The sequence below is a fragment of the Mycolicibacterium hippocampi genome, assembly GCF_010723735.1.
Classification (GTDB): Bacteria; Actinomycetota; Actinomycetes; order Mycobacteriales; family Mycobacteriaceae; genus Mycobacterium; species Mycobacterium hippocampi.
On record NZ_BLLB01000002.1, the window covers coordinates 3,815,625 to 3,871,336 of the forward strand.

The following is a 55,712-nucleotide window of genomic DNA, read 5'->3' on the forward strand; positions in this document are numbered from 1 at the left end:
CCGGGCACCGCCGTACGCTCCTCGGAATCCGGGGTGAACCGCGGACGCCCCAGATAGCCGACAAGATCAGGCTCATCGATGGTCAACGGCGTCGGGTCGGCTGCCAGTTTTGTGGTGGCCTTCCGCAGCGCCTTGGCCAGCAGTCGCTCGAACTGCCGTACACCCGGTTCGCGGGTGTAGTCCGCGGCGATCTTGTGCAGTGCGGCCTCGGTGACCGTCACCTCCTCGGCGGTCAGCGCCGCGCGTTCAGCCTGCCGGGGCAACAGATAGTCACGAGCGATGGCGACCTTGTCGTCTTCGGTGTAGCCGTCGATCTGCACCAGCTCCATCCGGTCCAGAAGCGCCGACGGGATGTTCTCGATGACGTTGGCCGTCGCCAGGAACACCACATCGGACAGGTCCAGGTCGAGATCGAGGTAGTGGTCGCGGAAGGTGTGGTTCTGCGCCGGGTCCAGCACCTCCAGCAGCGCCGCACTCGGATCACCGCGGTAGTCGGAGCCGACCTTGTCGACCTCGTCGAGCAGCACCACCGGATTCATCGACCCCGCTTCGCCGATGGCGCGCACGATCCGGCCCGGGAGGGCACCGACGTAGGTGCGCCGGTGGCCACGGATCTCGGCCTCGTCGCGCACCCCGCCGAGGGCGACGCGGACGAATGTGCGGCCCAGTGCCCGGGCCACGGATTCACCCAGCGAGGTCTTGCCGACACCGGGGGGACCGGCGAGCACCATGACGGCGCCGGAACCACGGCCGCCGACCACGGACATGCCCCGCTGCGCGCGGCGGGCCCGCACGGCGAGGTACTCGACGATGCGGTCCTTGACGTCCTCGAGGCCGTGGTGATCGGCGTCGAGGATCTCCCGGGCCGACTTCAGGTCCGTCGAGTCCTCCGTCGTCGTGTTCCACGGCAGATCCAGGACCGTGTCCAGCCACGTGCGGATCCAACCGCCCTCGGGGCTCTGGTCGCTGGAGCGTTCCAGCTTCCCGACCTCCCGCAACGCGGCCTCGCGCACGTTGTCGGGAAGATCGGCGGATTCGATCCGCGACCGGTAGTCATCAGAGCCGTCGGGCTCGCCTTCACCCAGTTCCTTACGGATCGCCGCGAGCTGTTGACGCAGCAGGAACTCCTTCTGCTGCTTGTCCATGCCGGACCGGACGTCCTCGGCGATCTTGTCGTTGACCTCGACCTCGGCCAGATGCTCGCCGGTCCATTGGATGAGTGAGCTCAAGCGCTCCGCTGCGTCCTCGGTCTCCAGCAGTTGCCGCCGCTGGACGTCGCTGAGGTAGGACGCGTAGCCGGCGGTGTCGGCGAGCGCCGACGGATCGGTGATCTTGTTGACCACGTCGACGATCTGCCATGCCTCGCGGCGCTGCAGCATCGCGAGCAGCAGCTTCTTGTACTCCGCGGCCAACGCTCTTGTCTCGTCGGTGGCCTCCGCGTCGGCCACCTCCTCGACCGACACCCACAGTGCCGCACCGGGTCCGGTCGTCCCGGACCCGATGTGCGCGCGGTTCTCACCGCGCACGACCGCCGCCACCCCGCCGCCGGGTACGCGGCCGACCTGCACGATCGAGGCGATCACGCCGTAGGTGGGGTAGCGGTCGTCCAGGCGTGGCGCGATCAGCAGCTTGCCGCTCTCGCTGGCCTGCGCCGCGTCGACCGCGACGCGGGCGGCCTCGTCCAGCTCTATCGGCACCACCATTCCCGGCAGCACGATCGGCTCACTGATGAACAACACCGGCACTGATGTGGCTTCAGCCATGAATCCTCCAAACTTGAATCTGATGCGCTCAACCCTGGCGGTGGCTGGATTGTTCCCCGCCGGCGCTGACGCGACCACGTATCGCCGACAGCAGAAACGGTGGAATAGCCGGCCCCGTGGATGAGTTCGTCAGGTGATGTCCGAAAACTCAGCGACCGACGACCCGATTTCGCGAACTGTTGTGGCGATCACAGGAGCCAGCAGCGGAATCGGCGAGGCGACTGCTCGGCTGTTGGCGCAGCGGGGCGCACGCGTGGTGTTGGGGGCCCGCCGAACGGAGCGGTTGAACGAACTCGCCAACGAACTGCGAGTCGGAGGAACTCAGGTGTCCTCGGTCACCATCGATGTCACCCGCGCGGAGGATCTGCTGCGGTTGATCGACACCGCCGTGGACGAATACGGGCGGCTCGACGTGCTGGTCGCAAACGCCGGCATCACCGACATCGGCCCGCTCGGCGACGGTGGCATCGGTGCCTGGGACGCGATGATCGACGTCAACCTACGCGGGGTGCTGCACGGAATCGCCGCAGCCGCACCTGTATTTCGCAAGCAGGGGCGCGGCCACTTCGTCACAACCGTGTCGACGGCCGGTCTGAAGATCGTGCCCGATATGGGGGTGTACGCCGCGACAAAGAACGCTGTGCGCACCGTGATGGAGGCGCTGCGCCAGGAATCCACCGACGGTGTCATCCGCACCACGTCCATCTCACCGGGATTCGTTCGCACCGAACTGGACGCGGGGATCAGCGACCCGGCTCTGCGGACCCGGATCCGCTCCGAAATGGATGCTTTCGGGCTCGCGCCGGAGGCCGTCGCGCGTGCGATCGCCTTCGTCATCGAGCAACCGCACGACGTGGAGATCGGCGACCTGACCATCCGCCCGACCGCCCAGGGGTGACTCCACGCTTCCCCCGCGAAACCACCCGTCAGGGCGATGCCGCGAGGCGCAAAGGTCGGTAGATCTGTGCCATGCCCCCATGGCGCTTGCGCGACTTCCACGATGACGACCTCGACCAGGCCATCTCGGTCTGGGATCAGAGCCGGGAGCCTGCGGAGGCGTCCCCGGCCTTTCCGGTCTCGGAGGTGGTCTCCGCCGCGCGCGGCGGTCAACCGGCCGTGGTTGCGGTCGTCGACGACCAACTGGTCGGCATGGCGGTCGCCCAGGTCGGCGGCGAGCGAGCCTGGATCACGATGATCGCGCTGAGCAGTGGGTGGCGCGACCGCGGCATCGGCAGCGCCCTTCTCGCCGAGCTGGAGGTGCGGCTGCGCACTTTGGGCGTGCGGCGCATCAGCGCGATGTTGCCCGAAGACGCCACCGGTACCGCGGCGCTGCGCAACTGTGGATACACCGAGCGCACCGATCTGCGCTACTTCGACAGGGTCGATCACGTCGGGCCCGCCGACACCGGCCTGCTGAGCGCACTCGGCGGCCGGATCATGGGGCAGCGGTTGTGGGACGACATGGCCGGCATGGAGAACGAGAAGCGGATGATCGAGCGTCGCATCGTGCTGCCGCTGGCCCAACCCGATCTGGCCACGCGCTACGGGGTGTCACCGCCGAAGGCGGCCATCCTGTTCGGCCCGCCGGGCACCGGGAAGACCAGTTTCGCCAAAGCCGTTGCCGGAAGGCTCGGTTGGCCGTTCATCGAGATCTTCCCGTCGCGGCTGGCCGCACCCGACGTCACGATGCCCAACGCGCTGCGGGACATGTTCGCCGACCTCACGGAGCTCGAAGCCGCGGTGGTGTTCATCGACGAGGTCGAGGAGATCGCGGGCTCACGCTCCGGCATCCCCTCGGACCCGGCCCACGGCGTCACCAACGAACTCCTCAAACTCATCCCGACGTTCCGCCAGCACGACGAGCGGCTGTTGATCTGCGCGACGAACTCCGTGCGCTCGCTGGACTCGGCGTTCCTGCGGCCGGGACGCTTCGACTACGTCATCCCGGTCGGGCCCCCCGACGACGCCGCGCGCAAAGCGATCTGGAACCGCTACCTGGGTGCAGTCGCCGACGGTGTCGAGGTCGACAAGCTCGTCGAGGCCACCGCGATGTTCACGCCCGCCGACATCGAGTTCGCCGCGCGCAAGGGCGCACAGTGCGCGTTCGAACGCGAGATCGAGTTCCGCCGCGGCGAACCCCCTGGCACCGACGACTTCCTCGGCGCCATCGCCGAAACCAGGCCGACACTCACAGACGCGATGCTCGACGAGTTCAACGAGGACATCGCGATGCGCACCCGGCTCTGACGTCCCCGGAACAGCAGGAAGCCTGCCGCTCGGGGGAAACGGCAGGCTTCCTGGTTCGTGGGTTGCCGCTAGGCCACGTTCTGCGCCCCCAGCACCCGCTGGATATCGGGCTTCATCTGCTGCAGCTGCTGCCCCCAGTAGCCCCAGCTGTGCGTGCCCGCGTCCGGGAAGTTGAACACGCCGTTGGCGCCGCCCGCGGCGATGTAGTTGTCACGGAAGCTGATGTTGGTCCGCAACGTGAATCCCTCGAGGAACTGCGCCGCCATCAGGTTCTGGCCCGGGGTTCCGGAGTCCAGGTCCGACGGGGTGCCGGTTCCGCAGTACACCCAGATCCGGGTGTTGTTGGCCACCAACTGGTTGATGTTGACCATCGGATCGTTGCGCTTCCACGCCGGGTCCGAGGACGGGCCCCACATGCTCTCGGCGTTGTATCCGCCCGCGTCGTTCATCGCCAGCCCGATCAGCATCGGCCACCAGCCCTCGGACGGGTTCAAGAAGCCCGAAAGTGATGCGGCGTAGATGAACTTCTGCGGGTAGTAGATCGCGTAGTTCATCGACGCGCTACCGGCCATCGACAGACCGACAACGGCGTTGCCGTTCTGCGACACCCCGCGGTTGGCCTCCAACCAAGCCGGCAGTTCCTGGGTCAGGAAGGTCTCCCACTTGTAGGTGTAGTCCTGGCCGTTGCCCCGCGACGGCTGGTACCAGTCGGTGTAGAAGCTCGACTGGCCGCCAACCGGCATCACAGTGGACAGTCCGGACTGGTAATACCACTCGAACGCCGGGGTGTTGATGTCCCAGCCGTTGTAGTCGTCCTGGGCACGCAGACCGTCGAGCAGGTACACGGCGTGCGGACCGCCCCCCTGGAACTGAACGCGGATGTCGCGATTCATCGCGGGGGAGAACACATCCAGATACTCGACGGGAAGACCCGGCCGGGAGAACGCCCCCGCGGTCGCCGAACCACCGGCGAAGCCGATCAGCCCGGGCAGTGCTGCCGCCGTCATGGCAGCAGCGGCCACCCGGCGCACCCACTTACCTCGAAACTTCTCTGTCAACCTCATAGCGGCAGCCAACCCACCTTTCGTACAAGTCTTGCTCGCCTGGCAAAAACGCGGTCGCGTTGCAGAGGTAATGCAACACCGTCTTCACGGTCGGCCCGGCGTTCGACACCACAAAACGACGTCGCGGTTGGCTAACGATTACAACTCGGCACGGACTCGTTCCCACAGACGCGTCGTGTGACGAGAGTGAAAGCAGACTGCTGTTACGCTGCACCCGCCGGACAACAGACCGCACACCCGCTGCCTGGTGAGCGGCTTGGACACCAACTCGTGGCAAACAGTTGTTGAAGCGGGTTCGGGGTCCTGCAAGACTCGGGCACACGATGAGTGAGGACCCGTTCGACCTCGGCCGCTTCGTCGAGGCCCAAGACCGCGTGTACCCGACGGTGCTGACCGAACTGCGCGCCGGCGCCAAACGCAGTCACTGGATCTGGTTCGTGTTTCCTCAGATGCGCGGTCTGGGGCACAGCGCAACCGCGCACCGGTTCGGGATCTCGTCGGTGGCCGAGGCGGTGGCGTATCTCGAACACCCGGTTCTGGGGTCCCGGCTACGGGAGTGTGCCGGGCTGCTGCTTGCCGTCGAGGGCCGCACGGCCACCGAGATCCTCGGCCACCCAGACGATCTCAAGGTACGTTCGTCGATGACGTTGTTCGCCCGCGCGGGCCGAGACCCGGTGTTCCGTGCGGTCCTGGACACCTTCTACGACGGGCGTGAGGATCCCGATACCCTCGACTTGCTCGACTGAGAGGTCAGCGCGGCTCCAGGACCAGCCAGCCGTGCGGCGGGACGACGGCGTCGACGACGACCTCCGACGGCGGTGCACCCGACCCCGCGACCATCTCACCGGCGGCGAAGCCGAGGGAGGGCAGTGACAGCGGCATCGCCACGTCGTCGACGTTGAGGGCCACCACCAGCGTGTGGTCACCGTTGCGGGTGGCGTACACGTATCCGTGATTCGTCACGTGCAGCGGCGTGGTCCGCGCAGTGTGCAACCACGGGTGCCGCCGCCGCAGGCCGATGAGGTGCTGATGAGCACGGAACACCTGGATCCCGTGCTCGCCGACTCCTTCATGGGGGGAACCGAATTCAGGCCGCACGGCGTCGTCACCGCCGAACCGCTCCTCCTTGACGCCCCGGTAGGCGGACTCGTCACCGGCGTAGATGCTCGGGGTTCCTCCGGTGGTCAGCAACACCGCCAACGCGTGCTCGACGTGGTCGGGGTTGGTCAGCATGCTGGCGATCCGGGTGACGTCGTGGTTGCCGATGAAGGTCATCGGCACGAAGGTGTCCAGGAACTCGTTGTGGCGGGTCAACGTCCAGTCCAGCTCATGGAAGTTCGCGTCGTTGAGGCTGCTCCAGATCGACTTCCACAGTTCGTACTGCGTCACCGAGTCGAATCCGGCGTTGCGGACGTGGGCGCCGTAGTCACCGTGGATGACCTCCCCGACGAACCACGCCTCGGGGTACATCGCCCGGACCCGGGGCAGTACCTGCGCCCAGAAGCTGTCCGGGACCGCGTACGCGGCGTCGAGACGCCAGCCGTCGGCGCCGCGGCCGAGCCAGTGGCACATCACGTCGACGGTGTAGTCGATCACCTCGGCGTTCCGATGGTTCAGCGAGATCAGCCCGTCGTGACCCTCGAAGGTCTCGAAGCGGCCGTCGCGCAACCGGAACCATGACGTGTCCCCACCGGAGGCCGCATCGCGGTATCGCGCAAAGTCGGTGCCCACGTGGTTGAAGACTCCGTCGAGCAGCACCCGCAGCCCCCGTTGATGGGCTTCGGCGATCAGGTGGTCGAAGTCGGAGTCGTCGCCCAGCCGGGGGTCGATGCGGTAGTGGTCTGTGGTGTCGTAGCCGTGGGTGCGGGAGGCGAACACCGGCCCCAGCGCCAGACCTGATGCCCCGAGTTCGACTGCGTAGTCGAGCCAGTCGACGATCCTGAGGACACGGTGTTCGTCCGGAGTGGGCGCCGGGTCGGCTGGATGGGCGCCTACGAAGCCCAGCGGATACATCTGCCACCAGATGACGTGTTCGACCCACTCCGGTTCGGTCACATGCGCCCCGCTCACTTGGAACCCGGGTCGGCACAGCATCCGCCGCCGTCGGCCGGCTCCAGCCGGCAGGCGCACGAGGCCAGTACCGGCACGTCGGCGCGCGCCCGCGCGAGCTCGAGTTGCCGGCCGATGATCACCGCCTCGGCGTCACGGCCCAGCCGCGTCAGGCACTCGTGATACCCGTGCAGGCTCCACACGTTCCCCGGATGCTGGCACGGCCTGCTCAGCGTCGGGTCCAGCCCCAGGTCGGCGGCGTACACCTGCGCCGCCAGCTCCGCGTGACCTTGCTCGAGCAGCAGCGCACCGTACGCATGCCTGGTGGGCTGCATCCACCCCCACGGTTCGTCGTAGGGCAGCGAGTCGTCAAGTTCGACCGCCCGCCGCAGATGAGCGAACGCGTCATCGAATTGACCTGCCCGGTAGTCGATCTCACCGTCGAGCATCGCGGCAGCGACTGCCAGGATGTCCCGGCTGGTGTTGTTGAACAGATAGCGGCTCTCCGGAATCGTTTCGTACACCGCGGCGAACGACTCCCGCTCAGCGCGCGCCTGCTCGAGCTGCCCAGTCGCGGCGTATGCCACTCCCCGCCCGTAATGGACGGTGGCTGCGGTTGTGCAGTACAGGGCCTGGTCACGGGGAACCGGTGTGTCGATCAGGTCAGCCCACCGGCCGAACCGGACCAGCACGTGGATCCGCAACGGCACGAACGCTTCCAGCCAATCGGCCATCGGGGGCGATTCGATGGTGAGCAGTTCGGGAGTGAGCTGAGCGGCGAGCTGCTCGGCGGCCTGCAGCGCGATCGCCGAGTTGCCTTCGAACATGGCCGAATACACGATGAAGTGCAGATTGTGCGCCCGATACAGCGAGTAGAAATTCAGCGCGCCTTCCCGCTCGACGAAGCGCTGATCCGCCTGTACCGCAGCGAGATTCGCCGCCACCGAGTCCCGGTAATTGCCGCACAGCACGTCGATGTGGCTCGGCATGTGCCGCAGATGTCCGGCGTCGGGCACCAGGTCGCGCAACAGGTCAGCCGCGGGGAGCGCCTCCTGCGGCACCGTCGACATCTCCATCGTGTGCAGGTACAGATGCAAGATCCCGGGGTGTTCGCGGCCGGCCGGGGTCGCCAGCGCGTCATCGAGGATCCGCTTGGCCTCCACGACCCGCGAACCGGGTGCGGGTTCGCCGGTGCGACTGTCCCACAGGGCCCATGCCGTGACGTTGACCAACGCGTCGGCCGCCAGTGCGGCCACGTCGATGTCGTCGGGATACGTCCCCTCCAGTGCCGACATCGCATCGGCGTAGCCGGTGTGACCGGCCTGCAGGGCCTCGGCGTCCAGGGGGTCGTCGGTGAGATAACGCGCGGTCAGCGCCTCGACGAGGCCGTGTTCGACGTCGCCGGCGCGGCCGGTTGCGGCCAGCGCCAGCTCCGTTCGAGCCCGCTGCAGCGATGTGGCCAGATCGACCGGGTCGAACGCCTCCCACGGCTTGTTGTAGTTGGGTCCGACGGCGTAGGCGATACCCCACCGCGCGATCGCCAGGTCGGGGTCGAGTTCCAACGCCCGGTCGAAGCAGCGAATCGCCTCGTCGTGGTTGAAGGCGTAGCACCAGATCATGCCGCGGTCGAACCAGACCTGCGCTGCGGCAGAGGGCGTCTCAATCGGCCGATGGTAAGAGCCGAGATCGTAGTAGTCCTCGAGTTCGCCGAGTGCACTCGGCGCGGCGTCCATAGAGGGCACCATAGTTCACCCTCGTCGCGGTGGCGAGGATCGCGAGCAGGCACCCCGCAGCCGCCCAGATGCCCAGCGTGAGCAGCGGGGTCGCGGCGCCGTGCCCGCCGAAATAGGAGATGCTGCGCAGCAGCGAGACACCCGAGCCCTGGGGCACCACCGCGGTGAACGTCGAGTAGAAGCCCGACAGCAAGGGACGACCGACCGGGCCCGCCGCCGCCGCATTGCCGACCACGACGAGGAACAGTCCCAGCAGCACCGAGGCCAGCACCCCGAACGCGGCCGCCACGCCGGTCACCGCACCGCCGACGGCCATCGCGTACAACCACAGCACTCCGAACACCTGCCATGTGTGGGTGGTGAGCGCACCGAGCACCGGCCCCACATAAACCGTCACCGAACCCGCCAGCACCGCCGAGAACGCGGCGAGCGACAACGTGCGCCGGCCGAGTGTCGCGGGGTTGCGCACCGGCCCCATCAGGCGCCCGAGTAGCGCCGCCCCCAGGGAGGCGCCGATCGAGATGAAGATGACCGCGTAGAACTCGACGGTGCCGGACGGATCACCCGCGGACGTGGGGGCCACGTCCTCGACGACGGCCGCCAGACCGGCGCGCTGGGCCGTCTGCTGTCCGACGGTCTCGGCCGCGAGCGCCACGCTGTGCCCGCCACCGCCTGCCACGTAGATCGTCATGGCGTGCTCGGAAGTGACGGCGAAGGCAGTGTCGGCCCGCCGCTCGTACACCTGCTGGCGCGCCGCGACTGGATCGCCGACGACGTTGAGCGACAGCTCGCTCCGGTGTCTGAGACCGTCGACGATCTGTTCCGGTGCCGACACCGCGACCGTCAGATGGTGCAGCGTGGGCTTGGCGAATGCGCCGGAGTAGCTGGCGACCATCGCGAGCACGAAAACGGTCAACCCGGCCAGCGCGAGTGCCACGGTGCGCACCGCGGAACGGTCGCGGATCGCCTGCGTCTCGGGGGTGTGGTGTCTACCCACGTCGTGGTCCCTTCTGAGTTTCTGAGATGCCGAGCAGCACATCGACGGTGTCCAGCGCCGCGGTCACGCGGGAGGACAGGTCGGTGGCCTCGGGTTCCTCCATCCATGACCGGAGAACCTCCATGAAGCCGCCGACCAGGAACCGGGTCACCGATTCGGGGGGCAGGGGACTGATGGTCGAAAGCACCGCCATGCCGTGCGCCGCGATCTCCTCACATGCCGGGAGCAGTGCGGCGCGGAACGCCGTGACGACCCGCTGGGTAACGGCGCTGGGAACCACGTTGCGGTACATCGCGCGGTGGTCTTCGGCGAAGCCGAACAGCTGCAGGATGCGCCCCCGGGCGTCGCGACCGTCGCATCCGGCCACGGCGGCAGTGAACGCGTGCGAGAACGCCGTCGCCACCGCATCGTCGCGGTCGCGGAAATGCCGATAGAACACCTGGCGGCTGACCTGTGCTCTGGCCACCAGATCGCCGACGGTGATCTCGTCGACGGGACGCTCGTGTGCCATCGCAAACGCCGCAGCCCGCAGGCGGCTACGGACACGTTCGGCGCGGGGATCGACGCTGAGGCCGCGATCCGGCATTCGGGAAGGCACTCACCGAGCGTAGAGCATTTCGTAGACACTTGACTACGAAATATCCGGTCATCTGAGCCACGCTCCGGCGACGTTGTGACCGCCGTCGCGCACCGACGGCCGGGTGTTCGACGGCGCTAGGCTGCTGTGTCGTGCAGCGGACGCGCCTCGACACCGCCCGGATTCGGGCCGCTCACCGGACGATCGACCCGGTTTTTCTGGACACTCCGTTCTACCGCTGCGCGGCACTCGAACCCAGCCTCGGATGCAGCGTCAGCATCAAGCTCGAGACGGCGAACCCGGTGCGCAGCTTCAAGGCTCGGGGCACCGAAGTGGTGGCGAGCCTGCTCGCCGACGGCGGTTCGCGAGCCGCGGTGTGCGCCAGCGCCGGAAACCTCGGCCAAGCCCTGGCGTGGTCCGGTCGCCGCCGGGGACTGGACGTCACCGTGGTGGCGCCGCGGGTGGCGCCGGCAGCCAAGCTCGACCGCATCCGCGCGCTGGGGGCGAGGTTGGAGTTGGTGGACGGTGACATCGAGGTGGCACGCGAGCGAGCGGTGACGCTGGCCCGCAGCGACGATATCCGGCTGGTCGAGGACAGCCTGGACATCGAGACGTGTGAAGGTGCAGCGACAATCGGGCTGGAACTGGTGGGCGCTGCGTCCTCGTTCGATGCCGTGCTGGTGGCACTCGGCGGCGGGGCCCTGGCCACCGGCGTGGGGCACGTGATGAAGTCCCTGGCACCCCACATCGAGGTGATCTGCGTCCAGCCGCTGGGCGCACCGGCGATGACACAGTCGTGGCGCCAACGTCGCGTCGTCACCACCGATTCGACCGACACCATCGCCGACGGAGTCGCCGGTCGGCACCCCATCCCGGCCGTCCTCGACGACCTCCTTCTGGTCGCCGACGACGCCGTGCTGGTCCGGGAAGCCTCGATCACCGCGGGCATGCGGTTACTCTTCGACCACGCCGGCCTCGTCACCGAGCCGTCGGCCGCACTCGGCATCGCGGCGATCCTCGAAGACCGTGAACGTTTCGCCGGCCGACACGTGGCGACCATCGTCTGCGGCAGCAACGTCGACCCGGGTACCTTTCACCGCTGGGTCACCGATGCGCCCTCCCAACGGCTTTGATCGCATTGGCCTGTGCGACTCAGTGGCCCGCCACCACCTCTGGTTCTTCCACGTCGACGGGATCGTCGGCGCCGGGCAGGAACGAGAACACGACACAGACGCTCCCGAAGAGCAGATAGCCGAGCGCGACCTGCGGGCTCGCCGCCCACGCCACCTCGGGGGCGTGGATGAGCCCGATGAAGGACAGCCCCGCACCCACCGCTGCCGCCCCGGCGGCATAACGGAACTTCTTGTCCAGGATGAAGGTGACCATGGTGCCCAGGATCAGGCCGACCAGCACGGCGCCCTCACCCAGCGTCTTCAATCCGTCGTAGACCACGCCAGCCCCGTTGAGCGCCTCGGAGGTCACCTCGGCCGCCGACGTGCCCGCCGCACTGAGCGCATTGTCGATCATCCCGCGACCCCACTCGGCGAGGTTGGGCAGCAGCGCGGCCACCACAGCCACGGCATGCAGTCGCGGCACTGCCTGAAAGGCCTGCGCGCCGATCAACAGACCTATGTAGAGCAGGATCGGCACGATGGCCGGAACCGGGAGCAGTGCGGCGAGTACTCCGAAAAGGCCGACGAAGCAGAGCATTCCGATGGCGGCACCACTGGCCAGTGAGTAGCTCGCGCGACCACCGGCATCTTTCCACCCGGGGTGCCCGATGTACACCGCGGGCGGGAACGGCGAACCGAACGCCGAACCGACCACGGCGCCCGCACCGTCGGCGAGCAGCACGCTGCGCAGGTTGTAGCTGTCGCCCGCCGCAGCGGCACTCTCGACGTTGCTCATCGCCTCGGTGAAGTTGTAGACGCCGAGTGGGATTGCCGTACCCAGCAGCGGTGCGAGGTCGGCAAGTCCGTTGAACAGCAGGTCGAAACGCAGGTCCGGGACACCGATGGCGATGTCGCTGACCGCCTGCCCGACATCGGGGGCCGACATGTAACCGCCTGCCCATCCGATCGCGGTCCCGACCAGCAGCGCCACCAACCCGATCGGAATCCCGCCGGGGATCCTCACGTTCGTGAAGAAACCGATCAGGATGATCGCCAGCACAGGCATGCCGATCCAGGCCACCTCCCACATCTGTGCGGCCGGTCGCATCGAGATGAAGGTGATGGAGATGCCCGCAAGCGTCCCCAGCATGGCCGCGCGGGGGGTCAGCTTGCGGATGTAGGGCCCGACGAACGCGCCGATCATCACGATCACACCGATCAGGAACGCCCACGCCAGGCCCGCCTGCCAGGCCTGGATCGGGTCGTCGGTGGCCAGGTACACCGGCAGCATGACCACGAAGACCACGATGAACATGTGTGGCACGCTCGGGCCGTACGGCAAGGCGGTCACGTCGGACCTGTTCTCTCGCTGCGCAAGTCGGCGCGCGAGGAAGGTGTAGTACAGGTTTCCGAGGATGAGGGCGACCCCGAGCGCGGGCAGTACGGTGCCCAGGACGTCGTCGGCGGGCACAGCGACCACCGCGATCATCAGCCCCGTGAGCGTCAGGACGTTGACCAGGATGTTGAAGCCGAGACCGAAGAACGCGTTGGTGTCGCCGCGGGTCCACCACGGGATGGAGACCGGTTTCGCGGTCGGAGGATCGGCGGGTGGGTTGGTGACTTCGGTGCTCATCTGATCCTCTTTCAGGCGGTCTTGGACGGTCTCAGGCGGGGATGGTGGTGAGATGGCGCAATGCCGCGATGACTTCCGGGGAGGCGGCCACCCAACCGAAGATGCCGCCCTGCGCTTTGATCATTTCCAGGGCTACCCGCTGGAATTCGGGGAAATACGAACCCACGCAGTCGGATACGACCAGACACTCGTAGCCCCGGTCGTTGGCCTCGCGGGTGGTGGTGTGTACACACACCTCGGTGGTGACGCCGGTGACGAGCAGCTGGGTGATTCCCGCCCCGGCGAGGACGTCCGACAACTCGGTGGCGTAGAACGCGCCCTTCCCGGGCTTGTCAATCACGATCTCGCCATCGATCGGGGCCAGCTCGTCGACGATATCGTGGCCGTATTCGCCGCGGATCAGGATGCGGCCGTACTTGCCTACGTCGCCGATGCGTTTCGACGGCGCTCCCCGATCGAGCTTGGCCGGCGGGCAGTCGGACAGGTCGGGCTGATGGCCTTCCCGGGTGTGGATGACCATGACGCCCGCGGCGCGGGCCGCCGCGAGGAGAGCCGCCAACGGCGGGACCACCTCGAGCAACCTGCCCACATCATTGCCGAGGCTTTCGCCGAATCCACCGGGCAACAGGAAGTCTCGCTGCATGTCGATCAGGATCAGCGCGGTCTTGCCGGCGACGATCGGGAACGGGGACGGCTCGGCGGCTACGTCGATCCTCGGTGTCACAGGTGCTCCTCTGCGGCAAGTGGGTTGACGGACAACGGTCGGGGTGCGGCCCGCGGGGCTCGTGGTTCGTCGAGGATCTGCGCGGCCAGCGCGAGCACGGTGTCGTCACTGAGCGCCGCGCCCAGGAGCATGGCGCTGTACGGACGCCCGTCGGCGGTCACGCCGAGAGGCACTGCGGCGCCCAACAGGTCGAGGAGGTTCCCGAAATGCGTGTAGTGCCCGAGCACGGTGTTGCAGTCGATGGGTGCGGCCAGGACCTCGTTTACGGTGAACGTGGTTCCGATCGTCGGCACCACCAGCACGTCGATGTGCTGCCAGAGCCGGCCGACCACCGCCTTGAGTTCCTGCAGCCGCTGCAGTGCGGCGAACGCATCGACCGCCGTGTATTCGTGCCCGCTCCGGAGGATCTCCCGGACCACCGGATGTATCGAATCCGGCTGCGCAGCCAGGAATTCAGCGAACTCGACGAGCCGCTCCGCGACCCAGGGGCCTTGGTACAGCAGGGAGCCGGCAGCCAGGAAGGGTTCCAGTGACACCTCGACGACCGCAGCCGTTCGTGAAAGGTTCCGACGGAACGCCAGGTGCGCGCGGCGCATCTCGTCGTCGCCGAAGAAGTCGAGTTCGGATTCGGGCGGCAGTCCCACTGTGATCGGCCCGCCGGGGAAGCGAGGGCCGCGATCGCGGGACCACGGATCGCGATCGTCGCGGCCGATCATGACGTCGAGCACCCGGTCGACGTCGTCGATCGAACCCGCCATGACACTGAGGCAGTCCAGCGACTTGCAGGCCGGGACCAGGCCGACCGTGCTGATCAAACCGCGTGACGGCTTGAAGCCCACGACTCCGTTGAGCGCGGCGGGCACCCGGCCCGATCCGGCGGTGTCGGTGGCGACCGCAAACGGCACCTGGCCCAGAGCCACTGCCAGCGCCGAGCCCGAACTCGACCCGCCGGAGATCAGCTCGCCGCCGTACACGCTGCGCGGGACGGTGTGGGGTGTGCGGGTTCCGTTCAGGCCCGTCGCGAACTGGTCGAGGCTCGTCTTGCCCACATACAGTGCGCCCGCATCGAGGAGCCTCTGCACCGCAGGGGCGGTGGCCGACGCGACATACGAATAGTCCGGGCACGCCAGCGTGGTGGGCACGCCCTGGACGTCGATGCTGTCCTTGACCCCGAACGGGACCCCGTACAGCGGCAGCGTCCGGGCCCCTGGCCGCTGCTCGATCGCTTCGGCTGTCGCGATCAGCTGATCGCGGGGCACAGTGGACAGCCAGGTGCCGTCATCGCCGCGCGCTGCAATGGCGTCGGCCACCCGAGCCGCCGTCTTCGCGGGCGAACCGGTGCCACCGGCGTGTGAGGCGAGTATCTCCGCGACGGAGGGCCCGATGGATGGTCCATGGACAGTGTCGGCCATAACTGTCGATTGTCGACAGAATGATGGCGATTTCGGGTCGCCCGTGTGTCGTTTGTGTTAGCGCTCCGACTCGAGACCGAGGTAGTGGAGGTGACCGTGGTGCAGAAGCGCCTGCACCACAACGGTGGGGTCGTTCATCTCCAGCGCGGACAGAATGGCCTTGTGCCGCTCGATTCCGTCGCCGGAATCGCGATGACGAGCTTCTTCGCGCAGGTTCTTGGCCATGGGGAGCTGCAGTTTCAGCAGGATCGGTTCCAGGGCGATGTCGAGCTGGCGGTTGGCGGCCAGCGCCACCACCGCTGCATGGAACTCCCGGTGTGCATCGTCGCGGTCCAGCGCGTCCTGCGCAGCATCCATCCGCTCGAGTGCGGCGCGGACCGGCTCGAGGGCGTGCTCGGGATCGGGGAGTGGCAACGCGGTTTCCACCGCGTGCTTCTCCAGCACATGACGAAGCCCGAACAACTGGATGATGTCGGTGGGCGACCATGCCGCGACCCGCGAGCCGCGACGAGGGAGGTGCTCGACCAGGCCCTGCTGCGCGAGCAGTCGCAACGCCTCACGCAGCGGCGCCCTGCTTATCCCGAAGTCGGCGCACAGTTGCTCCTCGACGATCTTGTCGCCGGGTGCGAGCTCGCCACTGAGGATCGCGTTGCGCAGTCGGTGGCCCGTCGCTTCGACAAGTGTGGCAGGCAACGCAACGCGCGACGGGTCATCATTCGGCGCGGCCATCGCTCCTATCGTAGGAACTAAAGCCCGGCGGCGCACCGACAGCGGCGACGGCGCGATACCGGGCAGCTCCGGTGCAAGGCCCGGGGGAGACATGCCGGCTGCAACATGTTCTAGTCGAGGGGTGCTGGACTACACACACGTCGAGAACCTCAGCGCGGCCGACGTCGAGCGGCTTCGGGCCGTCTACGAACCCCTGACCCGATCGGTGCGCGACCTCGTCGACGCCACCATCCGTACCGAGGTCGACGCCGACACGGTGGCAGCTACGGTCGCCGAGATCGACGACGCCACAGCACGATTGCGCGAGAAGCAGCGCGAACTGTCGTTCGGCATCCAGTTCGGCGCAGACGGTGACTCGATGCCGTGGGGCAACGCGGTGATCGGCATACGCAACCCGACCGCTCCGCCGCTGGCCATCCGGCGGATGACGGACGACCGCGGAGAGTGGGTCACCAGTGACTTCCACCTCGGCGCCGCATTCGAGGGGCCACCCGGGCACGTCCACGGTGGCGTCTCGGCGATGATCCTCGACCACGTGCTCGGTGACGCCGCGAGCACACCGGGCAGGCACCGTCTCACTGGCACCATCACGGTCCGCTACCGGCGGCTCACCCCACTGGGACGGATGCACGCCGAGGCCAGGGTGACGCACACCGAGGGCGCCAAGACCTACGTGGTGGGCCACCTCGCCGACGGCGACGGGGTGACGGTCGAAGCCGAAGGCGTTTTCATCGAGCCGAGGTGGGCCCGGGGCTGACCGCGATCATCAAAAGGTGGCGGGTGATGGTGCCGATCTCGGAGACCAGAACCCGCGCCGCGCCGTCCTCGGACCCTCGTCCCGACACGGCGTCACGCAACCGCTGATCGGCGGCCATCAACTCTTCGGTGTCCACGGTCCAGGGTGACGCCGGCGTCGGCGGATCACCGCACAACGACTCGACATACTCGTCGACGGCCCGCACGAACTCGCGACTCCAGGCCGTCGACGGGTTCCCGGGGAAGTTGGCCTCCAGCGTGGTGCATGAAGCCGTGACGACGTTCAGCGCGGTGCGATAGGACCGCAGCCAGTGTCGCAGTTCGCGTGACTCCATCCGGGTGACACCGGAGGCGGCCTCGAATGCCGCGCGTGCCCGAAACGCCCGCTGCCATGCCGAGGACAACGCGTCGTCGGGGTTGTCGAGCTCATGCACATAGGCCTTGATCACCGTTGCGGCATAGTCGATCTCGGTCTTGAGCAGCTCCCCTGCCCGCTGCCCCAGCCTGGCCAGGGCATGGTCGGGCAGCAACACGTGGGCGAGTACGGCGATGGCACCGCCGACCAGCGTGGCGGTCAACAACTCACCGACGGTGGCGGGTTCGGCGGCGCGGTCGATGTTGATCAGGAAGACGACGGCGGCGGCCAGCGCCGCCGAGAGCGCCAGGTACCCGAACGCCGCCGCGGCATAGGACAGCGCGAGGAAAACGACCGCAAGCACCGCCGAGACCACAGCACCCGGGTCGAGCAGGAACAACACCGTCGACGCAACGACAACGCCGGCGGCGGTACCGGCCACCCTGCCGACGCAGCGGGTGTACGTGTGTGCCGTCTCGGGCCGCAGCACCAGCAACACCGTGAGGGGCACCCAGTAGCCGTAGGGGACGTCCGCGTAGCGCTCCAGCCCGCCGCCGACCGCCACGGCCACGCCGAGCCGCACCGAGTGCCGGAACACCGGCGAGTACCGATCGAGGTGCGAGCGTATGTGGACCACGGCTGCGCGCACCGAGGTCCTCAGCTCGGGCCGCCGCAGCCGCACCCCTTCCGAAGACGACGGCACGAAATCACCCAGCCGCATCGCCAGGGCGTCGTGCAGTTGCGTGGACAGTCGCCCCACCTCGGCCGCTTCGGCGCCGGCCAGTTCGTCGGCGGCGCTGTCCAGACGGCGCATGGCATCGTCGGCGGCGGCTCGGGCCGACCGGCCGGTCTCGGCTATCGCATCCAGCGCGTCAGCAGCCGCGGCGAACACCTCAGCTCGGGTTTCCCGGGCGTGCAGTCCGGTCAAGGTGGTGGCGATCCGCTCGGGCAGCCCGTACCAGTCGCGGTGCTCACCCGGGCGTCGTCCCGCCTCACCGTCGGCCTGGGTGAAGGCCGCCCGCAATGTGGTGAGGGGGTCTGTATCCACCCCGGCAATGTCGACGGAGCACCCGTCGGCCAACCTCCTCGCATCCGCGGCCAGGGACCGGTAGGCATCGGTGAGCGCCTCGCGCTGCACCCGCCAGCGGCGCTGCGGCCAGACCGCGAAGAGTGCCGCCTGCAGCAGGCCTGCGGCCGCCACCACAGCCGCGGCACCCACCGTCGACGACAGTGTCGGCGAGACCGGAGGAGCGATGACCATCAGCGCACCCGACACAGCCGCGATCAGGCCGGCGTGGGCGCCCAGTGCCCACAGCATCGCCGCGCCGAAGCACCACAGCGCGATCACGGCCACGAACAGCGCCGAGTACGCCGACGTCAGGCCACCCAACAACACGGCGACGGCCATCAGCAGCGAGACTGCGACGACACGGGCGATTCGTCCCCGTGGACTGTCCTGCAGGGCGGTGACGCCGGCGATCGCCGCCGCACCGGCAGCGGCGGTGCCCGAGCCCACCGGACCCCAGTTCCACGCGACGAGGGCCACCGCCAGGACTCCGACGAGGCTGCGCAACACCGCAGCGAGGTCCGGCACCACAGGCAGCGTCAGGACCTTCAGCATCTGTCCATTCTGACCCGGGCTATGTTCGGCCAGTGGAGAAAGTCATCATCACGTTGCGGGGTACACCTGGGGACGACGCGTGGTGCACCCGCCTGCGCACCGAAGTCGGCCGGGCACTGCTCGACACGGGCGCACCGGGACTGGCGATCAATGTCCGCGACTCGGTCGTCACCGACTCGCTGATGACGCTGACCACCATGGATCCACCGGTGATCGCATTGGTCAGCATCTGGACCCAGCAGTCCTATGGCAGTCAGATCAGCACGGCGACAGCGCTTTTGGCCGATCTCTGCGACGAGGTATCGGCGTATCTGGTGACCGAGTCGGTGCCACTGGCACCTCCGGACACGGTCGCCGGGGAGCGCAGTCCGGGCTTCGCGAACGTGGCGCTGCTGCGCCGGCCCGCCGAGTTGGACGAAGCGACCTGGCTGTCGCGCTGGCAGCAGGACCACACGCAGGTGGCCATCGACACCCAGTCGACGTTCGGCTACACGCAGAACACCGTCGTGCGTACGCTCACCGCCGGCGCCGCGCCGATCTCGGCGATCGTCGAGGAACTGTTCCCGATCGAGGCCACGTCCGATCTGCACGCGTTCTTCGGTGCGGCCGACGACGACGACCTCAGCGACCGGATGTCGCGAATGGTGGCCAGCACGTCGGCATTCGGCGCCAACCGTGACGTGGACACGGTCCCGACGAGCCGCTATGTGCTGCGCAGTCCCTTCTCGACGGCCGATACGCTGTCGCGGTGACTCTGCAGATCAGCGACGACAACCGGGTCCGCACCCTGATCCTGGACCGGCCCGAGGCCCTCAACGCGTTCAACGAGGAGCTCTACCTCGCGACGGCGACCGCGCTGCGTGATGCCGCCGATGACCCGGACGTCGCGGTGGTGCTGCTCACCGGAGCCGGCCGCGCGTTCAGCGCGGGCAACGACCTCAAGGAGATGGCGGCCCGCATCGCGGATTCCTCGCTGAGTTCGCAGGGCAGCCATTTCTCCACGATGATCAGCGCGCTCACTGAACTGCCGAAGCCGCTGATCTGTGCTGTCAACGGGGTGGGGCTCGGCATCGGGACGACGATCCTGGGCTACGCCGATCTGGTGTTCATGTCCTCGACCGCCCGGCTGAAGTGCCCGTTCACCAGCCTCGGGGTGGCGCCGGAGGCGGCCTCGTCCTACCTGCTGCCGCAGCTGATCGGCAGACAGAACGCGGCGTGGTTGCTGCTGTCGTCGGAATGGGTCGACGCGCCGGAGGCCCATCGGATGGGTATCGCGTGGAAGGTGTGCGAGCCGGACGAACTGCTGCCGGAGGCGCGCAGGCACGCCGAGATCCTGGCGTCCCGCTCGATCCCGAGCCTGGTGGCGGTCAAGCAGACCATGGTCGCCCCGTACCGCCCCGGAATAGCCGCGGCAACCGACCTGGAGAACGCGCAGTTCATGGAGCTGCTCGGCGGTGCGGCCAACGCCGCTGCCCTGGCGGAATTCACCGGGCAGGGCAAGACCTGATCCGCTACCGGCTGACGCTCTGCTGAGCCGAGTCGACGGCCGCGAAATGCGCCTCGATCATCGCCCGCAGCGTGCGCCGGCACCGACCGCAGTCGCCACCGGCGCCACACGCCTCGGCGATCTCCCTGGACGTCCGCGCGCCCTTGGCCACGACTTCGCTGACCACGTGGCTCGTGGTTCCGGTGCACAGACATACGAACATCGTGGCGGCCCGCTATCCCTGCTCGCCGACGCTCATCAGATGGGCGAACCTGCCCACGAACCTGGTGGGGTAGGCCCCCAGGCCGGCGTTGGTCATCCACTCGGCGGCGGCGTCGGGATGCTCGATCCACTGCCGCGCGCTGACCTCGTCCTCGATCTCCTGCAGGATCAACACCTCGTGACCGTCGTCGAGCGCCCGGTAGACCCAGATCTTGCGGACACCCCCCGCTGCGAACCGCTCGAGCCCGTCGTGCACCTTGATCATCAGGGTGGGCACGTCTTCGACCGAGGACATCACGCCCACCACGACCCGACCGATGTGGTCCTCAGGTGTGGGAGGTCCCAGGTCGATCTTCTCCACGACCTCGCCACCGAAGATCGGCGGAATGTCATCGGCACCCGAGATGTCGAACCATTCAAAGATCGCCGGCGACCGCAAGACCTCACGAACTGAATGGGAATGCCGAATTCCGATGGTCACCAGAACTCGGCGCGGTTCCCATATCGATTCATACAGAACGACGTGGTGCGCTCCGATCGCGGACAACCCGTCGCGGTGCTTTTTGAGCCAGACCCACATTCGGTCGACATCATCGACGCGGAAATCACACGCGAGAATGAATGAGTGCAGATCGTACTCACCCATTGGTTATCCTTGCCTGACTTCGTCGCCGGTGAACAGTTAGCCGAGTCTAACCTTACTTAGCCTAGGCAGTCTAGACCAGGGGGCTGATCTGGCCACGGACGACACCTCCCAGTCGGCGGACGCCCCGAAAACACGCCGCCCACGGCGATAATGGCGCGCAATCGGTCACCGTTTTGCACTAGATTGGAAGTGCCCGCACACAGCCCGTGCAGATAGCGAACGCGTCAGTAATCAAGGTGTTTAGGAGCAGTCATGCAAGGCGATCCCGATGTTCTCAAGTTACTCAACGAGCAATTGACGAGCGAACTCACGGCGATCAATCAATACTTCCTGCATTCCAAGATGCAGGACAATTGGGGCTTCACCGAATTGGCGGCGTACACGCGCAAAGAATCATTCGAAGAAATGGTGCACGCCGAAGAGATCACCGATCGCATCCTCATTCTCGATGGTCTGCCCAACTACCAACGGCTGTTCTCCCTGAGGGTGGGCCAGACACTGCGCGAACAGTTCGAAGCAGACCTTGCGATCGAGTACGAGGTCGTCGAGCGCCTCAGGCCGGGCATCGTCATGTGCCGGGAGAAGGGCGACGCCACGTCGGCGAACCTCTTCGAGAAGATCCTGGCCGATGAGGAGCTGCACATCGACTACCTCGAGACGCAGCTGGAGCTGATGGGCAAGCTCGGCGAGGAGTTGTACTCGGCCCAGTGCGTGTCCCGACCTCCCAAGTAGGCGGTTCGAGGTAGCCGCCGGCGGGGAAGCCTGCCTGAGTCCGGTAACTTTCCTAGATCATCTAACGATGTATCCGGGAGTCCTCCGGTCGTCAGGAAGGTCAGGTCATGACGCCACCGACGCCCGCCTCCGTCACGGGTAGCGACACCGCCGCGCCGGTCAGTGCCCGCCGTCGCAACATCATCTTCGTCGCGGTCCTGCTGGGCATGCTGCTCGCTGCGCTGGACCAGACGATCGTGGCCACGGCGCTGCCGACCGTCGTCGCCGACCTCGGCGGTGCGGGTCACCAGTCCTGGGTCGTCACCAGCTACCTGCTGGCGTCGACGATCGTCACCGCGATCGTCGGGAAGCTCGGTGACCTGTTCGGCCGCAAAGTGGTGTTCGGCACCGCGATCGTGTTCTTCCTCGCCGGCTCGGTGCTGTGCGGGATCGCCTCGTCGATGACGATGCTCGTCGCGTCCCGTGCGCTGCAGGGGATCGGTGGCGGGGCCATCATGGTCACCGCGATGGCGCTGATCGGTGAGGTCATCCCGCTGCGTGACCGGGGCCGCTACCAGGGTGCTCTCGGTGCGGTGTTCGGTGTCACCACGGTGATCGGGCCGCTGCTCGGCGGCTACTTCACCGACCACCTGAGCTGGCGCTGGGCGTTCTGGATCAACATCCCCATCGCGGTCGTCGTGTTCGTCGTGGCGGTCGTCGCGATTCCGGCGCTGGCTGGTCGCACCCGCCCGGCCATCGACTTCGCCGGCATCGCACTGATCGGGGTGGGCGCCTCGGGACTGACGCTGGCCACCAGCTGGGGCGGCAGCACCTATCCGTGGTCGTCGCCGGTGATCATCGGGCTGTTCGTCAGCTCGGTGATCGCCCTGACGCTCTTCGTGCGGGTGGAGTTGCGCACCGCCGAGCCGATCCTGCCTATCCGGCTGTTCGCCAGCCCGGTGTTCACGGTGTGCTGCGTGCTCTCCTTCATCGTCGGTTTCGCCATGCTGGGGGCGCTGACCTTCCTGCCGACGTTCATGCAGTTCGTCGACGGGGTCTCGGCGACCGAGTCGGGCCTGCGCACGCTGCCCATGGTGGCGGGGCTGCTGATGACATCGATGGGCAGCGGGGTCCTGGTCAGCCGCACCGGCAGGTACAAGGTCTTCCCGGTGGTGGGTACCGCGGTGATGACGCTGGGATTCGTGCTGCTGTCCACCATGGACGCCACCACCCCGATGGTCGTGCAGAGCCTCTACCTGTTCGTGCTCGGTGCCGGGATCGGGCTCTGCATGCAGGTGCTGATCCTCATCGTGCAGAGCACCGCCGACTTCTCCGACCTCGGGGTCGCCACCTCGGGTGTCACGTTCTTCCGTACCATCGGAAGTTCTTTCGGCGCCGCGATCTTCGGTTCCCTGTTCGCCAATTTCCTCGGTGGCCGCATCGCGCCGGCTCTGGCCGCGGGTGGCGCGCCGCCGGTGGCCGCCGAGTCACCACAGGCGTTGCGTGAGCTCCCCGAGCAGATGGCAGCACCGATAGTGGCGGCCTATGCCGACTCCCTGGGGTTGGTGTTCCTGTGGGCGGCACCGGTGGCGTTGATCGGCTTCCTGGTGTCGCTCACCCTCAAACAAGTGCCGCTGCGTGAGATCGACACAGGGGCCGCGGTGGATCTGGGTGAGGGCTTCGGAATGCCGCAGACCGAGTCGCCGGAGGACATCCTGGAAACGGCCGTCGGCAGGCTGGTGCGGCAGTCGCCGAAGATCCGGCTGCGCAGCATCGCCGGGTTGCACGGTTGCGAAGCCGATGTGGCGTTGTTGTGGGCGTTGATCCAGATCTACCGGCAGAGCCAGGTCTTCGGCTCCGCGCGGTTGACCGAGATCGCCGAGCGGTTGCGTCTTCCCGTCGAGGTCCTCGAGCCGACTTTCGACCGGCTCGTCGACTCGGGTCACGCACTGCGCACCGGCGACCAGGTGTGGTTGACGCAGTCCGGCGCCCACCAGGTCGACGCCGCCTCCGCGGCGCTGGTCAGCAGGATCGTGGAGAAGTTGGCCTCGTCGCCGACGTTCGAGGGACGCCCGGACCGGGAGGACGTCGAGGCAGCGCTGGAGCGGATCGCGATGCGCCTGCTGGTGCAACGCGACTGGAACGACGACCGGACCGAACTCACCGCGGCCGGAAAGTGAAACACGTTACAATTCGCCGATGAGCCGAATCGGAGACTTCGCCGACGATGACGTGTCGGGTTTTGCCGTGAAATCACCCGACCTCGGTACCGCGATGGCGAAGTTCAGCCAGGCGGTCTACACGAAGGGCCGGCTGCCGCTGCGGGTCCGCGAGGCCGCCCGCATCGTCATCGCGCATGCCAACGAGTGCGTGGTCTGCCAGAACACCCGCGACGCCGACGGCCAGGCCGCCGGCGTGGACGAGGAACTCTACGACCACGCCACCGAGTGGCAGACCTGGCCCGGGTACAGCGACGCCGAACGCATCGCGATGGAGTTCGCCCACCGGTTCGCCACCGACCACACCGGACTGCGCGATGACGAGGACTTCTGGGAGCGCGCCAGGGCGCACTTCGACGATGAGCTGATGACCGATCTGGCCATCTCGTGTGCGATGTGGGTCGGCATGGGCCGGATGCTGCGGACGCTGGACATCGGCCAAAGCTGCAAGATCACGCTGTAAGCCCCGCCGTTCGACGGCACAATGACCGGCATGGCCGCCAAACCGCTTGCTGCTGCTGCCATCGCGCAGCTCGAATCCGACGGGGTCGCCACCCTGATCGGTACCGTGATCAACCCGGCCGGACTCATCCACGCCAAGACCGTTCCGCTGCGCAGGATGGGGGCGTTCGCCGAACCGGGTCTGGGCGCCAGCCCCGTCTGGCACGTGTTCGCCATCGACCAGGCCGGCATCGTGTTCGGGGATGCGATCGGTGTGGTGGGGGACCAGCGGATCCGCATCGATCTCGGCGCGCTCCGCATCCTCGGAGATGGATTGGCCTGGGCCCCAGGCTCGTTCTTCAACCAGGACGGATCGCCGGACCCGTACTGTGCGCGCGGAGCACTGTCGCGCCTGGAGGCGCGGTTGGCCGAGGCCGGGTTGAAGGCGCTGGTCGGCCATGAGATGGAGTTCGTGCTCGTGGGCCCCGGCGGCGAGCGACTGCCCTCACACCTGTGGGCGCAGTACGGCCTGGCCGGGGTGCTGGAACACGAAGGCTTCGTCCGAGACGTCACCAACGCCGCGACGGCGTCGGGGGTGGCCATCGAACAGTTCCATCCCGAATACGGCGCCAACCAGTTCGAGATCTCGCTGCCGCCCCAGTCGCCCGTTGCGGCCGCCGACCAACTGACGTTCCTGCGCATCATCGTCGGCCGGGTGGCCCGGCAGTACGGGATGCGGGCCAGCCTGTCGCCGGTACCTTTCGCCGGCAGCGTGGGTTCTGGTGCACATCAACATTTTTCGCTGACCCGCGATGATTCCCCGTTGTTCTCCGGAGGGGACGGGCCCGACGGTATCACCGCGGCGGGCGCCTCGGCGGTGGCCGGCGTGGTCGCGGGACTGGCACAAGCGCAGGGCGTACTGTGCGGATCCATCCTGTCGGGCCTGCGCATGCAGCCCGGCAGTTGGTCGGGAGCGTACGGGTGCTGGGGCACCGAGAACCGGGAGGCCGCGGTGCGCTTCCTTCCCGCCGGTCAGCCCAACCCGCACGGCGGCAACGTCGAGGTGAAGGTGATCGATCCGTCGGCCAATCCGTACCTCGCGTCGGCGGCGATCCTCGGCCTGGCGCTCGACGGCATCAACCGCGAACTGGTCGCGCCGGAACAGGTCAACGTCGACCCCTCGACACTGACCCAGGCGCAGCGCGACGAGGCAGGGATCGGCGTACTGACATCGAACCACTCGGAAACCATCAGCACGCTCGACCAATCCTCCTTGCTGCGCGGCATTCTCGGCGATCAAATGGTCGACACCGTGGTCGCGGTGCGGCGCTACGAACACGACAACTACGGCGAACTGCAGCCAGAGCAGCTCACCGAGCGGTTCCGCCTCGCATGGAGCGTGTGAGTGACAGCGCTGCGCGAGCACATCGAGGCAGTGCCGCTGGTCGACCATCATGTGCACGGCTGCTGGCTCGCCCCCGCTGACCGCAGCCGGTTCGAGAACGCACTCAACGAGGCCAACACCGAGCCGCTCGCGGCCTTCGACTCCGGCTTCGACACCCAGCTGGGTTTCGCCGTCCGGGCCCGGTGCAGCCCACTGCTCGGCATCTCCCCGCACGCGGACGCCGACACCTACTGGCGGCACCGCAGCGGACTGCCCGAGCCCGAGCTGGCCGGGATGTTCCTGCGAGCGGCACAGGTTTCCGACTGGCTGGTGGACACCGGATTCGCTGCCGGCGTGGCCGATCTCGACGAGATGGGCGCGCTCGGAGCCGGCCGGGTTCACGAAGTCGTCCGGTTGGAGTCGGTCGCCGAAGAGGCCGCGGCCGCGCCCGGGGACTACGCCGCGGCGTTCGAGGACCTGCTGTGGCGGCGCACCCGCGATGCCGTGGCGACCAAGTCGATCCTGGCCTACCGCGGCGGCTTCGTCGGCGATCTGTCCGATCCGGCACCGGCCGAGGTCGCCGAGGCCGCCGCCCGCTGGCGCGACGCGGGTGGCACCCGGCTCGACGATCGGGTGCTGCTGCGCTTCGGGCTGCACCGGGCGCTGCGGCTCGGCAAGCCGCTGCAGTTCCATGTCGGGCTCGGCGACCGCGACTGCGACCTGCACGCCGCCAATCCCAGTCACCTGCTCGACTTCCTGCGGGTCAGCGGTGACACACCGGTGATGCTGCTGCACTGCTACCCCTACGAGCGCGAGGCCGGTTACCTGGCTCAGGCGTTCAACAACGTCTATCTCGACGGCGGACTGGCCGTCAACCACCTCGGTGCCCGCTCGGCCGACTTCATCGGCCGGCTGCTCGAGCTGGCACCGTTCCGCAAGATCCTGTACTCCTCAGACGGATTCGGTCCGGCGGAACTGCACTACCTCGGCGCGCGGTTGTGGCGCGCCGGCCTCGCGGCCGCGTTGACGCGCTTCGTCGACGCCGACGAATGGAGCCGGGCCGACGCCGTCAGGGTCGTCGACCTGATCGCGCACGAAAATGCCCGGCGGGTCTATGAATTGGACGATGCTTGACAATATACAACCTGCTGGTTGTATATTGTCCCAGTGATCGAACTTGACGAAGGGCGGGTGGACGCGCTCTTCCACGCCCTTGCCGACCGGACCCGGCGTGACATCATGCGCCGAGTGCTCGCCGGTGAACACTCGGTCTCAACGCTCGCGGCGTCCTATGACATGAGCTTCGCCGCAGTGCAGAAGCACGTCGCCGTGCTCGACCGCGCCGGACTGCTCACCAAGCGGCGCCACGGCCGCGAGCAGCTGGCCAGCGGCGATGTCACGACGGTGCGGTCGGTGGCGTCTCTGCTCGGTGAGCTGGAGCAGATCTGGCGCGGCCGCATCGCCCGCATCGACGAGCTCATCGCTTCGGATTCGACCCACCGGAAGGACTGACCATGCCCGTGACCGAAACACACCAGGATCTCGAGAACCGGACACTGACCATCATTGCCGACTTCGCCGCACCGGTGGAACGGGTCTGGCAGGTCTACGCCGATCCGCGCCAACTCGAGAAAATCTGGGGCCCACCGGAATATCCGGCAACCTTCGTCGACCACGACCTACGGCCCGGCGGGCGGGTGACCTACTTCATGACCGGCCCGGACGGCGACAAGTATGCCGGCTATTGGCACGTCACAGTGGTGGACGAGCCGCGCAGCTTCTCCTTCGACGACGGATTCGCCGACCTCGACTTCAGCCCGAATCCGAACCTGCCGGTGTCGAAGAACGTCTTCACCTTCACCGCCCACAACGGCGGCACCCGGGCCACGTTCGTGAGCACCTATTCCTCCACCGAGGCCATGCAGCAAGTCTTGCATATGGGCATGGTCGAGGGCGCCACCTCGGCCATCAACCAGATCGACGCGCTGCTGGCGTCTTAGCAACCAGCGAACCCGGGAATCGCCCGCCCGCTCACACCATGCCGGTCGCGTCGAAGACCCACGACATGTCCGCCTCTGCGAAGTCGGCCAGCCACGTGGGGGGTGCGTTGTTGGCCAGCGCCCCCATGTCCCAGTAGTCCTTCCACAACGTGATCTTGCCGTTCTGCACGCGGTGCACGGTGACGAACTGCAGAACCGCTGATTCGCCTGTGGGCCAATGCCATTCCTCGTGGTGCTCGTACATGACGTCGTCACCGTCGCCGACCATCAGGCCGTCGAAGTTCTGGTAGGAGGCCAGCGGCTCGAGGCCGATCTTGAGTCGTTTGACGATGTCGTCGGGCCCGCGCGCAGCCGCGGCCGGCCCGACCGGCATGTCCAGATAGATGCAGTCGGGGGCCAGGTAGGTCTTCAGCGCCTCCCAGTCCCGCGCCGACAGCGCCCGCCACATGGCGTACACCGTTTCCTGCTCGGGCGTGACGTCGGGGACCTCGTCAACCGACATGGGCCAACACACTTTCCGGCGCGCCCAGGGCCGGCGCCTTGTGAGCGGCACGCAGGAAGCGTCCGGTGCGATGCGTCCCCACCAACTCGGTGAGCTCACCGTCGAGGAACACCGCCCGGCCCCCGACGAAGACCGCGGTCACGGTGTCGTCGTTGCGATTGACCATCCGTGACAGACCGCCGTACTGCGCCACCTCTTCTTCGGCGTAACGGTCCAGCACCTCGTCGAGGTGTTCGGGGTCGATGACGACGACATCAGCGCGGTCGCCGACCCGTAGGTGGCCGGCGTCGATGCGGTACCAGTCGGCCAGCTCGCCGGTGAGCCGGTGCACGGCGTGCTCGATGCTCATGAACGGCCGGCCGGCGCGTTCTGCGTCCCTGACGTGGCGCAGCAACCGCAGGCCCATGTTGTAGAAGGCCATGTTGCGCAGGTGGGCTCCGGCATCCGAGAAGCCCATCTGGATACCGGAGTCGCGGGCGAGCTTCTTGAGCACCTCCGGGCGGTGGTTGGAGATCGTGGTGCGCCACCGCAGCGCGTGGGCGTGCTCGACCACCAGGTCGAGGAACGCGTCCACCGGGTGCACACCGCCGCGGTCGCGGCCCACCTGCCCGAACGACTTTCCGATCACCGAGGTGTCGGGGCAGTCGACGATCTCGGCGTCGAAGAAGTCGCGGTGCCACACCCGCAGCCCGAACTTGCTCTCGTACTCCTTGCGGAACCGTCGCCGATAGGCCTCGTCCTCGAGCAGCTCGTTGCGCTCCACCTCATCTCGCAAGTGCAGCGCCGCCGCGCCTGCGCCGAACTCCTCGAAGATGACGAGGTCGATGCCGTCGGCGTACACCTCGAACGGCACCGGTAGATGTTGCCAGCGGAAGTTCCCGCCCAGCCGGTTGATCAGCCGGGCGGCGGGCCCCAGCATCTTGACCGCGATCGGGTTGGACTTCACGTCGGCGGCCGACAGCAGGCTGGTCTTGAGGGGATTGCGGATGATGCCGAGCGATTGGAGAAGCTGTGATCCCAGGTTCGCCGGGTTCTCGATGTCGGGTCCGGACTGCAGGATTCGGCCGGAGCGGCGCAGCAGGGACTTCAGCCGGCGCAGTTCGCGCGGTTTCGCGTAGGTCGACGGCAGGGTGCGCGACCGGCAGACCTCACCGTCCAACTTGTCGAAGAGCAGCTGCTGGGAGGACATTCCCACGAAGCCGGCGGCCAGCGCCTCGGCGAGCATCGCCTCCATCCGCGCCTGCTCGCCTCTGGTCGGACGCTCGTCCTTGCGGGTGGCGCGGTCCAGACCCATCGTCGCGGCACGCATGTCGGAGTGACCGAGGAACGCGGCGATGTTGGGGCCCAGCGGGCGCGACTCCAGAGCCGCGATGTACTCCTCGCCATCGGACCAGGTCTTGTGATGGTCCACGGTGTCGATGACGTACTCGCGGGGGATGGCCTCGACCCGGCCGAAGATGTCTCCGGCGTCGGATCCGTCGACGTAGACCGTCGACAACGAACACGACCCGAGCATCACCGTGGTGACGCCGTGACGCAGTGACTCCGACAGCGACGGCCCGCCGAGCACTTCGACGTCGTAGTGCGTGTGGATGTCGAGCATCCCGGGCAGCACCCATTTCCCGGTGGCGTCGATCACCTGGGGGCAACCGGTCTCGTCGAGGTGGTCGGCGGTGACGGCGGCGACATGCCCGTCGCGGATGCCGATGGTGCGCACCGCCGAGGGCGCTCCGGTGCCATCGAACCACCGGCCGTTGCGGATGATCGTGTCGTAGCTCACTGCCCCATGGAACAGCCCGCGCAGGCGGGTGTCAACGAAATCGGTGAACAGATTTTCTCGAGTGTCTACTGTCCGATCTGAACTGCGGCGACGCCATCCGGCGCATAATCGGTCAGGTGACGCCGCTGCAGCGCTACATCGCCGAGGAGATCGCCACCGACCACGTCGACGGTCTGATGTCGCGCCGCGAAGCGTTGCGCCGGTTGGCGTTGCTCGGTGTCGGCACCGCCGCCGCCACGGCACTGATCGCGGCCTGCGGCGAGAACCAGCAGGGCGCCGACCCGCCCGCGGGGTCGGACACCGTCCCGCCTCAGAGTCCTCCGGCCGGCGCGGCCGCGACGCCGCCCGGCATGGACGCCGCGCTACCCACCGAGCCGATCACCTGGGCCGGACCGCGCGGCGAGCTGCAGGGCGCCTGGGCGGCGGCCCCGCAGCCCCGCGGCGGGATCCTGGTGATCCACGAGAACAAGGGCCTCAGCGACTGGGTCCGTTCGGTGGCGGGGCGGCTGGCGGGTGCTGGTTATTCGAGTCTGGCGATCGACCTTCTGTCCGGCCAGGGTGGCACCGCGACCTTCACCGATCCCGCCGAAGCCACCGCCGCGCTGGGCAATCTCGCCCCGGAAGAAATGCTCGCCGACCTGAAGTCGGGCATCGAGGAAGTGGCGCGCCGCACCCCGGGGGTTCAGTTGGCGGCGGTCGGGTTCTGCATGGGCGGCGGCCTGGTGTGGCGACTGCTGGCCGGCGGGGCGCCGGAGCTGGCTGCCGCCTTCCCGTTTTACGGCCCCACCCCCGAGAATCCCGACTTCTCCGGTTCCCAGGACGTCGCGGTGCTGGGCTTCTACGGCGAACTCGATCAGCGGGTCAACGCCACCGAGCCCACCGCCGCGGCGGCGCTGCAGGAAGCGGGTCTGGTCCACGAACTCGTCACCGAACCGGGCGCCAACCACGCCTTCTTCAACGACACCGGGGACAGGTACGACGCCGCCGCGGCCGCCGACGCGTGGCGCAGGACGCTGGACTGGCTGAACACCCACGTCGGCTGACCCGCACCGACCGGCAACCCGCCGTTGGGCCCGCAGCCGGCTCGGCGTTGCCCACCGCACATGCGGTCGGGATCTGATCTAGCCATGCGGGTGGTCCAGGTGGCGAATTTCTACGGCCCGCGTTCCGGCGGGTTGCGCACCGCCGTGGATCGTCTCGGTGCCGAGTACGTCGCCGCCGGACACACCGTGTTCCTCATCGTGCCGGGGCGCTACGCCCAGGCGGTGACACTTCCGTCGGGGGTGGTCCGGATCTCCCTGCCCGCCAGGCTCATTCCGCTCACCGGCGGCTACCGCGCGGTGTTGCCCGGCCCGGTCACCGACCTGCTCGAGCGGTTGCGTCCCGACGCACTTGAGGTCTCGGACCGACTCACGCTGCGTTCCCTGGGAGGCTGGGGACGCCGCCACGGCGCGTCGACGGTGATGATCTCCCACGAACGTCTGGACCGACTGGTGGGACAGATCCTGCCCGTGCCACTGGCGCGGACGGTCGCCGACGCCGCCAACCGGCGCACCGCCGCCAACTACGATGCCGTGGTCTGCACCACCGAGTTCGCCCGCGAGGAGTTCGACCGGATCGGCGCGACGAACCTGGTGACGGTACCGCTGGGGGTCGACCTCGACCAGTTCCACCCGCGTCGGCGCTCGGAGGCGGTCCGCGAGCGCTGGGCCGGCCAGAACCAGTTGCTGCTGGTGCACTGCGGGCGGTTGTCGGTCGAGAAACACGCCCACCGCAGCATCGACACCGTCGCCGCACTGCGTGACTCGGGCGTGGATGCCCGGCTGGTCGTGGTCGGGGAGGGGCCGCAGCGGGCCCGGTTACAACGCCAGGCGGCACGACTGCCCGTCACCTTCACCGGTTTCATCGGATGCCGCGATACCGTCGCCGGCATTCTGGCCAGCGCCGACATCGCCCTCGCGCCGGGCCCGCACGAGACGTTCGGGCTGGCCGCGCTCGAAGCGCTGGCCTGCGGCACCCCGGCGGTGGTGTCCCGGACGTCCGCGCTGGCCGAAATCCTCACCACCGACAGCGGCGCCACCGCCGACAACGACGCCGGCGCGATCGCCGGTGCCGTCACCGCGGTCCTGAGCCGTCCGGAGTCGCAGCGCCGGCGCAGTGCGCGAAGACGGGCCGAGCAGTTCAGCTGGCCGCGCTCGGCGGCCGGGATGCTCCGCGCCCTCGGAGCAGAGTGACGCTGTGCTGCTCGATGACCCTGTGCTGCTCATTGACCCTGTGCTGCTCATTGCCTGACATCTGCGCACCGACGTGACCTACGATCCAGGGATGTTCCGCACGTTCGCCGTCGTGGCGGCCACGACGCTGGTGTTCGGCTCGACCGCTGCGGTCGCGGGCGCCCAGCCGGCCCCTTCGGCATGCAACTACGAGCTGACCGCCCCCACCGTGGTGAACGTGTCCGGTACCGACATGGTCACCGCCACCGTGTCCCCGAAGGCATGCGACGGTGCGGTCACCTTCCAGACGGTGGCGTGCATCCAGATGCAGGGCAGTGACAGCGCCGGCCAGTGCGTACAGGGCAAGGGCATCCTGCCCGCCCAGGTGTACTTCCAGCCGTACCGGCCCGGCGCGACCTACACCGCGACGGGGCGCGGATGTGCGGCCAAGGGCAATCCGCCGCAGACGTACTGCCAGGAGAACGGACCGATCACCGCAACGCTCTGACCGGCGCCCGCGCTGGTTTAACGCGGACTCCACCCGGGCATCCCGCGTGTCGACGGGACCGTCGACCTGACCGGCCCCCGAACACAAGGAGCCGGCATGGACAGCAACAGCACGATCTGGATCGTGGTCGCCGTCGTCGTCGCGATCATCGTCATCGGCGCCGTGGTGTTCGCCGCGAAGAAGGCCCGTGACGGACGCCGCCGGCAGGAAGCCGACCGCATCCGCGAAGAGGTCGACCACGACACCCACCGGGTGGAGAAGCGAGCGGCTCTGCTCGAGGAGACCGAGGCCAAGGCGCGAGCGGCCAAGGCCGAAGCCGACGCCAAGGCCGCCGAGGCTGCGCGGCTGGCGGACACCGCCACCACGCACCGCGATTCGGTCACCACGTCCCGCGAAGACCTCGCGGCCCGCCGCGAACACGCCGACAAGCTCGATCCCCGGGTCACCCGGGATGCTACGAAGGATTCGGAGACCGGCACCGCGGAGCAGATGAAGCCGGACTCCTCGCCGCGTTAGTCGTTCCAGGACACCGGCAGCCGCTTGATCCCGTGGATGAAGGCCGAATGCAAGCGGTCCGGTTCCGAGGTGGCCCGGATGCCGGGCACCCGGCGGTGCATCTCCTCGAACGCGACGGTGATCTCACGGCGGGCGAGGTTGGCGCCCAGGCAGAAGTGGGCGCCGCCACCGCCGAAGCCGAGATGCGGATTGGGATGACGGCGAACGTCGAACGTCCACGGGTCGACGAACTTGGACTCGTCACGGTTGGCTGAGCCGTACCAGAGTGTGACCTTGTCTCCCGCAGCCATTCTCGCGCCGCCGAGTTCCACCTCCCGGGTGGTGGTGCGGCGCATGTAGGCCACCGGCGAGGCCCACCGCACGACCTCTTCGACGGCAGTCGGCGCCACCGCGTCGTAGTCCGACCACCAGATGTCGCGCTGCTCGGGGAACCGGCTCAGCGCCAGCACGCCGTGGCTGATCGCGTTGCGGGTGGTTTCGTTGCCGGCCACCACCAGCAGGATGAAGAACGAGGCGACCTCTGCGGAGGTGAGCCGCTCACCGTCGAGCTCGGCCTCGACCAGGCTGGTCGTCAGGTCGTCGCCGGGCCGTTCCCGACGATCCTCGGCAAGTTCTTTGGCGTAGGCTCCGATCGCCATGGCCACGGCGACGAAGTCGTCGAAGTCGGTGGCGATGTCTGGATCACCGAAGCCCAGGATCACGTTGGTCCAGTGGAAGATCCGTGCGTGGTCCTGCTCGGGGATGCCCATCATGTCGCAGATGATCTGCAGCGGAAGCGGACCGGCGAGTTCCGAGACCAGTTCACCGTGGCCGTCGGGGTTGGCGGTGACCATCTCCTCGACCAGGCGCCGCGCCCGCTGCCGCACCGAATCCTCGATCATCGCGAGCACCCTGGGGGTGAACGCGCTGCGCACGATGTTGCGCAACCGGGTGTGTCGGGGGTCGTCCATTGCAATCATCGAGCCGAAGTACTCGTTGAGCTCAGGTGTCTGGTCACCGATCGTGATGCCGAGCGCCGAACTGAAGATCTCGGGATGACGGCTGGCGTAGAACACGTCGTCGTAGCGGGTCAACGCCCAGTGCCCGGCGACCTCGGCGTCGTCGTCGACGACGAACGACTCGTGGAAGGTGATCGGCGCTTCGCGCCGCAGCGTGGCGAACGCCCCGTCCCGGATGTCGTCGTCGAGTCCCCAGAAATCCCACGTGCCCAGATCGATGCCGGACAACGGGACGTCAGGCGGAGCGGTGCCGTTGGTTCGGGCGACGCCCGTTCTCAAGCCCATGCGCGCCCAGCGTAGCCTCACGGCCGGGCTTCGTGCCCTTTTCTGCCATGGGTGCGACGACGCTCTTTCATCCGCGCCTCATGCAGGTGACGGACACCGTCGGTGAGCTCGTCACGTACCTGACGCTCGTGCCCACGCAGCCGCGACCAGTAGGTGTCGTCGAACTCCTCGACCACCTGGAACGTCCATCGACCCTCGATCACGTTGCGCCCGATCATGTCGGTCTCGAGCCGCTCGGCAGCGGCGTCGGCGCCTGCCTCACGCAGCGCGTCACACGCCTCGCCGAGCAGCAGGTCGGCGTGCCCCATCAGTTGATGGAACGAATAGAGGTGGCCCCTCGCGCGTTCGACGAACTCCAGCGCCTCGGTCACCTTGCCGACGGCATCGGCCACATCGTCGGCCACGTCATCACCCACATCGCTCACCGAGGTCCCCCCTCCGTATCCGAGGTCGGGCCGGGGCGGCCCTCCGTATCCGAGGTCGGGCCACGGCCCTCCGTATCCGAGGTCGGGCCGGGGCCCTCCGCCACGCTCTTTATCCGCTCCAGCGTTCTGCGCATGTCCCGCAGGTTGCGACGGCGCCGCAGCTGGCCGCCCAGCACCGAGTACAACGACATCAGCACGTTCTGGTTCAGCCGGAACGACTCAGTGACGTCGGTGGCCGAACCCGCCGGTGTCAGCTGGTAGTGCCAGTTGTTGACCGCCCGGTCGCCGACGAGGACCTCGAAGCCGAACGCGCGCCCCGGGTCACAGGCGGTGACCCGACACGTCGTCCAGTAGACCGGGCCGATCTCATTGCGGCGCACGTGGCCGCGGAAGCGTGCGCCCAGTGCAGGGCCGGTGGCGCCGTCGAGCCATTCCGCCTCGAACGTCTCCGGCGAGAACGAGCCGGTGTTGCGGACGTCGGCGATCAACTCCCAGATCCGCTCCGCCGGCGCGGCCATCGTCACCGTCACCGCACCCTGCATCTGCGCACTCCCTCCATCACCGGTCCGACTCCCGCTCGTCCTCGGGGACGGGAATGGCCTGTTCGATGAGATCGGCTTCGCTGGCTTGCCAGTCGCGGTCCTCCGAGACCCGCTGTGTATCACTCCACGAGTCGTCTTCGGTGTTGTCGATCGGGACGCGCTGTTCGGCCACGTCGGCTTCGGCGGCAGCACCGAGTGGGTCGCGGTCTGGTGTCGTCATGAGTGCTCCCTGTTGGTGGTCGGTGGCGGACGGACGTCGCGGCGTGCTCCGTCCGTGCTCCGGTGTACCCGCTCGGGCGCCGGCCCGCACCCGACAGACGTTCCCGTTTGGTCACCGGTGACGGTTGCTGCGCGCGGCGACCTAGTGATTCACTGAACGGGGTCGCTCTCGGGTATTGTGCGTGAGTTGCGCAGACGACGTACAGGCCCTCAAGCCGGGCGGGGCCGACCATGACCATCGACCATCATCCCGAATCTCAAAGGCTTGTAATTTGCCAAGAATCACCGAAGGCGCTCAGAACCTGAAGCCACACTTCGAAGACGTGCAGTCGCATTACGACCTGTCCGACGACTTCTACAGGTTGTTCCTCGATCCCACGCAGACCTACAGCTGCGCGTACTTCGAGCGCGATGACATGACGCTCGAAGAGGCGCAGATCGCCAAGATCGATCTGTCCCTCGGCAAGCTCGGACTCGAACCCGGGATGACGCTCCTCGACATCGGTTGCGGCTGGGGTGCGACTTTGCTGCGCGCGATCGAGAAATACGACGTCAACGTCGTCGGCCTGACGCTCAGCGAGAATCAGAAGGCACACGTCGAGAAGGCTCTCGAGGCGCAGGGCAGCCCTCGGTCCAAGCGGGTGCTGCTGCAGGGCTGGGAGCAGTTCGACGAGCCGGTCGACCGGATCGTGTCCATCGGTGCGTTCGAGCACTTCGGGCGCGACCGCTATGACGAGTTCTTCAAGATGGCCTACCGGGTGTTGCCCGACGACGGGGTGATGATGCTGCACACCATCATCAAGCCCACCGACGAGGAGTTCACCGACCGCGGCCTGAAGCTCACGATGAGCATCGTGCGGTTCTCGAAGTTCATCATGGACGAGATCTTCCCGGGCGGGGACCTGCCGAAGCCGACCACCGTCGAGGAGCACGCGACCAAGGCCGGATTCCGGCTGACCCGGGCGCAGCGGCTGCGGGAGCACTACGCGAAAACCCTCGACATCTGGGCGGATGCGTTGCGCTCGCGTGAGGACGAGGCCGTCGCCATCCAGTCCCGCGAGGTCTACGACCGGTACATGAAGTACCTCACCGGCTGCGCGGACCTGTTCCGCGGCGGCTACACCGACATCTGCCAGTTCACCCTGAAGAAGGGCTGATGTCCCGGTAGGAGCGCGCCGGCTGCCCGGGTGCGGCCTCGGCGGCGTCCCGGCGTCGCGCCGCCATCCCTGCGAGGGCCTCGAACACCACCCGGTGCGCTGCGTTGACCGTAAGCTCCGCGTGGTCGTATGCCGGTGCCACCTCGACGACGTCGACGCCGACGACGTCGTGCTCGTAGCAGAGTTGGCGCACCATCCGCAGCAAGTCCGCGCTGGTGATGCCGCCAGGCTCCGGGGTTCCGGTACCGGGTGCGTGTGCCGGGTCGAGCACGTCGATGTCGACTGAGACGTAGAGCTTGTCGGCCTTGGCCAGCGCTTCCCCCACCGCGTCGCGCATGACGGCTTTGAATCCGCGCTCCCAGATCTCCTGCATCGTGTGCCAGGTCATCTTCTGCTCGAGCATCCACTCGAACGTGTCCTGCGGCGGCCAGTAGCCCCGCAGGCCCACCTGGACGAAATGCGACCCCGGAACAGCACCCGACTCGATCAGCCGGCGCATCGGGGTGCCGTGGCTGGCCAGGTTGCCCTCGATCTCGTCGGCGGTGTCCGCGTGCGCGTCGAAGTGGACGATGCCGACATTGCCGTAGCCATGCACATCGGCGACCGCGGTGGCCGCCGGCCACGTGATGGAATGGTCACCGCCCAGGATCACCGGAACGATGCCGCGCTCGGCCAGGGTGTGCACCCGTTCCCGAATGTTGTTGTGGGAGACATCGGTTTGGCCGTGCGGACAATAGGCGTCGCCGAAGTCGACGACCTCGAGCCAGTCGAAGATCTCCAGGCCGAGATCCATGTGGTAGGTGCCCGGCTCATAGGCGGTCGCCCGGATCGCCCGCGGGCCGAACCGGGCTCCCGGACGGTTGGTGGTCCCGATGTCGAACGGTGCACCCACGATGGCGGCGTCCGGTTTCCACTCGTCGAGCTGTGCCACCTCGGTCAGAAACGGACGATGCCCGAACGAGGCCAGCCCCGCATAGGCGAGGTCGAGTTGCTCGGCCATTCCCGGCGGGATCTCGCGGCGGTGATCGTGGTCATGCCCCATGGGCATGACCGTACCGCTCAGAGGGTTCCCGAACCGCTCAACGCAGCACGCATCGAATCCGGGATCGGCCGTTTCGCCCAATCCTCGGTCGACACGACGACGTAGATGGTGTGCCCCCGCACCGCCAACCGCTCGTCTGATCCCGCGGTCGTGCTGCACACCCCGAACCCGACCGTGAAACTCGTCGTGCCGACCCGGGTGCACTCGGCGGTGACCCGCACCTCATCGCGCCAGCGCACCGGAGCCAGGAAGTCGATCTCGCTGTGCACCACCTGGAAGTCGTAGCCGGTCGCGATCAGCTCCGGGTACCCGACGCCCAGATGGTCGAGCAGTCCGGTGCACGCCTCGTCGAACCAGGTCAGGTAGTGCCCGTTGAACACCACGCCCTGCTGGTCGACCTCGGCATAGCGGGGAACGATCGGCAGCGAGAACTGGTTCACTCCGATCACCCTAACCACGTTGCCCGCGGCGCCGGCCCGGTGCCGCAGACTTGAGCGATGAAGCTCGTGACGATCGACGACATCCGTATCGCCGCAGACCGGATCCGACCCCACGTGGTGCGCACGCCGCTGCTGGCGGCGCGGTGGGGTGACGGCCGGCGCCCGCTGTGGGTCAAGCCCGAGAACCTGCAACCGGTCGGCGCGTTCAAGGTGCGCGGCGCGTTCAACGCGATCTCGGCCCTGACCGGTTCGGCCGCCACCGGCGACGGGCCCACCGTCGTCGCCTACTCGAGCGGCAACCATGCCCAGGCAGTGGCGTACGCGGCGGCGGCGCACGGACTGACGGCTCACATCGTGATGCCCGAGGAAACGCCGAAAATCAAGGTGCAGGCCACCCGCGAGTACGGAGCGCAGGTCGTGTTGTGCGCGGCAGGGGAGCGGGAGACGGTCGCGGCGCAGGTGCTTGCCGACACCGGTGGCGTGCTGATCCCGCCGTTCGACCATCCCGATGTCATCGCCGGGCAGGGCACGATCGGCCTGGAGATCGCGGCTGACCTGCCCGACGTGCAGAACGTGCTGATACCGGTCAGTGGTGGAGGGCTGGCGTCGGGCATCGGTGTGGCGATCCGGGCGCTGTGCCCGCAGGCGCGGATCTTCGGGATCGAACCCGAACTTGCCGGCGACACCGCTGCGGGATTGGCCTGTGGCCACCGGGTGGACTGGCCGATCGAGGACCGCAATCGCACCATCGCCGACGGTCTGCGGTCACAACCGTCGGATCTCACGTTCGCGCATCTGCAACAGGTCCTCGACGGGGTGATCACGGTGGCCGAGAGCGAGATCCGCGCGGCTGTCCGCGAGCTGGCGCACCGCGCCCACCTCGTGAGCGAACCCAGCGGCGCGGTCGCCCTGGCCGCGTACCGCAAGGGGGCGACGCCGCCCGGGCGCACGGTGCTCATCGTGTCCGGCGGGAACATCGAGCCGCAGATGTTGCAGCAGATCCTCGGCGAGAGCGCACCGGAGGAGATTTGACAGGTGTGCAATTGCGGGTGTGCAGAGGGTAGGGTCCACCCGGTATTTCCGTCACGTGGTCCCGCAGGACCGGGGACGCACGAAGGAGTGGTCGGTGGACGCGGTTCTGGGCTTGTCGGTGACACCGTCTGCCGTCGGCCTGGTGCTCGTCGAGGGTCAGGACGCCGACGGCGCGACCCTCGACGGCCTGGGGTTCGACGTCGACGACGGCGGTTCCGGGAGCGCACTGCGGACCTGCGAGCAGGCGGCGGCTGCGGTGTTGCGCACCGAGGCGAACGCTGCTGACCGGGGTCACCGGGTTCGCTCCATCGGAGTGACCTGGAGCGATGACGCCGACGCCGAGGCGTCGCTGCTGCTGAAGTCGCTGAGCGATTCCGGATTCGACAACATCGTCCCGGTGCGGCTGTCCGAGGCCACCGACGCGCTGGCCCGCGGTATCGCCGAGGTCGCCGGTTACCCGACCACCGCAGTCTGCGTCATCGAACCCGAGCAACTCCTCACCCTGGTCGTGCAGACCCAGCAAGGCGCGGTGCAGACCGCGGTCAATCACAACGTTGTGACCGAAGAGGATCTGGTCGGCTGGTTGAGCGCGGTGTTCACCAAGGCCGACTGGGCACCCGAAGCGCTGGTATTGGTCGGTTCCGCCGAGGATCTCGACGGGCTGCGGCCCGTGCTCGAGGATGCGCTCTCGGTGCCGGTGTACACCCCCGCCGAAGCGCAGCTGGCACTGGCACGCGGCGCTGCGCTGGCGTGCGCGCAGAACGGCAGGTTGCGCCTCGACCGTGAAGACGGCGACGTCCGTGCGGTTGCGCCCGGGCGCCGCGCCCGCCGACTCGTGCAGACGGGGCCGGCAGCGGTGCTGGCCGCCGCGCTAGTCACGTTCGTGGCCTCCGCGTCCGCCGCGCTGGCGCTGCAGGCCGCCCCCGAGCGGCCCGCACCGACGTCCCGCCCCGCCGGCACCTCCGCCCAGACGCCGGTCGCGATTAGGGGGCCGGTGCCGGCGCCGCCCCTGCCGGCGGCCCCTGTCGTGGACGTGGCAGCGGTGCCTGCACCTGAGGCGCCGGCCATACCGCTTCCGCAGGCCGAACCCGAGGCCGCGCCGGCCCTTGAGGCCCTGCCGCTCCCCGACGCCGCACCGGCGCCACCCGAAGGCACTGTCGCACCGCCCCCACTGGCCGCACCGCAGCCGCCCGTCGGCCTTGCACCGCCCGCGCCGGCCCCGGAGTTGGTCCCGCCGCCGGTACCGGAGGAACGCCCGGGAATCCTGCAGCGGATCCGGGAGCGGCTCTCCGGAGGTGGCGACGACCAGCAGCAACCGGCCGTCGTACCCCCGCCGCCCGCCGTACCCCCGCCGCCGCCGTAGCGCCCACGGGCACCCGGGACCGGCAACGCTTACTCTCGCTGTGGTGAGTCCGCCCGTCGCGCCGCCCGGACCCTCGATCCTGCGCACCACGCTGCGGGTGGCGATCGTCGCCTCCGTGGTGGCGGCCGTGGCCGTGGTCGCGATGACCTCGGAGTGGGGGGTGTGGTGGCGCCTGGTCACGTTCACCTACCAGGCCAACCTCCTCGCCGCCGGCTACTACCTGTGGACGTTGCTGTCACCGCGCGCCGATGCCCGGGTGGGTCTGCGGGGCGCCGTGGTGCTCTACGTGGTGATGGCGGGAGCGGTGTGGAACCTGTTTCTCACCGGCCACAGCATGGGCTACACCCCGGCCAATTTTCTGCTGCACGTCGTGGTGCCGGGGCTGGCGCTGACCGATTGGCTGCTCGTCGGCCGGGGGACCGCCAGGGTGTCGTGGTGGCAACCCGTGGCCTGGCTGGCCTACCCCGCCGCCTATCTGGCTCTGGCGCTGCTGGTGCTCAACGAGCTCGGTCGGCGCGCACCCTATTACTTTCTCGATCCCGCCACCGTCGGGACGGCGACGGTGGCCCTGAACGTGGTTGGACTGGCCGGCGGTGTGCTCGTGATGGGGTACGCGTTGCTGGCCGCGCACCGCGCCACGACCGCGGTCGGCGTCGACGGGCCATGAAACATTCCGACGTGGGAGTTCGATAGTCAGACTGAGGCATTGTGAGACCGATTGTGAAACCCACCCCGAACCCCCCGTGCGACCAGCGTGTCTGCGCCGAACGAGGACGATAACTAGGATGGCACTGTGGCGAGCGCCCCTCTGCAGCAAACGCATCGATGGCGGGTGGCCGTGCGTCGGCTGACTGCGTTGGCCGGCTCGGTCGCCGTTCTCACCGGACTGTCGCTGGGTGGGCCGATCGCGACGGGGTGGGCGGGATCGGCCGTCCCGGATTCGGTCGCGAGTGTGTCGCCCGCGGCGGGGCAGACCGTCGGTGTGGCCCATCCGGTGACCGTGGCGTTCACCGGCGCGGTCGCCGATCGGCGCGCTGCCGAGAGGGCGATCAGCGTCGCGCCGGCAACCGCCCCGGCACCGGTAGCAGGCTCGTTCACCTGGCTCGACGATCACGTCGTGGAATGGACCCCCGCGGAGTTCTTCCCGGCGCACTCGCCGATCAACGTCTCGGTCGGCGGATTCAAGACCAGCTTCCAGACCGGTTCGTCGGTGGTCGGCGTCGCCGACATCAGCGCGTACACGTTCACCGTGAGCATCGACGGGGAGATCGCCCGCCAGATGCCCGCCTCGATGGGCAAGGCCAAGTTCCCCACCCCGGTCGGGCGGTTCACGGCGCTGAGCAAAGAGCGCAATGTCACCTTCGACTCCCGCACCATCGGGATACCTCTCGACGATCCCGAGGGTTACCTGATCAAGGGGGAGTACGGCATCCGCGTCACCTGGGGCGGTGTCTACGTCCACTCGGCGCCGTGGTCGGTGGGCTCCCAGGGGTACGCCAACGTCAGCCACGGGTGCATCAACCTCAGCCCCGACAACGCCGCCTGGTACTTCAACACCGTGCGGGTGGGTGACCCGATCATCGTGCAGGCCTGAACGACGATCAGCAGTTGGTCTCGATCCTGAACTTCGCCGTGGCCTTGTTCATCTGGTCATCGGTGAAGGTGCCGTCCGCGGTGCCGGTGATCGTGTAGCTGCCGTCAGCCCCTTCCACCTCGGCGTCCCCGATGTTGTCGGCCCAGTAGGTCCCGGTGAAACCGCCGACATCGCGGAACTCCACGGACTTCGGCGTCACCGAGCCGCCCGTTTCCAGGACCGCGGTGAAGCCGTTGTCGTCCTGCGGCGTCTCGATGTACCACGACCACCCCGATTGACGACAGCGCACCGGTTGCGCCCCGCCGGTGTTGGTGCCGTCGATGGTGACCGTGGCCGTGGTGCCGCCCAGCGCCGGTTCCGGTGCCGAGCAGCCGGCCGCGCCCAAGATGGCGATGCCGCCGACGGCGGCCGCGATGAAGTGTCGGTTCTCCATGGCGCCCGACTCTATGCGCTGCAGCGGCCGATTCCAGCCGAAATGCCGGGGTGATCACCGGTTGGCCTACCGACCGGCCCCGCGCAGGGCGGCTGCGGTGGCATCGTCGGCCGGCAGGAACGCTTCGATGCTGAGTTCCGCCGCGGTGAGATCCAGCGCGGTGCCGAACGTCGTCACCATGCTCAGAAACCGCAGCCGCCTGCCGTCCGGTGTCGCCAGCTCGAGCGGCACCGCGACCCCTCCCAGATTCGGGCTGTTCTCGAACCCTCCTGGGTACGATTCGATTTCGGCAAGGAGCTCGGCGAGCTGAGCGGAGCCGCCCGCAGCGACCTCACGACGCAGCCGGTCGATCAGATGGGTCCGCCACTGCGCGAGATTGGCGATCCGGGGCGCCAGGCCGTCGGGGTGCAACGCGATGCGCAGCGCGTTGGGCCGTTCGAGCAGATGCGCGGCGACCCCGTCGAGCAACACCCCGGCGCCGGGATTGGCCGTGACGATCCGCCAGCCCTTGTCGACGACCACGCAGGGGTAGGGGTCGAAGGCGTCCAGCACCCTGCCCACGCCGGCCCGTACCGCGGCCATGTCCGGTGCGTCCAGAGTCCGTTCGGCGTACACCGGGGCCAGCCCCGCCGCCACCAGCAGCTGGTTCTGGTCTCGCGCAGGCACGTCCAGCACGGTGGCCAACCGCAGCACCATCGCCCTGCTGGCGTTGGAACGGCCGGTCTCGACGAAGCTGACGTGCCGAGCCGAGACACCGGCTTCCACGGCGAGATCCAACTGGCTCAGCCGGCGCCGTAGACGCCAGGCACGGATCAACGCACCGAACGTCGCGGGCGGTTCGCACTGCCCGGCCGGCGTTGTCATGGGGATCAGTGTGCCCCCGCGGCCGGCGCCCGACCACTACCTCTCAGGTAATTGCGCCGCTTACCTGTGCGGGGGACCGTGGAGGTATGACCACAAAACGCGGTGTGACGACATCGGCAACGGTGGCGGCGGCACCGGCACCACCCATCCCGCGGTGGCTGCGCGTGGTGTTGATCTGCGACCGCGCGGGCTCGGCGTGGTACATCGGCGCCGGGTTCTTCTTCGCACCCGTGCTCGCGGTGGTCTCACCCTGGCCGCTGCTCACCACGGTGGCGTGGGCCGCCATCGGGCTGGCCGGACTGTGGCTCGCACTCCTGGGCGTCGCGATGGCCACCGGGCTGGCGATCGTGCTGAGGTCGAACGCCGAGATCCCCGAGGACTATTGGCGTTCCATCATCGAGTATCCGCGGGCTACTGGTGCTGCACCGGGCAGCCCGACTGCCCGGTGTAGTCGACCTGCCAGTGTTTGATGCCGTTGAGCCAACCCGACCTCAGACGTTCGGGGGTGCCGACCGCGGCGAGATCGGGCAGGTGGTCGGCGATCGCGTTGAACATCAGCTCGATCGTCATCCTGGCCAGGTTCGCCCCGACGCAGTAGTGGGCGCCGGTGCCGCCGAAGCCGACGTGCGGGTTGGGGTCTCGCAGGATGTTGAACGAGAACGGGTCGTCGAAGACCTCCTCGTCGAAATTCGCCGACCGGTAGGACATCACCACCCGCTGTCCCTTCTTGATGGGCACGCCTGAGAGTTCGTAGTCCTGCACCGCGGTGCGCTGGAACGACGTCACCGGCGTGGCCCACCGCACGATCTCGTCGACCGCGGTCACCGGACGTTCCCGCTTGTAGAGGTCCCACTGGTCGGGGTGCTCAGCCATCGCGATCATCCCGTGGGTGATCGAGTTGCGGGTGGTCTCGTTGCCGGCGACCGCCAACAACACCATGAAGAACCCGAACTCGTCGTCGGAGAGCTTGTGTCCGTCGACGTCGGCCTCGATCAGCTTGGTGACGATGTCCTCGCCCGGCTCCTTCGCCCGGATCGCCGCCAGCTGCATGGCGTACATGATGAGTTCGGTGGCGGCGTTGCGTCCGTCGTGGTGCGCGTACTCGGGGTCGTCGTCGGCAACCATCTGGTTGGACCAGTCGAAGATCTTCTTGCGATCCTCCAGCGGGATACCGATCAGACCCGCGATGGCCTGCAGCGGCAGTTCGCAGGACACCTGTTCGACAAAATCGCCGGTGCCCTCGGCGGCTGCGGCCTTGGCGATGTTCTGGGCTCGTTCGTTGAGATCGTCACGCAACCGTTCCACGGCCCGCGGGGTGAAACCCCTCGAGATGATCTTGCGCAGATGGGTGTGGTGCGGTGCGTCCATGTTCAGCAGGACGAACTTTCCGGTCTCGATCTGCTCTGCGGTGGACCCTTCCGGATACCGGGGTAGCGCCGTCTTCTCCAGGCTGGAGAACACGTCGCTGCGTTTGGAGATCTCCTTGACGTCGCGGTGCTTGGTCACCACCCAGTAGCCACCGTCACCGAAAGGGCCGGCCCCGCCGGCGGTCTGCTCGTTCCACCAGATCGGCGCGCAGCGACGCAACTCGGCGAGCTCGTCCACCGGCAACCGCTCTCGGTTGAGGTCGGGATCGGTGAAGTCGAATCCTGGCGGGAGGGTGGGAGTCGGCATGCGTTGGCTCCTAACCGTGGGGTGGCCGTACCGCATTGCTACACCACAGTCGGGCCTCGGCGAGACAACTTGCGCGAAGTGTGTACCCGGAAGTCCTTCCGGTGGACTCCACCGCCCCGCGGTGTAACGATTTCAGGGCCGCCGCAGATGCATCCAGTGAATAGCCGCGAAACCCGAAGGGGGCATCGGTGAAGTTCGGAATCGACGTGAAAATCGCTTCAATCGTCGGGGCTGCAGCGCTGGCCGCCCTGACCCTCACCGCGCCGGCCGCCCTGGCCGAGCCGGCCCCACCGGCACCGCCACTCCCGGTTCCGGCGCCCGCTCCCGCGGCGCCGCCGGCCCCGCTGGACGCCGAGGCTCCCGCGCAGGTGATCGCGACGGGTGCGGCCGACGCAGCCGTCGAGGCCGTTCCCCATCTGCCGAGCCCGGAGAACCTGCCCCCGGGCACCAGCGACGCCCCGGTGGCGCCCAGTCAGCCTCGGCTGACCTATCTGCGGGACCTGTGGCACGCCATGCAGACCCAGGAGGTCAGCGGCGGTGACGCGCTGCTGCTGCTGACACAGCGGCCCATGGTCGCCGACGCCACACCTCCTGCAGGCCTGCCCTTGGGTCCGCAGGCCCCGCTACCTGCCGCGCCGCCGCCACCCGCCGCGCCGCCGGCCAGCCCCTAGCCCGCGACCGCTGCCAGCGGCGCGGGTTCGATCCGCGCCGGTACGTGCTTGTGCCAGGGCGTCCCGGCGTAGGCATCACGCCACTGACTGGACGTGAGCGAGTTCGGTGCCACCCCGCGGCGGTGCTCGTGGCCGTCGCTGTCGGCGAAGTCGAGTCCGTAGCCGTTGGGTAGCGAGGCGTGGCCGGACATCATCGTGTCGCTGACCTCGACGGTCACCTCCGCTGCTCCCGCCGCTGTCGTGACCCGGGCGCGGCCACCGTGGGTGAGCCCGAGCATCTCCGCGTCCTCGACACTGACCCGCAGCGCTCCGTCGGTGTCGCGCTTGCGCCATGACGGGTCCCGGAAGATGTCGTTGGCGGTATACGCGCGACGCTCACCGGCCGACAGCACGATCGGGAACTCCGGCGACGTCAGACCCTCCGGCGCCGCTGCCAACCGCCGCACCTCGGCGATCATCTCCGGGATCTCCAGCGCGATCCTGCGGTCCGGATGGGAGATCAGCGCGAAGTCGTCCTCGTAGTCGTGGACGGTGAACGTGACACCGGAGCGACCTTCCAGAATCGCGTCGAACAATGCGTTGCCGTCGGCATGCCCGGCCCGCGCCACCGCCTCCGGATAGGTCATCGCCGCCTTCTGCGCCAGCCCCCACAGCGCCGCCGCCCCACCGAGCCCGTCGGGCAACGTCGGACCCAGGGTCTCGTACAGCACGAACGGCAACACCTTTCCCAGCGCGGGGTTGGCGCCGACGGCCTGGAGAAACGCCTCGGTGAACGCCGCACGTCCCGACTCGGCCGCGCGGCGCAGCGGAATCAGTTCGGCCTCGTCGACAACCCCCAGGGCGCGCATCAGACGTGCCCAGATCTCGGGCTCGGGCAGTGTCCCGGGCAGCGGTTCCAGCAGTCGGTGCCGCAGATGGAAGGTGTTGTGCGGGAACTCCAGGTTGAAGAACGTCGCCTCGACCTTCTCGAACTGCGTCGCCGCGGGCAGGACGTAGTGCGCCAGCCGGGCCGTCTCCGTCATCGCCACGTCGATGACGACGAGCAGCTCGAGCTCGGCGAACGCCCGGGCCACCGCGTGCGAGTCCGCCACCGAGTGCGCCGGATTGCTGCTCTCCACGATCATCGCGCGGAACCTGTCGGGGTGGTCGGTCAGAATCTCCTCTGGCACGACGTTGCTCGGAACCAGACCCCCGATGATCGGCGCACCGGTCACCGGGGTGCGGCCGACGCCACCGGACCGGAACAACGGCGCGAACGACGAATGCAGATGCTGGCCACCACGTTTGGCGAAGTTCCCGGTCAGGATCCACAGCATCTTGTCGAGGTACGAGCACAGGGTGCTGTTGGGCGCCTGCTGAACGCCGAGGTCCTCGAACACCGCGACGCTGCCGGCCGTGCCGATGCGGCGCGCCGCGGCACGCAGTAGGTCTTCGTCGACGCCACAACGCTGCGCGTATTCACCGACCGGCACCTCCCCGAGGACCTCCCGCACCGCGCCGACGCCGGTGACGTGATCGGCGAGAAACGCCTCGTCGCACAGATTCTCCTGGACCAGCACGCCGGCAAGGGCCGCCAGGCACCATGCGTCGGTGCCCGGCCGGACCCGAAGGTGGAAGTCGGCCATCTTCGCTGTGTCGGTGATCACCGGGTCGATCACCACCATCGACCGCGTCGGGTCCTTGGAGATCTCGTTGAGCACCACCCGGGCCCGCGGAAAGCTCTGCGACATCCACGGGTTCTTGCCGACGAACACCGACACCTCGGCATGCTCGAACTCGCCACGGGTGTGGTTGCCGTACAACTGGGCGTCGATCCAGTGCTCGCCGGTCTTCTCCTGCGCCAGCGCATTTGAACGGTAGTGCGAACCGAGCGCCTTGAGGAATGCGCCGCTGTAGGCACCGCCGAGGTGGTTGCCCTGTCCGCCGCCTCCGTAGTAGAAGATCTTGTCGCCGCCGTGGGTGTCGGCGACCGCCCGGAACCCGGCGGCGATCTCGGAAACCGCGGTGTCCCAGTCGACTTCTTCGAAGGCGCCGTCCGGCCGCCGGCGCATGGGGGAGGTCAGGCGGGCGTGGTTGTTCTGGTAGTGGTCGAGGCGCAACGCCTTGTTGCAGGTGTAGCCGCGCGAGGCAGGATGGTCCTTGTCGCCGCGGATCCGGGCCAGGGTGCGGCCCTCGCGCTGAACCACGATGCCGCAGTTGCATTCACACAAGATGCACGCCGTGGGCTGCCAGGTGCCGGGTTGGTCGGTCATCACTGTGTTCTCTTTCGTCCGGTGGGTGAGGTCTGGGCACCGATCAGCGACCGGAGCTGCGCGTGCACGGTGTCGAGGGGCTCGAGGTCGCGCGAGGCCCGCGCGATGACAAGGGCCCCTTCGAACGAGGACAGCACCATCAGCGCCAGCGCGCCGGCCTGCTGCGCGGGCACCCCGTCGGCGATCAGCCGCTGCCGAATAACGTCCCGCCAGCGGGCGAAGGCTGCGGCGGCCCGCTCGATCACGGGCTTCGCCTGGTCGGGTTTGGCCGGGTCACCGGCTTCGACGGCCACCGCAACCACCGGACAGCCGGCACGAAAGTCACTGCGCTGCAATTGCTTACGATACTCCGTAAACAGTTCGTCGAGCCCGTCGAGGGCCGAGGGCGCCGCGTCGAGCCTGGTGGCCATGTACTCGCCGGCGTAGTCGACCGCCTCACAGAGCAACTGCGTGCGTCCGCCGGGGAAGTAGTGATACGCCGACCCTCGGGGCGCTCCGCTGTGCGCGAGAACGTCGGCTATGGCGGTCGGATGCGCACCTCGTTCCCGGATCAACAGTGCCGCCGAGACGACCATGCGTTCACGTGGGCTAGCCACTTCGGGGACCGCCTTCCTGCGCTCTATGTATGCAACCCTACATAATCTGGAGCCACAAGTGAAGAGATGCTGAGCAGGGGCGGCCGGCTCGAGGCCGGCGGTGTCGGTGTGGTTGGTCCGCGCCGGCGCAGGGCCAGCGCGACCAACTACTCCGGAATCACACGCTGGCGGCCTCGTTGAGCTCGTTGAGGGTGTTGGTCGCCTCGAGGTATTCCTGCACCCAGCGTTCGATGACGGTCGAGGTCTTCTCCACCTTCTCGAACTGTCCGACGACCTGGCCGACGGGGTTGAACGCGACGTCGACGGTCTCGTTCGGGTACTTGTGTGTCGCGGCGACGGCGAGACCCGAAACCATGAACTGGAGCGGCATCCCGAGCGGCTTCGGGTTGTCCGGGTTCTCCCAGGCGTCGGTCCAGTCGTTGCGCAGCATCCGGGCCGGCTTGCCGGTGAACGAACGGCTCCGCACGGTGTCACGGCTGCCCGCCTTGACGTAGGCCGCCTGCTGCACCGGGGTGTTCTCGGCTTCCTCGACCATCAGCCACTGCGAGCCGGTCCACGCGCCCTGGGTGCCCAGCGCCAGCGCGGCAGCGATCTGCTGTCCGCTACCGATGCCGCCCGCGGCCAGCACCGGCACCGGGGCGACCTCCTTGACGACCTGCGGCCACAGCACGATGGAGCCGACCTCGCCGCTGTGCCCACCGGCCTCGCCGCCCTGGGCGATGATGATGTCGACACCCGCGTCGGCGTGCTTGCGCGCCTGACTGGGTGAGCCACACAACGCGGCCACCTTGCGACCCTCGGCGTGGATGTGCTCGATCATGTCCTTCGGCGGGGTGCCCAGCGCGTTGGCGATCAGCGTCATCTTCGGGTGCTTGAGCGCGACCTCGACCTGCGGGGTCGCGGTGGCCTCGGTCCAGCCGAGCAGCTGCAGCGTGCTCTCGTTGTCCTCGGCGGTGAGCGGAACGCCGTGGTCGGTCAGGATCTTCTTCGCAAAGTCGAGGTGTTCCTGCGGGACCATGTCCTGGAGCATCTTCGACAGCTCGTCGGCGGACAGGTTCGCGTCCATGCCCTCGTACTTGTTGGGGATGACGATGTCGACGCCGTAGTTGTGGTCACCGATGTGCTCGTCGATCCAGTTCAGTTCGATCTCGAGTTGCTCCGGACTGAACCCGACCGCGCCGAGCACACCGAAGCCGCCGGCCTTGCTGACCGCCACCACCACGTCACGGCAGTGGGTGAAGGCGAAGATGGGGAACTCGATGCCGAGCTGATCGCACAGGGGAGTATGCATAGTTCGCTCCTGGTGGGCCGATAGGCACGTTCACGACAAAACTGAAACGTGTTCTACTTTAGTACACCACGGCGGACACCGAGAATGCCCCTGCCCGTCGGCGACATCCGCAGCACCGGCCAGCCCTGGTCGGCGGCCGTGGCAGCCAGGCCGCGGCGGGGGTTCACCGGCCGCGGGTGCCCGACCAGAGCCATCAACGCGGCGTCCTCGTCTCCGTCTGCGTAGAAGTAACTGCGATTCAGGTCGACAGCGCTGGTCGCGCAGAATTCCTGGACCGCTGCAGCCTTCTGCCTGCCCCAGATGACGGGTTCGGTGATGCGACCGGTCAGCCGGCCCGCGTCGTCTACGTCGAAGTGGTTGCACAGCACGTGGTCGATCTCGAGAAAGCGGGCGACCGGTTCGGCGTGGATCGTCAGCGCCGAGGAACTGAGCACCACCGTGTGGCCGCGCCGCTGGTGGGCCAGCACGATCTGGCGCATCGCCGGGTACACCCGCGAGCGCACCCGTTCACCGAACAGGCGTTCCCCGACGTCGTCGAGTTCCGCCAACGACTCCCCGTGCAGATAACCGGCGGCACGCACGAGTAGCCGCTCGAAGTGCATTCGGCCGAACCGGTAGCGCATGGACGCCTCGATCACGCCCAGCACCTCGCCGATTCGCGCCTGACGACGACGAATACGGTCGCCGGCGTGGGCGGTCGCGGTGAAACCGTCGACCAGGGTGCCGTCGAGGTCGAAGAAGGCACCGATCCCCGGACCCGGCGGACTCGCATCGATCTGCGTGACGGGATCTACCCGGTCCGCGGCGTCAGCGCTCAAAGATCCGCTCCTCGTCCAGAGATCTGCGAGATGGAAAGATGGCTGTCAAGCGCTGTCAAGGGCTCCCACGCAGGGTGGACACACCATGCTACGGGCGTTGTCGGCGGTCCTGGTTTAATCTGTGGCCGGATCGGAGCAGACGATCACGGTAGTTTGGTCTTGCCGGGTTCAGGATGCAGCCTGCGCGAGCGGCACTGATCAGTGCTCTCGCTGTATGCGTGGAGCGGCCTGACATGGAAGGTGAACCTTGGACGAGCAATCAACCGAAGAGACAACCGGTACTTTTGGGGCGACATCTTCATCGAACTGTGTCGTGACCGAGCGATGGATCAACCGCGTCGCCGTCGTCTCGGTGTCCGGTGTCGTCGACATGCTCACCTCGCCCCAGCTGGAGACCGCGATCGACAGTGCCCTCGGACAGCGGCCGGCCGGTGTGGTGATCGACTTCACCGAGGTCGAGTTCCTCGCATCCGCCGGGATGGGTGTCCTGGTCGCGGCACACGACAAGGCCGGCTCGGAGGTGTCCTTCAGCGTCGTCGCCGACGGCCCGGCCACCAGCCGGCCCCTCAAACTGGTGGGCATCGCCGACATCGTCAGCCTGTTCCCGAACCTCGACGAAGCCCTTGCCGCCCATCAGACGTAGAAAAGCCGCGTAGGAACGTGATTTCCGGGGTAGCCACCGACTGCCATGATCGATCCCATGCCGCCGACTGAGGTAGCCAACTCAGAACGGTTCGAGCGATTCGGGCTCGAAGCCGACGCCCAGGCGGTGTCCCGGACCCGCCAGGAATTCGCGCAGTGGCTGCAGCGGTTCTTCGATCTGGATGCCGTACGGTGCAGCGATCTGGTGCTGGCGATCAACGAAGCTCTGGCCAACGCCGCAGAGTTCGCCTACCGGCTGGCCGACACCCCCGGCACCATGGATATCCAGGCGACCTACCACCCGGCCGAACAGAAGCTGTCGGTGGAGATCTGCGACCGCGGCACCTGGCGGCCACGGCAGACCGATCCGGCGCCTCGTACCCGGGGCCGCGGCATCCCGTTGATGGAGACGCTGTCCGACCGCTCGGCGATCGAGACGTCCACGGAAGGCACCCGGGTGCGGCTCGAATGGAACGGGATCGGTCGACGCTGATCGATCACAGTCGCCGGTAGACACCCTTGCCGGTCACCAGGGGCAGGTCGAGCGTGGTCCGGATGCCGGGTTCAGAGGCGATGACGTCGGGGATGGCGTTGACGATCCTGCCGGCCGCCGCCAGGATCGCCGCATAGTTGTGGTCGCCGTTGCGGCTGGTCGGCGCGATGTCCATGACGTACGAGGGCTCGCCGGTGATCTCCACCCGGTAAGACCCGCCTTCCTGGGCCGGCTGCGCCCAGTCCGGCCGCAGGTCCCCGCGCAGCCGCGTCACATGTTCGACGACGATCACCGGGTCACCGTCGACGACCCCCTCGATCTGGAAGCGCACCGCTGCCACGGTGCCCTTCTTGATGGTGCCGACCGCGACGTCGAAGTCCTCCGGTGCGGGTTCCTGCTCGACGGAGTCCCTGATCTCGTCCAGGTCCACGCCCAGACCTGCTGCGAGCTGACGGATTGCCACGCCCCAGGCCGAACTGAGCATCCCGGGCTGATAGAGAAACGGCAGGTCGCCGAGCTGATTGCCGAATCCCATCACGTCGAACATCACCGTGGCTCCGTCATAGGTGGCGTAGTCGGCGATCTCCATGGTGCGGATCTGCTGGATGCTCTGACAGGTGCCTGCCAGCGCCAGCGGCAGCAGGTCGGTGACGAACCCGGGATCGACCCCGGTGATGAACAAGCTCGCATCGCCTTGCCGCGCTGCGGCTTCCACCCGCTCGATGGTCTTGTCGGGGATCACGCCCCACGGGTATTCGAGGAAGCCGGGAGACGAACCGACGACGTTGATGCCCGCCTCGAGGAGTCCGCGGACATCGGCCAGCGCCTCGCGTGGACGCACGTCTCCCATCGCGCAGTAGACGGCGCAGTCGGGGGCGGCCGCGATGATCGCATCCAAGTCGTTGACGGCGATCACGCCCGTCGTCACGTCCAGGCGCGCCAACTCACCGGCGTCCTTGCCGATCTTGGCCTCCGAGGAGACCCACACTCCGGTCAGGTCGAAGCGGGCGTCTTCGATGAGCTGACGCAGCGCCAGGCTGCCGCAGTTGCCGGTACCGATGAGCGCCACACGAATACCCATGGCGAGCAGTATGCGGTCTGAATTCAGAAATTGAAACAGGTTCTAGTTTCTTCGTGGCCGTGCGGTAATCTGTCGCCCCATGGGACGCGTGGACGGAAAAGTGGCACTCATCAGCGGCGGTGCGCAGGGAATGGGCGCCGAAGACGCCCGGGCGCTCGTCGCTGAAGGCGCCAAGGTTGTCATCGGCGACATCCTCGACGACAAGGGCAAGGAACTGGCCGACGAGATCAACGCCACCACACCTGATTCCGCGCGGTACGTGCACCTCGACGTCACCCAGGCCGAGGATTGGGACTCGGCAGTCGCCACCGCGGTCAGCGAATTCGGCAAGCTCAACGTCCTCGTCAACAACGCGGGCACGGTCGCGCTCGGCCTCATCGGGCAGTTCGACATGGCGAAGTGGCAGAAGGTCATCGACGTCAACCTCACCGGCACGTTCCTGGGCATGCAGGCCTCGGTCGAGGCGATGAAGGCCGCCGGCGGAGGCTCGATAATCAACGTGTCCTCGATCGAGGGGCTGCGCGGTGCCATCATGGTGCACCCGTATGTGGCGTCCAAGTGGGCGGTGCGCGGACTGACCAAGTCGGCGGCTCTGGAGCTCGGCGCCCACCAGATCCGCGTCAACTCGATCCACCCCGGGTTCATCCGGACGCCGATGACCAAACACTTCCCCGACAACATGCTGCGCATCCCGCTGGGACGCCCGGGGCAGCCCGAAGAGGTCGCCACCTTCGTGGTGTTTCTGGCCAGTGACGAATCTCGGTACTCCACCGGCGCCGAGTTCGTCATGGACGGCGGCCTGGTCAACGACGTCCCCCACAAATAGGGACCCGCAGTTCGAGGCGGCCGCCGCCTCGAGCCATGCCTCGAGCCATGCGTAGTGTCGTGTTCCGTGAGCGCACGGGCGGGGATCGTGGTGACGGGGACCGAGGTCCTCACCGGACGCGTCCAGGACCGTAACGGCCCTTGGCTCGCCGACCGGCTTCTCGAGTTGGGCGTGGAACTGCGCCACATCACGCTGTGTGGCGACCGTCCCGCCGACATCGAGGCCCAGCTGCGGTTCCTCGCAGGCGAGGGCGTCGATCTCATCGTCACCAGCGGCGGTCTCGGCCCGACGGCCGATGACATGACCGTGGAGGTCGTCGCCCGATTCTGCGACCGGGACCTGGTCCTCGACCAGGCGCTCGACGCCCGGATCGGTGAGATCGTCCTGGGCTTGATGAAGCGGCGCACCGGCGGCCAGACCCTCGATGCCGAGGCGGTGCGCGCCGCCAACCGCAAACAGGCGATGGTGCCGACCGGCGCGGTCGTGCTGGACCCGGTCGGCACCGCGCCCGGCGTGGTGATCGCAGGCACGCCCACCGTGGTGGTGCTGCCCGGCCCGCCGCGCGAGCTGCAGCCGATGTGGCAGGCGGCCGTCGCCACCGAGGCCGTGCAGAACGCGATCGCCGGCCGGACGCAGTACCGGCAACAGACAGTGCGGATGTTCGGGCTTCCCGAGTCCGGGTTGGCCGACACGCTGCGCGACGCCGAGCGGGCCGTCTCGGGTTTCGACCGGTTGGAGATCACCACCTGCCTGCGGCGGGGCGAACTGGAGATCGTCACCCGGTACGAACCGCAGGATGCGGGCGCCTACTCCGACCTGCTGGTGGTGCTTCGTGAGCGGCACGCCCGCGAGATCTTCTCCGAGGACGGTGCCCTGGTCGATGACCAGGTCGCCGGGTTGCTCGACGGCCGCAGCATCGCCACCGCCGAGTCATGCACCGCGGGGTTGCTGGCCGCCAGGCTGACCGAGCGGCCCGGCTCGTCTGCCTACGTCGCCGGGGGCGTGGTGACCTACTCCAACGCAGCCAAGGCCGAGGTGCTCGGGGTCGATGCCACGCTGATCGAGACGCACGGCGCGGTCTCCGAGCCGGTGGCCGAGGCGATGGCGCTGGCGGCGCTGCAGCGCTTCGGCGCCGACACCGCGGTGGCGATCACCGGGGTGGCCGGGCCCGGGGGTGGCACCGCGACCAAACCGGTGGGCACGGTGTGCTTTTCGGTGGCGCTGGCCGACGGCACCGCGCTGACGCGGACGTTGACCCTGCCCGGCAACCGGACCGATGTCCGGGAACGCTCGACGACGGTGGCCATGCATCTGCTTCGACGCACGCTGACCGGCAGGGGATAGGGTGGCCCCTGACAAGGAGGGATCATCGATGGTTGACACCGACGACCGGCAGACGATTTCGGCGATCGCCGAGCAGGCGGGGTGGAATCACCGTGTCACCGATCGCAGCGACTACTTCAACAAGGGTGTGGTGCGAGTGCACATCGTCTGGCGCGGGGACGCCGCGATCAGCGGCGGCACGCTCTACCACGACGACTTCCTGCAGACCTACAGCCGGGATCTGCCGACGG

58 protein-coding genes and 1 pseudogene (2 of these 59 cut by a window edge) are annotated in these 55,712 nt (G+C 67.9%); 30 read left to right on the top strand and 29 right to left on the bottom strand.

Translation table 11 applies throughout. The annotated features are described in order from the left end of the window. A protein-coding gene (gene lon, locus G6N53_RS19345; protein ID WP_163891067.1) for an endopeptidase La crosses the window boundary here: on the bottom strand, nucleotides 1–1,763 show its 5' portion. 559 nt of this gene lie to the left of the window's left edge; 1,763 of the gene's 2,322 nt are visible here — the first part of the coding sequence; its start codon is at nucleotides 1,761–1,763; its stop codon lies off the left edge, out of view. Nucleotides 1,764–1,899: 136 nt separating this feature from the next. Between lon and G6N53_RS19350 the strand changes: the two genes are divergently transcribed. Together G6N53_RS19350 and G6N53_RS19355 are read left to right on the top strand one after the other, a co-directional pair. After that, nucleotides 1,900–2,661, top strand: coding sequence for an SDR family oxidoreductase (locus tag G6N53_RS19350; RefSeq protein WP_163891069.1), 762 nt, complete (start codon nucleotides 1,900–1,902; stop codon nucleotides 2,659–2,661). A gap of 71 nt (nucleotides 2,662–2,732) precedes the next feature. Then, on the top strand, nucleotides 2,733–4,010 hold the full coding sequence (locus G6N53_RS19355; protein WP_163891071.1) for an ATP-binding protein: 1,278 nt from the start codon (nucleotides 2,733–2,735) through the stop codon (nucleotides 4,008–4,010). Between the two features lie 68 nt (nucleotides 4,011–4,078). On the opposite strand, the gene G6N53_RS19360 is transcribed toward G6N53_RS19355, so the two are convergent. Further along, nucleotides 4,079–5,074 (bottom strand): esterase family protein, encoded by a 996-nt coding sequence (locus tag G6N53_RS19360; protein WP_163891073.1) that lies wholly within the window; start codon nucleotides 5,072–5,074, stop codon nucleotides 4,079–4,081. 323 nt (nucleotides 5,075–5,397) lie between these two features. On the opposite strand from G6N53_RS19360, the gene G6N53_RS19365 reads away from it, so the two are divergent. Then, on the top strand, nucleotides 5,398–5,820 hold the full coding sequence (locus tag G6N53_RS19365) for a DUF1810 domain-containing protein (protein ID WP_163891075.1): 423 nt from the start codon (nucleotides 5,398–5,400) through the stop codon (nucleotides 5,818–5,820). A 4-nt stretch (nucleotides 5,821–5,824) separates the two neighbouring features. On the opposite strand, the gene G6N53_RS19370 is transcribed toward G6N53_RS19365, so the two are convergent. The 4 genes from G6N53_RS19370 to G6N53_RS19385 are packed head-to-tail and all read right to left on the bottom strand — an operon-like array spanning nucleotide 5,825 to nucleotide 10,439. Then, nucleotides 5,825–7,129 (bottom strand): alpha-amylase family protein, encoded by a 1,305-nt coding sequence (locus G6N53_RS19370; RefSeq protein WP_163891077.1) that lies wholly within the window; start codon nucleotides 7,127–7,129, stop codon nucleotides 5,825–5,827. A gap of 11 nt (nucleotides 7,130–7,140) precedes the next feature. After that, nucleotides 7,141–8,856 carry a tetratricopeptide repeat protein gene (locus G6N53_RS19375; RefSeq protein WP_163891079.1) on the bottom strand — a complete coding sequence of 572 codons (1,716 nt, stop codon included), beginning with the start codon at nucleotides 8,854–8,856 and terminating at the stop codon, nucleotides 7,141–7,143. Continuing rightward, a complete protein-coding gene (locus G6N53_RS19380) occupies nucleotides 8,783–9,853 on the bottom strand; it encodes a hypothetical protein (protein ID WP_163891082.1) in 1,071 nt (356 codons plus the stop codon). Before G6N53_RS19380 ends, G6N53_RS19375 begins: the two co-directional genes overlap by 74 nt. After that, nucleotides 9,846–10,439 carry a TetR/AcrR family transcriptional regulator gene (locus G6N53_RS19385; RefSeq protein WP_163896099.1) on the bottom strand — a complete coding sequence of 198 codons (594 nt, stop codon included), beginning with the start codon at nucleotides 10,437–10,439 and terminating at the stop codon, nucleotides 9,846–9,848. The genes G6N53_RS19380 and G6N53_RS19385 overlap by 8 nt, the downstream gene beginning before the upstream one ends. A gap of 143 nt (nucleotides 10,440–10,582) precedes the next feature. Here G6N53_RS19385 and G6N53_RS19390 point away from each other — a divergent pair, with 143 nt between their 5' ends. Beyond that, nucleotides 10,583–11,563 (top strand): threonine ammonia-lyase, encoded by a 981-nt coding sequence (locus tag G6N53_RS19390; protein ID WP_163891083.1) that lies wholly within the window; start codon nucleotides 10,583–10,585, stop codon nucleotides 11,561–11,563. Between the two features lie 19 nt (nucleotides 11,564–11,582). Here G6N53_RS19390 and G6N53_RS19395 read toward each other — a convergent pair whose 3' ends face one another. The 4 genes from G6N53_RS19395 to G6N53_RS19410 are packed head-to-tail and all read right to left on the bottom strand — an operon-like array spanning nucleotide 11,583 to nucleotide 16,040. After that, nucleotides 11,583–13,175, bottom strand: coding sequence for a SulP family inorganic anion transporter (locus G6N53_RS19395; RefSeq protein WP_163891085.1), 1,593 nt, complete (start codon nucleotides 13,173–13,175; stop codon nucleotides 11,583–11,585). A 31-nt stretch (nucleotides 13,176–13,206) separates the two neighbouring features. After that, on the bottom strand, nucleotides 13,207–13,899 hold the full coding sequence (locus G6N53_RS19400; RefSeq protein ID WP_163891087.1) for a cysteine hydrolase family protein: 693 nt from the start codon (nucleotides 13,897–13,899) through the stop codon (nucleotides 13,207–13,209). Next, on the bottom strand, nucleotides 13,896–15,311 hold the full coding sequence (locus G6N53_RS19405; RefSeq protein WP_163891088.1) for an allophanate hydrolase: 1,416 nt from the start codon (nucleotides 15,309–15,311) through the stop codon (nucleotides 13,896–13,898). The genes G6N53_RS19400 and G6N53_RS19405 overlap by 4 nt, the downstream gene beginning before the upstream one ends. 57 nt (nucleotides 15,312–15,368) lie before the next feature. Continuing rightward, nucleotides 15,369–16,040: a GntR family transcriptional regulator gene (locus tag G6N53_RS19410; protein ID WP_163891090.1), complete on the bottom strand. Its 672-nt coding sequence runs from the start codon at nucleotides 16,038–16,040 to the stop codon at nucleotides 15,369–15,371. A 121-nt stretch (nucleotides 16,041–16,161) separates the two neighbouring features. Here G6N53_RS19410 and G6N53_RS19415 point away from each other — a divergent pair, with 121 nt between their 5' ends. After that, complete coding sequence (locus tag G6N53_RS19415; RefSeq protein WP_163891092.1) at nucleotides 16,162–16,797, top strand: PaaI family thioesterase; 636 nt, start codon at nucleotides 16,162–16,164, stop codon at nucleotides 16,795–16,797. Here G6N53_RS19415 and G6N53_RS19420 read toward each other — a convergent pair. Further along, nucleotides 16,769–18,772: an FUSC family protein gene (locus G6N53_RS19420; RefSeq protein ID WP_205390416.1), complete on the bottom strand. Its 2,004-nt coding sequence runs from the start codon at nucleotides 18,770–18,772 to the stop codon at nucleotides 16,769–16,771. The two genes, G6N53_RS19415 and G6N53_RS19420, sit on opposite strands and share 29 nt — an antisense overlap. Before the next feature lie 32 nt (nucleotides 18,773–18,804). Here G6N53_RS19420 and G6N53_RS19425 point away from each other — a divergent pair, with 32 nt between their 5' ends. Both G6N53_RS19425 and G6N53_RS19430 read left to right on the top strand, forming a co-directional pair. Further along, nucleotides 18,805–19,524, top strand: coding sequence for an EthD domain-containing protein (locus G6N53_RS19425; protein WP_163891094.1), 720 nt, complete (start codon nucleotides 18,805–18,807; stop codon nucleotides 19,522–19,524). Continuing rightward, nucleotides 19,521–20,279, top strand: a complete 759-nt coding sequence (locus tag G6N53_RS19430) for an enoyl-CoA hydratase/isomerase family protein (protein ID WP_163891096.1) — start codon at nucleotides 19,521–19,523, stop codon at nucleotides 20,277–20,279. The genes G6N53_RS19425 and G6N53_RS19430 overlap by 4 nt, the downstream gene beginning before the upstream one ends. Nucleotides 20,280–20,283: 4 nt before the next feature. Here the strand turns inward: G6N53_RS19430 and G6N53_RS19435 are convergent, their stop codons facing one another. Together G6N53_RS19435 and G6N53_RS19440 are read right to left on the bottom strand one after the other, a co-directional pair. Next, nucleotides 20,284–20,481, bottom strand: a complete 198-nt coding sequence (locus G6N53_RS19435) for a (2Fe-2S)-binding protein (RefSeq protein WP_159234610.1) — start codon at nucleotides 20,479–20,481, stop codon at nucleotides 20,284–20,286. 12 nt (nucleotides 20,482–20,493) lie between these two features. Beyond that, entirely contained in the window at nucleotides 20,494–21,126 is a 633-nt protein-coding gene (locus G6N53_RS19440) for a fatty-acid--CoA ligase (protein WP_163891098.1), read from the bottom strand. 252 nt (nucleotides 21,127–21,378) lie between these two features. On the opposite strand from G6N53_RS19440, the gene bfr reads away from it, so the two are divergent. The 7 genes from bfr (at nucleotide 21,379) to G6N53_RS19475 (ending at nucleotide 27,881) form a co-directional block, all read left to right on the top strand. Next, complete coding sequence (bfr, locus tag G6N53_RS19445; protein WP_163891100.1) at nucleotides 21,379–21,858, top strand: bacterioferritin; 480 nt, start codon at nucleotides 21,379–21,381, stop codon at nucleotides 21,856–21,858. Between the two features lie 107 nt (nucleotides 21,859–21,965). Continuing rightward, nucleotides 21,966–24,017 (top strand): MDR family MFS transporter, encoded by a 2,052-nt coding sequence (locus G6N53_RS19450; protein ID WP_163891102.1) that lies wholly within the window; start codon nucleotides 21,966–21,968, stop codon nucleotides 24,015–24,017. Nucleotides 24,018–24,036: 19 nt separating this feature from the next. Further along, nucleotides 24,037–24,519: a carboxymuconolactone decarboxylase family protein gene (locus G6N53_RS19455; RefSeq protein ID WP_163891104.1), complete on the top strand. Its 483-nt coding sequence runs from the start codon at nucleotides 24,037–24,039 to the stop codon at nucleotides 24,517–24,519. A 21-nt stretch (nucleotides 24,520–24,540) separates the two neighbouring features. Continuing rightward, nucleotides 24,541–25,902, top strand: a complete 1,362-nt coding sequence (locus tag G6N53_RS19460) for a type I glutamate--ammonia ligase (RefSeq protein WP_163891106.1) — start codon at nucleotides 24,541–24,543, stop codon at nucleotides 25,900–25,902. Beyond that, entirely contained in the window at nucleotides 25,903–27,015 is a 1,113-nt protein-coding gene (locus G6N53_RS19465) for an amidohydrolase family protein (protein ID WP_163891108.1), read from the top strand. A gap of 33 nt (nucleotides 27,016–27,048) precedes the next feature. Continuing rightward, on the top strand, nucleotides 27,049–27,393 hold the full coding sequence (locus tag G6N53_RS19470) for an ArsR/SmtB family transcription factor (RefSeq protein ID WP_163891110.1): 345 nt from the start codon (nucleotides 27,049–27,051) through the stop codon (nucleotides 27,391–27,393). A gap of 2 nt (nucleotides 27,394–27,395) precedes the next feature. Then, the gene (locus G6N53_RS19475) at nucleotides 27,396–27,881 is read left to right on the top strand and encodes an SRPBCC family protein (protein ID WP_163891114.1); all 486 of its coding nucleotides are present in this window, start codon (nucleotides 27,396–27,398) and stop codon (nucleotides 27,879–27,881) included. Between the two features lie 31 nt (nucleotides 27,882–27,912). On the opposite strand, the gene G6N53_RS19480 is transcribed toward G6N53_RS19475, so the two are convergent. After that, the gene (locus G6N53_RS19480) at nucleotides 27,913–28,383 is read right to left on the bottom strand and encodes a nuclear transport factor 2 family protein (protein ID WP_163891116.1); all 471 of its coding nucleotides are present in this window, start codon (nucleotides 28,381–28,383) and stop codon (nucleotides 27,913–27,915) included. Further along, on the bottom strand, nucleotides 28,373–30,163 hold the full coding sequence (locus G6N53_RS19485; RefSeq protein WP_163891118.1) for an N-acyl-D-amino-acid deacylase family protein: 1,791 nt from the start codon (nucleotides 30,161–30,163) through the stop codon (nucleotides 28,373–28,375). The genes G6N53_RS19480 and G6N53_RS19485 overlap by 11 nt, the downstream gene beginning before the upstream one ends. A 116-nt stretch (nucleotides 30,164–30,279) precedes the next feature. Here G6N53_RS19485 and G6N53_RS19490 point away from each other — a divergent pair, with 116 nt between their 5' ends. The 4 genes from G6N53_RS19490 to G6N53_RS19505 all read left to right on the top strand — a co-directional run bounded on the left by G6N53_RS19490 (nucleotide 30,280) and on the right by G6N53_RS19505 (nucleotide 33,400). Continuing rightward, nucleotides 30,280–31,206, top strand: a complete 927-nt coding sequence (locus G6N53_RS19490) for a dienelactone hydrolase family protein (protein WP_163891120.1) — start codon at nucleotides 30,280–30,282, stop codon at nucleotides 31,204–31,206. An 84-nt stretch (nucleotides 31,207–31,290) separates the two neighbouring features. Next, complete coding sequence (locus G6N53_RS19495; RefSeq protein ID WP_163891122.1) at nucleotides 31,291–32,397, top strand: glycosyltransferase; 1,107 nt, start codon at nucleotides 31,291–31,293, stop codon at nucleotides 32,395–32,397. A gap of 91 nt (nucleotides 32,398–32,488) precedes the next feature. Continuing rightward, complete coding sequence (locus tag G6N53_RS19500) at nucleotides 32,489–32,884, top strand: hypothetical protein (protein ID WP_163891125.1); 396 nt, start codon at nucleotides 32,489–32,491, stop codon at nucleotides 32,882–32,884. A gap of 96 nt (nucleotides 32,885–32,980) precedes the next feature. Next, nucleotides 32,981–33,400 (top strand): hypothetical protein, encoded by a 420-nt coding sequence (locus G6N53_RS19505; protein WP_163891127.1) that lies wholly within the window; start codon nucleotides 32,981–32,983, stop codon nucleotides 33,398–33,400. Here G6N53_RS19505 and G6N53_RS19510 read toward each other — a convergent pair. From G6N53_RS19510 to G6N53_RS19525, 4 genes and pseudogenes are all read right to left on the bottom strand, one after another. Then, a complete protein-coding gene (locus tag G6N53_RS19510) occupies nucleotides 33,397–34,683 on the bottom strand; it encodes a cytochrome P450 (RefSeq protein ID WP_163891129.1) in 1,287 nt (428 codons plus the stop codon). The two genes, G6N53_RS19505 and G6N53_RS19510, sit on opposite strands and share 4 nt — an antisense overlap. Nucleotides 34,684–34,700: 17 nt before the next feature. After that, nucleotides 34,701–35,108, bottom strand: coding sequence for a hypothetical protein (locus G6N53_RS19515; RefSeq protein ID WP_205390417.1), 408 nt, complete (start codon nucleotides 35,106–35,108; stop codon nucleotides 34,701–34,703). 92 nt (nucleotides 35,109–35,200) lie between these two features. Beyond that, nucleotides 35,201–35,650: pseudogene (locus G6N53_RS19520) on the bottom strand (SRPBCC family protein); the annotation flags it as partial. Nucleotides 35,651–35,666: 16 nt separating this feature from the next. After that, nucleotides 35,667–35,870, bottom strand: a complete 204-nt coding sequence (locus G6N53_RS19525; protein ID WP_163891133.1) for an Rv3202a family protein — start codon at nucleotides 35,868–35,870, stop codon at nucleotides 35,667–35,669. 271 nt (nucleotides 35,871–36,141) lie between these two features. Here G6N53_RS19525 and G6N53_RS19530 point away from each other — a divergent pair, with 271 nt between their 5' ends. Beyond that, a complete protein-coding gene (locus G6N53_RS19530) occupies nucleotides 36,142–37,026 on the top strand; it encodes a cyclopropane mycolic acid synthase family methyltransferase (RefSeq protein WP_163891135.1) in 885 nt (294 codons plus the stop codon). Here G6N53_RS19530 and speB read toward each other — a convergent pair. Beyond that, nucleotides 37,007–38,068: an agmatinase gene (gene speB / locus G6N53_RS19535; protein WP_163891137.1), complete on the bottom strand. Its 1,062-nt coding sequence runs from the start codon at nucleotides 38,066–38,068 to the stop codon at nucleotides 37,007–37,009. The two genes, G6N53_RS19530 and speB, sit on opposite strands and share 20 nt — an antisense overlap. A 17-nt stretch (nucleotides 38,069–38,085) precedes the next feature. Further along, nucleotides 38,086–38,508 (bottom strand): acyl-CoA thioesterase, encoded by a 423-nt coding sequence (locus G6N53_RS19540; RefSeq protein WP_163891138.1) that lies wholly within the window; start codon nucleotides 38,506–38,508, stop codon nucleotides 38,086–38,088. A 57-nt stretch (nucleotides 38,509–38,565) separates the two neighbouring features. Here G6N53_RS19540 and G6N53_RS19545 point away from each other — a divergent pair, with 57 nt between their 5' ends. The 4 genes from G6N53_RS19545 (at nucleotide 38,566) to G6N53_RS19560 (ending at nucleotide 42,497) form a co-directional block, all read left to right on the top strand. Next, the gene (locus G6N53_RS19545) at nucleotides 38,566–39,540 is read left to right on the top strand and encodes a threonine ammonia-lyase (RefSeq protein WP_163891140.1); all 975 of its coding nucleotides are present in this window, start codon (nucleotides 38,566–38,568) and stop codon (nucleotides 39,538–39,540) included. A gap of 94 nt (nucleotides 39,541–39,634) precedes the next feature. Beyond that, on the top strand, nucleotides 39,635–40,903 hold the full coding sequence (locus tag G6N53_RS19550; RefSeq protein WP_163891142.1) for a DUF7159 family protein: 1,269 nt from the start codon (nucleotides 39,635–39,637) through the stop codon (nucleotides 40,901–40,903). A gap of 43 nt (nucleotides 40,904–40,946) precedes the next feature. Continuing rightward, nucleotides 40,947–41,570 (top strand): Pr6Pr family membrane protein, encoded by a 624-nt coding sequence (locus G6N53_RS19555; RefSeq protein WP_163891144.1) that lies wholly within the window; start codon nucleotides 40,947–40,949, stop codon nucleotides 41,568–41,570. 126 nt (nucleotides 41,571–41,696) lie between these two features. Then, nucleotides 41,697–42,497: a L,D-transpeptidase gene (locus tag G6N53_RS19560; protein WP_371870841.1), complete on the top strand. Its 801-nt coding sequence runs from the start codon at nucleotides 41,697–41,699 to the stop codon at nucleotides 42,495–42,497. Between the two features lie 7 nt (nucleotides 42,498–42,504). Here G6N53_RS19560 and G6N53_RS19565 read toward each other — a convergent pair whose 3' ends face one another. Then, complete coding sequence (locus G6N53_RS19565; RefSeq protein ID WP_163891146.1) at nucleotides 42,505–42,930, bottom strand: lipoprotein LpqH; 426 nt, start codon at nucleotides 42,928–42,930, stop codon at nucleotides 42,505–42,507. 66 nt (nucleotides 42,931–42,996) lie between these two features. Continuing rightward, nucleotides 42,997–43,794 (bottom strand): helix-turn-helix domain-containing protein, encoded by a 798-nt coding sequence (locus G6N53_RS19570; RefSeq protein WP_163891148.1) that lies wholly within the window; start codon nucleotides 43,792–43,794, stop codon nucleotides 42,997–42,999. 86 nt (nucleotides 43,795–43,880) lie between these two features. Between G6N53_RS19570 and G6N53_RS19575 the strand changes: the two genes are divergently transcribed. Beyond that, nucleotides 43,881–44,264: a hypothetical protein gene (locus tag G6N53_RS19575; protein ID WP_163891150.1), complete on the top strand. Its 384-nt coding sequence runs from the start codon at nucleotides 43,881–43,883 to the stop codon at nucleotides 44,262–44,264. On the opposite strand, the gene G6N53_RS19580 is transcribed toward G6N53_RS19575, so the two are convergent. Next, complete coding sequence (locus tag G6N53_RS19580) at nucleotides 44,206–45,468, bottom strand: cytochrome P450 (RefSeq protein ID WP_163891152.1); 1,263 nt, start codon at nucleotides 45,466–45,468, stop codon at nucleotides 44,206–44,208. The genes G6N53_RS19575 and G6N53_RS19580 overlap by 59 nt on opposite strands. Before the next feature lie 206 nt (nucleotides 45,469–45,674). On the opposite strand from G6N53_RS19580, the gene G6N53_RS19585 reads away from it, so the two are divergent. Continuing rightward, the gene (locus tag G6N53_RS19585; protein WP_308494824.1) at nucleotides 45,675–46,139 is read left to right on the top strand and encodes a hypothetical protein; all 465 of its coding nucleotides are present in this window, start codon (nucleotides 45,675–45,677) and stop codon (nucleotides 46,137–46,139) included. Here G6N53_RS19585 and G6N53_RS19590 read toward each other — a convergent pair. The 4 genes from G6N53_RS19590 to G6N53_RS19605 form a co-directional block, all read right to left on the bottom strand. Next, nucleotides 46,136–48,391 carry a molybdopterin-dependent oxidoreductase gene (locus tag G6N53_RS19590; RefSeq protein WP_163891156.1) on the bottom strand — a complete coding sequence of 752 codons (2,256 nt, stop codon included), beginning with the start codon at nucleotides 48,389–48,391 and terminating at the stop codon, nucleotides 46,136–46,138. The two genes, G6N53_RS19585 and G6N53_RS19590, sit on opposite strands and share 4 nt — an antisense overlap. Next, the gene (locus tag G6N53_RS19595; RefSeq protein WP_163891158.1) at nucleotides 48,391–48,987 is read right to left on the bottom strand and encodes a TetR/AcrR family transcriptional regulator; all 597 of its coding nucleotides are present in this window, start codon (nucleotides 48,985–48,987) and stop codon (nucleotides 48,391–48,393) included. The genes G6N53_RS19590 and G6N53_RS19595 overlap by 1 nt, the downstream gene beginning before the upstream one ends. Before the next feature lie 157 nt (nucleotides 48,988–49,144). Beyond that, nucleotides 49,145–50,278: a nitronate monooxygenase gene (locus G6N53_RS19600; protein WP_163891160.1), complete on the bottom strand. Its 1,134-nt coding sequence runs from the start codon at nucleotides 50,276–50,278 to the stop codon at nucleotides 49,145–49,147. Nucleotides 50,279–50,331: 53 nt separating this feature from the next. Beyond that, the gene (locus G6N53_RS19605) at nucleotides 50,332–51,096 is read right to left on the bottom strand and encodes an HAD family hydrolase (RefSeq protein ID WP_163891162.1); all 765 of its coding nucleotides are present in this window, start codon (nucleotides 51,094–51,096) and stop codon (nucleotides 50,332–50,334) included. Nucleotides 51,097–51,343: 247 nt separating this feature from the next. Here G6N53_RS19605 and G6N53_RS19610 point away from each other — a divergent pair, with 247 nt between their 5' ends. After that, complete coding sequence (locus G6N53_RS19610) at nucleotides 51,344–51,739, top strand: STAS domain-containing protein (RefSeq protein ID WP_163891164.1); 396 nt, start codon at nucleotides 51,344–51,346, stop codon at nucleotides 51,737–51,739. Nucleotides 51,740–51,784: 45 nt separating this feature from the next. Next, nucleotides 51,785–52,231: an ATP-binding protein gene (locus G6N53_RS19615; protein WP_163891166.1), complete on the top strand. Its 447-nt coding sequence runs from the start codon at nucleotides 51,785–51,787 to the stop codon at nucleotides 52,229–52,231. Between the two features lie 4 nt (nucleotides 52,232–52,235). Here the strand turns inward: G6N53_RS19615 and G6N53_RS19620 are convergent, their stop codons facing one another. Then, nucleotides 52,236–53,312: an NAD(P)H-dependent amine dehydrogenase family protein gene (locus tag G6N53_RS19620; RefSeq protein ID WP_163891167.1), complete on the bottom strand. Its 1,077-nt coding sequence runs from the start codon at nucleotides 53,310–53,312 to the stop codon at nucleotides 52,236–52,238. Between the two features lie 79 nt (nucleotides 53,313–53,391). On the opposite strand from G6N53_RS19620, the gene G6N53_RS19625 reads away from it, so the two are divergent. From G6N53_RS19625 to G6N53_RS19635, 3 genes are all read left to right on the top strand, one after another. Next, the gene (locus G6N53_RS19625; RefSeq protein WP_163891168.1) at nucleotides 53,392–54,138 is read left to right on the top strand and encodes a glucose 1-dehydrogenase; all 747 of its coding nucleotides are present in this window, start codon (nucleotides 53,392–53,394) and stop codon (nucleotides 54,136–54,138) included. Between the two features lie 66 nt (nucleotides 54,139–54,204). Beyond that, the gene (locus G6N53_RS19630) at nucleotides 54,205–55,482 is read left to right on the top strand and encodes a competence/damage-inducible protein A (RefSeq protein ID WP_163891169.1); all 1,278 of its coding nucleotides are present in this window, start codon (nucleotides 54,205–54,207) and stop codon (nucleotides 55,480–55,482) included. A 28-nt stretch (nucleotides 55,483–55,510) separates the two neighbouring features. Next, nucleotides 55,511–55,712: the 5' portion of a hypothetical protein gene (locus G6N53_RS19635; RefSeq protein WP_163891170.1), read on the top strand. The gene runs 23 nt beyond the window's last position; 202 of the gene's 225 nt are visible here — the first part of the coding sequence; the start codon lies at nucleotides 55,511–55,513; its stop codon lies beyond the right edge, outside the window.

Bases quoted from the DNA above. Each gene is read 5' to 3' on its own strand.
- G6N53_RS19615 (WP_163891166.1), top strand. From the start codon at position 51,785: ATGATCGATCCCATGCCGCCGACTGAGGTAGCCAACTCAGAACGGTTC.
- G6N53_RS19510 (WP_163891129.1), bottom strand. From the start codon at position 34,683: ATGGGCTTGAGAACGGGCGTCGCCCGAACCAACGGCACCGCTCCGCCT.
- G6N53_RS19575 (WP_163891150.1), top strand. From the start codon at position 43,881: ATGACCACAAAACGCGGTGTGACGACATCGGCAACGGTGGCGGCGGCA.
- G6N53_RS19500 (WP_163891125.1), top strand. From the start codon at position 32,489: ATGTTCCGCACGTTCGCCGTCGTGGCGGCCACGACGCTGGTGTTCGGC.
- G6N53_RS19565 (WP_163891146.1), bottom strand. From the start codon at position 42,930: ATGGAGAACCGACACTTCATCGCGGCCGCCGTCGGCGGCATCGCCATC.
- G6N53_RS19435 (WP_159234610.1), bottom strand. From the start codon at position 20,481: ATGTTCGTATGTCTGTGCACCGGAACCACGAGCCACGTGGTCAGCGAA.
- G6N53_RS19450 (WP_163891102.1), top strand. From the start codon at position 21,966: ATGACGCCACCGACGCCCGCCTCCGTCACGGGTAGCGACACCGCCGCG.
- speB (WP_163891137.1), bottom strand. From the start codon at position 38,068: ATGGGGCATGACCACGATCACCGCCGCGAGATCCCGCCGGGAATGGCC.
- G6N53_RS19405 (WP_163891088.1), bottom strand. From the start codon at position 15,311: ATGGCCGACACTGTCCATGGACCATCCATCGGGCCCTCCGTCGCGGAG.
- G6N53_RS19480 (WP_163891116.1), bottom strand. From the start codon at position 28,383: ATGTCGGTTGACGAGGTCCCCGACGTCACGCCCGAGCAGGAAACGGTG.
- G6N53_RS19420 (WP_205390416.1), bottom strand. From the start codon at position 18,772: ATGCTGAAGGTCCTGACGCTGCCTGTGGTGCCGGACCTCGCTGCGGTG.
- G6N53_RS19600 (WP_163891160.1), bottom strand. From the start codon at position 50,278: ATGCATACTCCCCTGTGCGATCAGCTCGGCATCGAGTTCCCCATCTTC.
- G6N53_RS19495 (WP_163891122.1), top strand. From the start codon at position 31,291: ATGCGGGTGGTCCAGGTGGCGAATTTCTACGGCCCGCGTTCCGGCGGG.
- bfr (WP_163891100.1), top strand. From the start codon at position 21,379: ATGCAAGGCGATCCCGATGTTCTCAAGTTACTCAACGAGCAATTGACG.
- G6N53_RS19460 (WP_163891106.1), top strand. From the start codon at position 24,541: ATGACCGGCATGGCCGCCAAACCGCTTGCTGCTGCTGCCATCGCGCAG.
- G6N53_RS19365 (WP_163891075.1), top strand. From the start codon at position 5,398: ATGAGTGAGGACCCGTTCGACCTCGGCCGCTTCGTCGAGGCCCAAGAC.
- G6N53_RS19505 (WP_163891127.1), top strand. From the start codon at position 32,981: ATGGACAGCAACAGCACGATCTGGATCGTGGTCGCCGTCGTCGTCGCG.
- G6N53_RS19620 (WP_163891167.1), bottom strand. From the start codon at position 53,312: ATGGGTATTCGTGTGGCGCTCATCGGTACCGGCAACTGCGGCAGCCTG.
- G6N53_RS19440 (WP_163891098.1), bottom strand. From the start codon at position 21,126: ATGGGTGAGTACGATCTGCACTCATTCATTCTCGCGTGTGATTTCCGC.
- G6N53_RS19625 (WP_163891168.1), top strand. From the start codon at position 53,392: ATGGGACGCGTGGACGGAAAAGTGGCACTCATCAGCGGCGGTGCGCAG.
- G6N53_RS19570 (WP_163891148.1), bottom strand. From the start codon at position 43,794: ATGACAACGCCGGCCGGGCAGTGCGAACCGCCCGCGACGTTCGGTGCG.
- G6N53_RS19410 (WP_163891090.1), bottom strand. From the start codon at position 16,040: ATGGCCGCGCCGAATGATGACCCGTCGCGCGTTGCGTTGCCTGCCACA.
- G6N53_RS19350 (WP_163891069.1), top strand. From the start codon at position 1,900: ATGTCCGAAAACTCAGCGACCGACGACCCGATTTCGCGAACTGTTGTG.
- G6N53_RS19355 (WP_163891071.1), top strand. From the start codon at position 2,733: ATGCCCCCATGGCGCTTGCGCGACTTCCACGATGACGACCTCGACCAG.
- G6N53_RS19395 (WP_163891085.1), bottom strand. From the start codon at position 13,175: ATGAGCACCGAAGTCACCAACCCACCCGCCGATCCTCCGACCGCGAAA.
- G6N53_RS19385 (WP_163896099.1), bottom strand. From the start codon at position 10,439: ATGCCGGATCGCGGCCTCAGCGTCGATCCCCGCGCCGAACGTGTCCGT.
- G6N53_RS19475 (WP_163891114.1), top strand. From the start codon at position 27,396: ATGCCCGTGACCGAAACACACCAGGATCTCGAGAACCGGACACTGACC.
- G6N53_RS19580 (WP_163891152.1), bottom strand. From the start codon at position 45,468: ATGCCGACTCCCACCCTCCCGCCAGGATTCGACTTCACCGATCCCGAC.
- G6N53_RS19375 (WP_163891079.1), bottom strand. From the start codon at position 8,856: ATGGACGCCGCGCCGAGTGCACTCGGCGAACTCGAGGACTACTACGAT.
- G6N53_RS19545 (WP_163891140.1), top strand. From the start codon at position 38,566: ATGAAGCTCGTGACGATCGACGACATCCGTATCGCCGCAGACCGGATC.
- G6N53_RS19590 (WP_163891156.1), bottom strand. From the start codon at position 48,391: ATGACCGACCAACCCGGCACCTGGCAGCCCACGGCGTGCATCTTGTGT.
- G6N53_RS19525 (WP_163891133.1), bottom strand. From the start codon at position 35,870: ATGACGACACCAGACCGCGACCCACTCGGTGCTGCCGCCGAAGCCGAC.
- G6N53_RS19455 (WP_163891104.1), top strand. From the start codon at position 24,037: ATGAGCCGAATCGGAGACTTCGCCGACGATGACGTGTCGGGTTTTGCC.
- G6N53_RS19360 (WP_163891073.1), bottom strand. From the start codon at position 5,074: ATGAGGTTGACAGAGAAGTTTCGAGGTAAGTGGGTGCGCCGGGTGGCC.